Annotated in this window: 52 protein-coding genes, 1 tRNA gene and 1 pseudogene (1 of these 54 running past the window's edge); 34 read left to right on the top strand and 20 right to left on the bottom strand. The window is 68.9% G+C overall.

The window, feature by feature from the left end; translation table 11 throughout:
• A protein-coding gene (locus tag J9611_RS08735) for a helix-turn-helix domain-containing protein (protein WP_211879390.1) crosses the window boundary here: on the bottom strand, window positions 1–534 show its beginning. Its footprint begins 732 nt before the window's first position; only the first 534 of its 1266 coding nucleotides appear in the window; the start codon lies at window positions 532–534; its stop codon lies off the left edge, out of view.
• Window positions 535–663: 129 nt separating this feature from the next.
• On the opposite strand from J9611_RS08735, the gene J9611_RS08730 reads away from it, so the two are divergent.
• Window positions 664–804 (top strand): hypothetical protein, encoded by a 141-nt coding sequence (locus J9611_RS08730; RefSeq protein ID WP_211879414.1) that lies wholly within the window; start codon window positions 664–666, stop codon window positions 802–804.
• A gap of 170 nt (window positions 805–974) precedes the next feature.
• On the opposite strand, the gene J9611_RS08725 is transcribed toward J9611_RS08730, so the two are convergent.
• The 5 genes from J9611_RS08725 to J9611_RS08705 form a co-directional block, all read right to left on the bottom strand.
• Window positions 975–1051 (bottom strand) — tRNA-Pro (locus J9611_RS08725).
• A 106-nt stretch (window positions 1052–1157) separates the two neighbouring features.
• Window positions 1158–3047 (bottom strand): ABC transporter ATP-binding protein, encoded by a 1890-nt coding sequence (locus J9611_RS08720; protein WP_211879389.1) that lies wholly within the window; start codon window positions 3045–3047, stop codon window positions 1158–1160.
• The gene (locus tag J9611_RS08715) at window positions 3044–4888 is read right to left on the bottom strand and encodes an ABC transporter ATP-binding protein (protein WP_211879387.1); all 1845 of its coding nucleotides are present in this window, start codon (window positions 4886–4888) and stop codon (window positions 3044–3046) included. Before J9611_RS08715 ends, J9611_RS08720 begins: the two co-directional genes overlap by 4 nt.
• Window positions 4889–5212: 324 nt before the next feature.
• Window positions 5213–6160, bottom strand: a complete 948-nt coding sequence (locus tag J9611_RS08710) for a metallophosphoesterase (RefSeq protein WP_211879385.1) — start codon at window positions 6158–6160, stop codon at window positions 5213–5215.
• A gap of 3 nt (window positions 6161–6163) precedes the next feature.
• A complete protein-coding gene (locus J9611_RS08705) occupies window positions 6164–8500 on the bottom strand; it encodes a transglycosylase domain-containing protein (protein ID WP_211879383.1) in 2337 nt (778 codons plus the stop codon).
• Between the two features lie 38 nt (window positions 8501–8538).
• Between J9611_RS08705 and sp36 the strand changes: the two genes are divergently transcribed.
• The 3 genes from sp36 to J9611_RS08690 are packed head-to-tail and all read left to right on the top strand — an operon-like array spanning window position 8539 to window position 10231.
• A complete protein-coding gene (gene sp36, locus J9611_RS08700) occupies window positions 8539–8694 on the top strand; it encodes a Sp36 family protein (protein ID WP_003797879.1) in 156 nt (51 codons plus the stop codon).
• A gap of 2 nt (window positions 8695–8696) precedes the next feature.
• Window positions 8697–9302, top strand: coding sequence for a RidA family protein (locus tag J9611_RS08695; protein ID WP_246527565.1), 606 nt, complete (start codon window positions 8697–8699; stop codon window positions 9300–9302).
• A 17-nt stretch (window positions 9303–9319) separates the two neighbouring features.
• Complete coding sequence (locus J9611_RS08690; RefSeq protein ID WP_211879381.1) at window positions 9320–10231, top strand: NUDIX hydrolase; 912 nt, start codon at window positions 9320–9322, stop codon at window positions 10229–10231.
• A 215-nt stretch (window positions 10232–10446) separates the two neighbouring features.
• On the opposite strand, the gene J9611_RS08685 is transcribed toward J9611_RS08690, so the two are convergent.
• The gene (locus J9611_RS08685; RefSeq protein ID WP_211879379.1) at window positions 10447–11124 is read right to left on the bottom strand and encodes a Crp/Fnr family transcriptional regulator; all 678 of its coding nucleotides are present in this window, start codon (window positions 11122–11124) and stop codon (window positions 10447–10449) included.
• Between the two features lie 235 nt (window positions 11125–11359).
• Here J9611_RS08685 and J9611_RS08680 point away from each other — a divergent pair, with 235 nt between their 5' ends.
• On the top strand, window positions 11360–12544 hold the full coding sequence (locus J9611_RS08680) for a MarP family serine protease (protein ID WP_211879377.1): 1185 nt from the start codon (window positions 11360–11362) through the stop codon (window positions 12542–12544).
• Here the strand turns inward: J9611_RS08680 and J9611_RS08675 are convergent.
• A pseudogene (locus tag J9611_RS08675) lies at window positions 12534–13655 on the bottom strand (DUF2332 domain-containing protein). The gene J9611_RS08680 and the pseudogene J9611_RS08675 sit on opposite strands and share 11 nt — an antisense overlap.
• Window positions 13656–13657: 2 nt before the next feature.
• Entirely contained in the window at window positions 13658–14149 is a 492-nt protein-coding gene (aroQ, locus tag J9611_RS08670; protein WP_211879376.1) for a type II 3-dehydroquinate dehydratase, read from the bottom strand.
• 141 nt (window positions 14150–14290) lie between these two features.
• Between aroQ and J9611_RS08665 the strand changes: the two genes are divergently transcribed.
• The gene (locus J9611_RS08665; RefSeq protein ID WP_211879374.1) at window positions 14291–15271 is read left to right on the top strand and encodes an SMP-30/gluconolactonase/LRE family protein; all 981 of its coding nucleotides are present in this window, start codon (window positions 14291–14293) and stop codon (window positions 15269–15271) included.
• A gap of 151 nt (window positions 15272–15422) precedes the next feature.
• Here the strand turns inward: J9611_RS08665 and acs are convergent, their stop codons facing one another.
• Window positions 15423–17480, bottom strand: coding sequence for an acetate--CoA ligase (gene acs, locus J9611_RS08660; RefSeq protein WP_211879372.1), 2058 nt, complete (start codon window positions 17478–17480; stop codon window positions 15423–15425).
• Window positions 17481–17923: 443 nt separating this feature from the next.
• Here acs and J9611_RS08655 point away from each other — a divergent pair, with 443 nt between their 5' ends.
• From J9611_RS08655 to J9611_RS08645, 3 genes are read left to right on the top strand one after another with little or no spacing between them, the layout of a single operon-like run.
• Window positions 17924–19423, top strand: a complete 1500-nt coding sequence (locus tag J9611_RS08655; RefSeq protein ID WP_211879370.1) for a hypothetical protein — start codon at window positions 17924–17926, stop codon at window positions 19421–19423.
• 8 nt (window positions 19424–19431) lie between these two features.
• A complete protein-coding gene (gene nth / locus J9611_RS08650; RefSeq protein WP_246527564.1) occupies window positions 19432–20286 on the top strand; it encodes an endonuclease III in 855 nt (284 codons plus the stop codon).
• On the top strand, window positions 20283–20963 hold the full coding sequence (locus J9611_RS08645; RefSeq protein WP_211879368.1) for an NUDIX hydrolase: 681 nt from the start codon (window positions 20283–20285) through the stop codon (window positions 20961–20963). The genes nth and J9611_RS08645 overlap by 4 nt, the downstream gene beginning before the upstream one ends.
• 74 nt (window positions 20964–21037) lie before the next feature.
• Here the strand turns inward: J9611_RS08645 and J9611_RS08640 are convergent, their stop codons facing one another.
• Window positions 21038–21298 (bottom strand): YegP family protein, encoded by a 261-nt coding sequence (locus tag J9611_RS08640; protein WP_211879366.1) that lies wholly within the window; start codon window positions 21296–21298, stop codon window positions 21038–21040.
• Between the two features lie 139 nt (window positions 21299–21437).
• On the bottom strand, window positions 21438–23198 hold the full coding sequence (locus J9611_RS08635; RefSeq protein ID WP_211879364.1) for a bifunctional 3'-5' exonuclease/DNA polymerase: 1761 nt from the start codon (window positions 23196–23198) through the stop codon (window positions 21438–21440).
• Between the two features lie 148 nt (window positions 23199–23346).
• On the opposite strand from J9611_RS08635, the gene ssd reads away from it, so the two are divergent.
• From ssd to J9611_RS08590, 9 genes are all read left to right on the top strand, one after another.
• Window positions 23347–24426 (top strand): septum site-determining protein Ssd, encoded by a 1080-nt coding sequence (gene ssd, locus J9611_RS08630; protein WP_246527563.1) that lies wholly within the window; start codon window positions 23347–23349, stop codon window positions 24424–24426.
• The gene (locus J9611_RS08625; protein ID WP_211879360.1) at window positions 24426–25739 is read left to right on the top strand and encodes a TadA family conjugal transfer-associated ATPase; all 1314 of its coding nucleotides are present in this window, start codon (window positions 24426–24428) and stop codon (window positions 25737–25739) included. Before ssd ends, J9611_RS08625 begins: the two co-directional genes overlap by 1 nt.
• A complete protein-coding gene (locus J9611_RS08620) occupies window positions 25736–26560 on the top strand; it encodes a hypothetical protein (RefSeq protein ID WP_211879358.1) in 825 nt (274 codons plus the stop codon). The genes J9611_RS08625 and J9611_RS08620 overlap by 4 nt, the downstream gene beginning before the upstream one ends.
• Complete coding sequence (locus tag J9611_RS08615) at window positions 26557–27156, top strand: type II secretion system F family protein (protein ID WP_372447775.1); 600 nt, start codon at window positions 26557–26559, stop codon at window positions 27154–27156. The genes J9611_RS08620 and J9611_RS08615 overlap by 4 nt, the downstream gene beginning before the upstream one ends.
• Before the next feature lie 16 nt (window positions 27157–27172).
• Window positions 27173–27934, top strand: a complete 762-nt coding sequence (locus tag J9611_RS08610; protein WP_211879356.1) for a zinc ribbon domain-containing protein — start codon at window positions 27173–27175, stop codon at window positions 27932–27934.
• A 195-nt stretch (window positions 27935–28129) separates the two neighbouring features.
• Window positions 28130–28948, top strand: a complete 819-nt coding sequence (locus J9611_RS08605) for a polysaccharide lyase family protein (RefSeq protein WP_211879355.1) — start codon at window positions 28130–28132, stop codon at window positions 28946–28948.
• Window positions 28949–29253: 305 nt separating this feature from the next.
• Complete coding sequence (locus J9611_RS08600; protein ID WP_211879353.1) at window positions 29254–29538, top strand: DUF4244 domain-containing protein; 285 nt, start codon at window positions 29254–29256, stop codon at window positions 29536–29538.
• Between the two features lie 137 nt (window positions 29539–29675).
• Window positions 29676–30116: a TadE family type IV pilus minor pilin gene (locus J9611_RS08595; RefSeq protein ID WP_307857055.1), complete on the top strand. Its 441-nt coding sequence runs from the start codon at window positions 29676–29678 to the stop codon at window positions 30114–30116.
• Window positions 30113–30496, top strand: coding sequence for an Rv3654c family TadE-like protein (locus J9611_RS08590; protein ID WP_211879351.1), 384 nt, complete (start codon window positions 30113–30115; stop codon window positions 30494–30496). The genes J9611_RS08595 and J9611_RS08590 overlap by 4 nt, the downstream gene beginning before the upstream one ends.
• Before the next feature lie 51 nt (window positions 30497–30547).
• Here J9611_RS08590 and sftH read toward each other — a convergent pair whose 3' ends face one another.
• Window positions 30548–32986, bottom strand: coding sequence for a DEAD/DEAH box helicase (sftH, locus tag J9611_RS08585; RefSeq protein WP_307857054.1), 2439 nt, complete (start codon window positions 32984–32986; stop codon window positions 30548–30550).
• Between the two features lie 88 nt (window positions 32987–33074).
• Entirely contained in the window at window positions 33075–33767 is a 693-nt protein-coding gene (locus J9611_RS08580; protein ID WP_211879349.1) for a GNAT family N-acetyltransferase, read from the bottom strand.
• A gap of 378 nt (window positions 33768–34145) precedes the next feature.
• Between J9611_RS08580 and trhO the strand changes: the two genes are divergently transcribed.
• Window positions 34146–35039, top strand: a complete 894-nt coding sequence (trhO, locus tag J9611_RS08575; protein ID WP_211879347.1) for an oxygen-dependent tRNA uridine(34) hydroxylase TrhO — start codon at window positions 34146–34148, stop codon at window positions 35037–35039.
• Between the two features lie 48 nt (window positions 35040–35087).
• On the opposite strand, the gene J9611_RS08570 is transcribed toward trhO, so the two are convergent.
• Together J9611_RS08570 and J9611_RS08565 are read right to left on the bottom strand one after the other, a co-directional pair.
• Window positions 35088–35633: a DUF6023 family protein gene (locus tag J9611_RS08570; RefSeq protein ID WP_211879345.1), complete on the bottom strand. Its 546-nt coding sequence runs from the start codon at window positions 35631–35633 to the stop codon at window positions 35088–35090.
• 129 nt (window positions 35634–35762) lie between these two features.
• The gene (locus tag J9611_RS08565) at window positions 35763–36224 is read right to left on the bottom strand and encodes a DUF6023 family protein (RefSeq protein ID WP_211879344.1); all 462 of its coding nucleotides are present in this window, start codon (window positions 36222–36224) and stop codon (window positions 35763–35765) included.
• A gap of 171 nt (window positions 36225–36395) precedes the next feature.
• Between J9611_RS08565 and J9611_RS08560 the strand changes: the two genes are divergently transcribed.
• From J9611_RS08560 to J9611_RS08525, 8 genes are all read left to right on the top strand, one after another.
• The gene (locus J9611_RS08560) at window positions 36396–37178 is read left to right on the top strand and encodes a MerR family transcriptional regulator (protein WP_211879342.1); all 783 of its coding nucleotides are present in this window, start codon (window positions 36396–36398) and stop codon (window positions 37176–37178) included.
• Window positions 37179–37218: 40 nt separating this feature from the next.
• Window positions 37219–38913, top strand: a complete 1695-nt coding sequence (locus J9611_RS08555; RefSeq protein WP_211879341.1) for a DUF7059 domain-containing protein — start codon at window positions 37219–37221, stop codon at window positions 38911–38913.
• 147 nt (window positions 38914–39060) lie between these two features.
• Window positions 39061–39699 (top strand): ArsR/SmtB family transcription factor, encoded by a 639-nt coding sequence (locus tag J9611_RS08550; RefSeq protein WP_211879339.1) that lies wholly within the window; start codon window positions 39061–39063, stop codon window positions 39697–39699.
• Between the two features lie 160 nt (window positions 39700–39859).
• On the top strand, window positions 39860–42598 hold the full coding sequence (gene topA / locus J9611_RS08545) for a type I DNA topoisomerase (protein ID WP_211879337.1): 2739 nt from the start codon (window positions 39860–39862) through the stop codon (window positions 42596–42598).
• Between the two features lie 137 nt (window positions 42599–42735).
• Entirely contained in the window at window positions 42736–43236 is a 501-nt protein-coding gene (locus J9611_RS08540; protein WP_211879335.1) for an SseB family protein, read from the top strand.
• Window positions 43237–43337: 101 nt separating this feature from the next.
• Entirely contained in the window at window positions 43338–44429 is a 1092-nt protein-coding gene (locus tag J9611_RS08535; protein WP_211879333.1) for a Ppx/GppA phosphatase family protein, read from the top strand.
• Window positions 44430–44554: 125 nt separating this feature from the next.
• Window positions 44555–44896, top strand: a complete 342-nt coding sequence (locus J9611_RS08530) for a YciI family protein (protein WP_211879331.1) — start codon at window positions 44555–44557, stop codon at window positions 44894–44896.
• Between the two features lie 12 nt (window positions 44897–44908).
• Window positions 44909–46309 carry an RNA polymerase sigma factor gene (locus tag J9611_RS08525; RefSeq protein WP_211879329.1) on the top strand — a complete coding sequence of 467 codons (1401 nt, stop codon included), beginning with the start codon at window positions 44909–44911 and terminating at the stop codon, window positions 46307–46309.
• A 570-nt stretch (window positions 46310–46879) separates the two neighbouring features.
• Here J9611_RS08525 and J9611_RS08520 read toward each other — a convergent pair.
• Complete coding sequence (locus J9611_RS08520) at window positions 46880–47173, bottom strand: putative quinol monooxygenase (RefSeq protein WP_211879327.1); 294 nt, start codon at window positions 47171–47173, stop codon at window positions 46880–46882.
• 48 nt (window positions 47174–47221) lie between these two features.
• Window positions 47222–48220: a LacI family DNA-binding transcriptional regulator gene (locus J9611_RS08515; RefSeq protein WP_211879405.1), complete on the bottom strand. Its 999-nt coding sequence runs from the start codon at window positions 48218–48220 to the stop codon at window positions 47222–47224.
• A gap of 167 nt (window positions 48221–48387) precedes the next feature.
• On the opposite strand from J9611_RS08515, the gene J9611_RS08510 reads away from it, so the two are divergent.
• The 5 genes from J9611_RS08510 (at window position 48388) to proC (ending at window position 53429) form a co-directional block, all read left to right on the top strand.
• Entirely contained in the window at window positions 48388–49506 is a 1119-nt protein-coding gene (locus tag J9611_RS08510) for a substrate-binding domain-containing protein (RefSeq protein ID WP_211879326.1), read from the top strand.
• Window positions 49507–49611: 105 nt separating this feature from the next.
• Window positions 49612–50658: an ABC transporter permease gene (locus J9611_RS08505; RefSeq protein ID WP_211879325.1), complete on the top strand. Its 1047-nt coding sequence runs from the start codon at window positions 49612–49614 to the stop codon at window positions 50656–50658.
• Window positions 50655–51449, top strand: coding sequence for an ATP-binding cassette domain-containing protein (locus tag J9611_RS08500; protein ID WP_211879324.1), 795 nt, complete (start codon window positions 50655–50657; stop codon window positions 51447–51449). Before J9611_RS08505 ends, J9611_RS08500 begins: the two co-directional genes overlap by 4 nt.
• 118 nt (window positions 51450–51567) lie before the next feature.
• Window positions 51568–52524, top strand: a complete 957-nt coding sequence (locus tag J9611_RS08495) for a carbohydrate kinase family protein (RefSeq protein WP_211879323.1) — start codon at window positions 51568–51570, stop codon at window positions 52522–52524.
• 71 nt (window positions 52525–52595) lie between these two features.
• Window positions 52596–53429, top strand: a complete 834-nt coding sequence (gene proC / locus J9611_RS08490; protein WP_211879322.1) for a pyrroline-5-carboxylate reductase — start codon at window positions 52596–52598, stop codon at window positions 53427–53429.
• Between the two features lie 86 nt (window positions 53430–53515).
• Here proC and J9611_RS08485 read toward each other — a convergent pair whose 3' ends face one another.
• Window positions 53516–54154 (bottom strand): potassium channel family protein, encoded by a 639-nt coding sequence (locus J9611_RS08485; RefSeq protein WP_205760051.1) that lies wholly within the window; start codon window positions 54152–54154, stop codon window positions 53516–53518.
• 40 nt (window positions 54155–54194) lie between these two features.
• Entirely contained in the window at window positions 54195–55628 is a 1434-nt protein-coding gene (locus J9611_RS08480; protein ID WP_211879321.1) for a TrkH family potassium uptake protein, read from the bottom strand.
• Between the two features lie 101 nt (window positions 55629–55729).
• Between J9611_RS08480 and J9611_RS08475 the strand changes: the two genes are divergently transcribed.
• Entirely contained in the window at window positions 55730–56953 is a 1224-nt protein-coding gene (locus J9611_RS08475) for an acetoin utilization protein AcuC (protein ID WP_211879320.1), read from the top strand.
• A gap of 90 nt (window positions 56954–57043) precedes the next feature.
• Complete coding sequence (locus J9611_RS08470; RefSeq protein WP_211879319.1) at window positions 57044–57622, top strand: ArsR/SmtB family transcription factor; 579 nt, start codon at window positions 57044–57046, stop codon at window positions 57620–57622.
• Window positions 57623–57671 lie beyond the last annotated feature (49 nt).

Raw genomic sequence — 57671 nt, 5'->3', positions numbered from 1 at the left:
ATGTTCGACGGCGGCGGTCAGCTGGCCCTGGCCCTGCGACGCGGCCGCGAGCATCTGGCGTGCCCGCACGCCCAGGCCGGCGGATTCGGCGGCCATGGGGTGTTCGAGCAGGTGCTGGACGATGTCCTTGCACTCCTGCCAGTTGCCCTGCTTGATCAGGCATTCGGCCTGCATGTAGCTCATGTTCCACCAGGCGCTGGTGTTCTTCGCCTCCAGGGCGATCCGCGCGGCGGTGGCGGCGTGGTTGGCCGCGAGCGGGTAGTCCCGCAGGTCCCAGGCCTGGCGTGCGTAGAGTCCGGCGAGCACGTATTCGGCGTCGCTGACGGAGATCGGCTGGCTCCAGGCCTCCAGCGCTTTGGGCGCCAGTTCCAGGCGCCGGGCAAGCTCTTCGATGACGTCCGCGGTGGGTTCGCGGCGTCCGGTTTCGAGCAGCGAGATGTAGCTGGGCGAGTACAGGTCCCGGCCCAGTTCCGCCTGCGTCAGGCCCCGTTCGAGCCGTTCCGCGCGGAGCTTCTCCCCAAATCCGTTCCCCACGGATACCTCCTGATTCCGGACATTCCATGTACAAAATGCTTGACAGCCTCTGTGGAACCCATTTTACAATGTATGTCAACAAGGGTAGTACTGACTTGGTAAGGACCCCGACTCGTATTGAGGAACTTCATGTTGAAGAAGATCGCAGCTGGCGCCGCCCTGGCGGCCGCACTGGCTTTCTCCGTCGCGGCCCCGGCCGTCCTGTCCGCCCAGTCCAACTTTGTCACCCCGAGCATCACCGCGGTCGGGAACTGGCCCGATCCGATGTAGCCTCCAGAAGCCTCCGCTTCACTGCTCCGGGACATGCGCGAACCATGTCCCGGAGCTTTTTGTGCCCGGGCCGGATGCCGGTCGGGGTGCCGGGCGGCCGGGGCCGGATGCCTTCCGGCCCGCCGGAACACAAAAAAGAGGGCCTTCCGAATGGAAGACCCTCTTTACTTTGGTCGGGATGACAGGATTTGAACCTGCGACCTCGTCGTCCCGAACGACGCGCGCTACCAAGCTGCGCCACATCCCGATCCGCTGCAAAAGCAACTTCACAAGGATAGCTGATGAAGGCCCCGGATGCGAAATCGGGATGCCGGTCCGTCCCCACGCACGCCTGCCGGCCGCGCCGCACCGGCTCAGACCAGCGAGTCTTTCCAGGCTCCGTGCAGCCGCGCGAAGCGTCCGCCGCCGCCGATCAGCTGCTCCGGGGTGCCGTCCTCGACGATGCGCCCGTCGTGGACCACCAGGACCCGGTCCGCCGTCTCCACCGTGGAGAGCCGGTGGGCAATGATCAGCGCGGTGCGGCCGACGCCGGGTCCGTTCCCGCTGACGCCGTTCCCGCTGGCACCGGACCCGGCGCCGTCGTGGATCCCGCCCCGGACGCTTCCCAGCAGCCCGGCCAGCCCGTTCTGGACCAGCCGCTCCGAGGGGAGGTCCAGCGAGGACGTCGCCTCGTCCAGGATCAGCACGGCGGGCCGCGCCAGGAAGGCCCGCGCGAAGCTGATGAGCTGCCGCTGGCCGGCGGAGACGCGGCCGCCGCGCTTGTTGACGTCGGTGTCGTAGCCTTCCGGGAGTTCCGTGATGAACCCGTGGGCGCCCACCGCCCTGGCCGCGTCCTCGATGTCCTCCCGGGAGGCCTGGGGGCGTCCCAGCGCGATGTTGTCGGCCACGGAGCCGCTGAACAGGAAGGCCTCCTGGGTGACCATGACGACGTTCCGCCGCAGGTCCGCCGTCGTGAGCTGGCGCAGATCCACGCCGTCGAGCGTCAGGGAACCGCCGGAGACGTCGTAGAAACGTGCGATCAGCTTGGCCAGCGTGGATTTGCCGGCGCCGGTCTGTCCCACCAGGGCCACCCTCTGCCCGGCCGGGATGTGCAGGTCCAGCGGCGGGATGATGAGCGGGCCGTCGCCGTAGCGGAACTCGACCGCGCGGAAGTCGATGGCGCCCTTCGCCTCGCGCAGGGGCACCGGGTGCTGGGGCGGCCGGACGGTGGGCACCTCCTCCAGCAGGCCGGACACCTTCTCCAGGGCGGCCTGGGCGCTCTGGAAGGAGTTGTAGAACATCGCCATCTGGTCCACCGGCTGGAAGAAACGCTTGGTGGACAGGATCAGCGCCAGCAGCACGCCCACGGCCAGTTCGCCGCCGAGCACGCGGAAGCCGCCGACCAGGAGGACGACGGCGACGCAGACATTGCCGATCAGCACCAGGCCGGGCTGGAAGACGCCGTGGAGGTTGATCGAGCGCACCACCGCCGCACGGTAGTCCTCGGAGAGCTCGGCGTAGCGGGCGGCATTCCCGCGTTCCCTGCGGAAGGCTTTGACCGCGCGGATGCCCGTCATGGTCTCCACGAAGTGCACGATCAGCCGGGCCGAGACGACGCGGGATTCCCGGAAGGCGGTCTGTGAGTGCCTCTGGTACCAGCGGGCCAGGAAGTACATCGGCACGCCGGCGGCCAGCACCAGGAGCCCGCTGCGCCAGTCGAGCGTGAGTACCGTGGCGGCCGTGAACACCATGAACAGCATCCCGGAGGCCAGCGAGCTCACCCCTGAGTCCAGGAGTTCGCGCAGGGCCTCCAGGTCCGAGGTCTGCCGGGCGATGATGCGCCCCGAGGTGTATTTCTCGTGGAATTCCAGGCTCAGCCGCTGGGTCTGCCGGAAGACCCGGACGCGGAGGTCCAGCAGCATCGCCTGGCTGAGCTTCGCCGTCGATGTCACGTACAGGGCGGTCAGGGCCGCCGTGGTGAGGGCCGCCGCGAGGTAGGCGACGCCGGCCAGCACCAGCGGGAGGCTGTCGCCGGCGCGCAGCGCCGGCAGTGCCCGGTCGATCCCGAACGCGATCAGCGCCGGTCCTGCCACGCGCGCGGCCTGGGAGAGCACGACGGCGGCGATGGTCAGCCAGAACCGCCGCCGGACCGGGCGGATCAGGGAGCCCAGCAGGGCCAGGGAGCGGCGCCGGACGGTTTTGCTCTCGCTCCTGCTCAGGTGCGCGTTGTCCTCGTTGGCGGTGCCGAAGGTCGTGCTGCTCACTGGGAAATCTCCTCGGCCTCGAGGGCTGACAGTTCCGAATCCAGATCCCGCGGTCCCCGGTCCAGGCTCGCAATGATGTGGCGGTAGTGGCTGTTCTCCGCGAGGAGCCGGGCGTGGGTGCCGACGGCGGCGATCCGGCCGTCCTCCAGCAGCGCCACCCGGTCCGCCAGCGCCACCGTGGACGGTCGGTGGGCCACGATGAGGGTGGTGGTCCCGGCGAGGACCTCGCGGAGCCGGGCCTCGACGCGTTCCTCGGTGTGGACGTCCAGCGCCGAGAGCGGGTCATCGAGGACCAGCACCCTGGGCTGGGCGGCGATGGCGCGGGCCAGCGCAATGCGCTGCCGCTGCCCGCCGGAGAGGCTCAGGCCCTCCTCGCCGATCAGGGTGTCCACGCCGGCCGGCAGGGAATACGCGAAGTGCGCCTGGGCGACGTCGAGGGCCTCCGCCAGCACCTCCTCCAGCGCCTCCGCGCTGCGTCCCCCTGAACCGTTACCCGCGGCGCCGCTGCCCGGGGCGCCGAGGAGGACGTTGTCCCGCACGGAACTGGAGAACAGCGTGGTGTCCTCGAAGGCCACGGCGACGACGCCGCGGAGGTCCTCGACGCTGAAATCCCGCAGGTCCACGCCGTCGATGCTGATGGATCCCTGCGTGACGTCATAGAGGCGCGGGACCAGCTGGAGCAGGGTGCTCTTGCCGCTTCCCGTGATGCCGACCAGGGCCATGGTTTCGCCGGGCCGGATGTCCAGGGTGATGTCCTTCAGGATCGGCTTGTCCGGGGCGTCCTCGAAGGCGAAGCCGGCGTGGTTGAAGCTCAGGGCGCCCTTGAGCACCGCGGGCCGGCGCGGGCTCTCCGGGCTGGCGATCGTGTTGACCGAGTCCATCACCTCGAAATGCCGGTCCAGCGCGGCCTTGGCGGTGAAGGCCATGGCCAGCAGCATGCCGGAGAATTCCACCGGGGCGGCGATCACTGCGGCGGTGGCGAAGAACGCCACGAGGGCGCCGATGCTCAGCTCACCGCGGGCGGCCAGCACGACGCCGACGACGAGCCCGGCGCCGAGGGCCAGCTCGGGCAGCAGCGTCACGACCAGGCTGAAGACGGCCAGGTGCCTGGCCTTGGCGATCTCGGTCCGCCGGAGTTCCTCGGCCTGTTCGTTGAAGTTCTCCAGCGCCTCCCGGCCGCGGCCGAAGGCCTTGAGCACGCGGATGCCGTGGACCGACTCCTCGACCGTGGTGGCGAGGTCCCCGGTCAGGTCCTGGCTGCGGCGCGTCACCTTGCTGAAGCGGGCCCGGAAGCGGAAGCCGTAGACCATGATGGGGACGGCCGCGGCCAGAAAGATCAGGGCCAGCTGCCAGCTCATCGAGAACATCACGACGACGCCGATCACGACGGTGAGGGTGGTGACCACGAGCATGATCGCGCCGAACGCCATCCAGCGGCGGAGAAAGTTCAGGTCCGTCATGGCCCGGGAGAGCAGTTGCCCGGAGCCCCAGCGGTCGTGGAAGGAGACCGTCAGGTCCTGGAGGTGGCCATACAGCGACACCCGCATCCGGGCCTCCACGGTCGTGGCGGGGTTGATGACGAACTGTCGGCGCAGCGCCACGAGGCCGGCCTCGGCGATTCCCAGGCCCAGGATCACGAGCGACGCGATCCACACCGGCCGGCTGCTTCCGCCGGGCTTCAGGGACTCGTTGATGAGGACGCGCAGCACCTGGGGGATGGCCAGCGCCACCACGCTCGCCAGCAGCGCGCAGGCCAGGCCCATGACGAGCCGGGGGAGGATCGGCCGCACGTGCGGATAGAGTCGGCTGATTGACGTGAAAAATGGAGTCTGCTTGGCCATGCCTGCTTCTTAAAACGCACCGGGGATGTAGTTTCCTGTAGCAACTACCCTAGGTTACGGGTGACCCGGTTCACACGATATCGGACGCCCCCAGCATCCCGCCCGCCGAGGCCGTTCCGCAAGGGATTCCCGGGTCGCCGGGGGACATGCCCAGTCCTGGCCGGGTGGGCCCGGGGGACATGCCCAGTCCTGGCCGCAAGGAGTGGGCACGCTGCCACTATGTCCAGCGGTCCCGCCCGGGGGAGGGCATGTCCCGAGGGGGCCGGGAAACACGGGAGGGCATGTCCACCGCCGGGCTCCGCGGCGGGGCATGCTCAGCCGCGGTCAGCCGCGGGAGGTGAGCGTGAGCAGCACGGCCTCGGGCCTGCACGCGATGCGGACCGGGGCGAAGCGGGAGGTGCCGATCCCGCCGGAGACGTTCACCGGCGTCGTGCTTCCGTTGCTCTCCCAGGTGTTCAGGCCCTTGGCGCGCCAGGTGGGGAGGTCGCAGTTGGCGACGAGGGCGCCGTAGCCCGGGAGGCAGATCTGGCCGCCGTGGGTGTGGCCGGCGAGCAGCAGTTCGGCCCCCGCCTCGGTGAAATGGTCCAGCACGCGCTGGTAGGGGGCATGGGCGACGGCGACGCGCAGGTGCGGGGTCTTGTCCTGGCCCTTCGTGCCGCGGGGCCAGCCGGCGTACCGCTCGAGGCCAAGGTGCGGATCGTCGACGCCGGAGAAGTCACAGCGCAGGCCCTTGATCACGAGGGACTGGCAACGATTGGTCAGGTCCACCCAGCCGGAGATGCCGAAGCCCGAACGCAGCCGCGGCCAGTCCAGCCTCTCCGGGTCCTCCTGCCGCGAGGAGGGTCCGACGAAATAGGAGGCGGGGTTCTTGATCCGGGGTCCGAAGTAGTCGTTGGAGCCGGGAACAAAGACGCCCGGGAACTCCAGCAGGGGACGCAGCGCCTGCAGCAGGGGCTCGACCGCCTTGGCATGGCTGAGGTTGTCGCCGGTGTTCACCACCAGGTCCGGTTCCAGCTCCGCCAGCGAGGCAAGCCACCGGGCCTTCCGGCGCTGGCCCGGCACAAAGTGGATGTCGGACAGGTGCAGCACCCGGAGCGGGCCGAAGCCGGGCGGCAGGACCGGCAGGGTTTCCTCGCGCAGGACGAACTGGTTCTTCTCCCAGAGGCCGTAGCCGGTCAGCGCGGTTCCGGCCGCGGCGCCAACCGCGGCGGTGACGGCAACGCCGCGCCCGATGCTCCGGGCGCGGCGTGCCAGCGCGTTTGCGGCGGTCATCGGCTACGGCGCGGCGGGCGCGGCAGGCGCAGAGGGAGCGGGCGCGGCTGGGACGCCGGGTGCCACCGCGGGGACCGAAGCCTGCGTGCTAGGAGCCGGCGCGGGCGCGGACGTCGGGGCCGGCGCGGGTGCCGGAGCCTGCGCCGGAGTTGACGGGATGGTCTGGCGCGGCGCCGCCGGAACGCCGCCCAGCATGCTCGACGGCGGGGCCGGGAACGGGTTGGTGCCGTAGCCGGGCGCCACCTGGGCCATGTAGTTGGAGAACTGCGGCCCGGCGATCATGTAGCCGTCGATGCCCTTGTAGAACTTGCCGTTGATGGTCACGTTCTGGCCGGAACGCAGCTGGTTGCCCAGCGGGTCGCCGAACCAGGTGGCGGTCGCCAGGCCGGTGGTGTAGCCCGCCACCCAGGTGGAACTGTTGTTGTCGTTGGTTCCGGTCTTGCCTGCGATCGGGAAGCTGGTCTTGGTGGAGATCCGGGGCTGGATCAGCGAGCCGGAGCCGCGGTTGAGCACTTCCTGCATGGCATAGGCGACGCCGCGGGCCACCTCGGGTTTGACGGCATCCCGGCAGCTGGTGGCCTGGGCCGGGAGCTGGGCGCCGCTCTGGTCGGTCACTGAGGCGATGGCGATCGGCTCGCAGTACTTGCCGTCGTTCGCGAAGGTGGCAAAGGCGCTGGCCAGGGTCAGCGGCGCCGTCTGCGTCGAACCGATCAGGTTGCCCAGGGTGGTCATCGGCACCTTGGGGTTGGGATCGCCGGCCGCTGGCAGGCCGCCATGGACGCCCGTGGCGTCGACGATCTCCTGGATGCCGCACAGGTCCACCTGCGCGGCCGAGGCAAACGTGATGGTGTTGATGGAGTTTGCCAGGCCGTCCAGGACGGTCATGTACTTGTAGTGGTCCTCGTCGGCGTTCTGCAGGTCATGGCTCTGGTTCGTGGCGTCGTACCAGCCCACAACGGGCGCCGGGCAGGTGTTCTTCCAGGGGAAGTTCTGTGGGTAGCGCCGGACGGCGCCGTTGAGCTGCGTGTTCATGGCCTTGCCCTCGTTGAGCCATTCCGCGAAGGTGAACGGCTTCATGGTGGAGCCGGGCTGGAAACCGCCCAGCCCGTTCAGGTCCTGGCCCTTCGCGTCCTGGCTGTCCACGTTGAAGTTCTGGGTCTGGTCGAATTTGCCGTCGGTGGGGAACCAGACGGTGTTCTGCGCCATGGAGATGATCTTGCCGCTGCCCGGCTGCACGGACACCAGCGAGGCGCCCCACTTGTCCGGGTTCGCGCCGGCCGAAGCGTCAACCTGGGCCTGGGCGACCGACTGGGCCTTCGGGTCCAGCGTGGTCTTGATGGTCAGGCCGCCGCGGAACACCTTCCGCTCGCGCTCGTTTGCGTCGGCGCCGTAGGCAGGGTTGTTCAGGAGCAGGTGCAGGACGTAGTCGCAGAAGTAGGGCGCCGTCGTCGAGTACGCGCAGCCCTGGCGGGGCTGGGTGACCTTCGTTGTCACCGGCGCCGCCAGGGCGGCGTCGTAGTCGGCCTGCTTGATCTTCCCCTGGCTGAGCATGGCATGCAGGACCAGGTCGCGGCGGACCTTCGCGTTGTCCGGGTGGGTGATCGGGTCATAGAAGGACGGGCTGTTCACGACGCCGGCCAGCAGCGCGGCCTGCGGCAGGGTGAGGTCCTTGGCGGTGGTGCTGAAGAAGAACTTGGAGGCGGCTTCGATGCCGTAGGCGTCCCGGTTGAAGAAGACGATATTCAGGTAGCCCTCAAGGATCTGCTCCTTGGTGAACTTCTTCTCCAGGGCGATGGCCAGCTTCATCTCGCGGAGCTTGTCGCCCACACCCTTGTTGACGCCGTTGAGGAGGACCTCGCCGCTCCTGCCCTCGGCCTCGAGGGAGGAGTTGATGACGTTGTTGACGTACTGCTGCGTGATGGTCGACGCGCCCTGCTTGTTGCCCCGGGCGGTGCTGACGAGGGCGCGCAGGATGCCGGTGGTGTCCACGCCGCCGTGTTCATAGAAGCGGCTGTCCTCGATCGCGATCACCGCATCCTTGATGTACGGGGACATCTGGTCCAGCGACACGCGGGTCCGGTTTTCCGCATAGAGGTTGGCGATCACGCTGCCGTCCGCCGCGAGGATCGTCGTCGACTGGCTGGGCGGGTCCACCTTGAGCTCGGCCGGGAGCGTGTCGAAGAACTGGATCGAGCCGCTCGCCGCGCTGCCGGATACAGCGGCCGCAGGGACCAGGAGCCCCGCCACCAGGACGCCACAAATGGCGCTCACGCCCAGGAAAACCAGGAGCTTTCCGAGGGTGGTGGCCGTGTCGAATAAAGGGTTCTTGCCAGTCGCCATGTTTTCCACTTTACCGGCAACGAACTAGGATCTAGCTCATGACCAAATGGGAGTACGCCACGATACCGCTCATCATCCATGCTACAAAGCAGATCCTGGACCAGTGGGGCGACGACGGCTGGGAGCTTGTCCAGGTTGTTCCGGGCCCCGACGGAAACGGCCTGGTTGCCTACCTGAAGAGGGAGAAGCAGTAGCCATGAGCACCCCAGCAGCAGCCACGCCGGCAGGCGCCGCCGCAGGCGCCAGCACGACCGGAACCACCGCAGGTACTAACGCCGAGACCAGCGCCGGGAACACCGCGCACGCGGGCGCGTCGTCCGCCGTCGAACAGCGCCTGGCAGAGCTCGGCCTGACCCTGCCGGACGTCGCGGCCCCTGTGGCCGCGTACGTTCCCGCGGTGATTTCGGGCAACCACGTCTACACCTCCGGGCAGCTGCCGTTCATCAACGGCAAGCTCGAAGCCACGGGCAAGGTGTCCTCGGGCACGGAGGGCGCCTCGGACGAGCCCACGGTCTCCCCGGAAGCCGCGAAGCATTACGCCGCCGTCTGCGCCGTCAACGCCCTGGCCGCGGTCAAAAGCGTCATCGGCGATCTGGACCGCATCACCAGGATCGTCAAGGTGGTCGGCTTCGTCTCCTCGGATCCGTCCTTCACCGGCCAGCCCGGCGTCATCAACGGCGCCTCCGAGCTCCTCGGCCAGGTCCTGGGTGACGCCGGCCAGCACGCCCGGTCCGCCGTCGGCGTGGCTGTCCTGCCGCTCGACTCTCCCGTTGAGGTCGAACTCATCGCCGAATTCGCCTAGAGGACCGGTCACTTCCCTTGCCTCAGTTAGCCCGACGCCTGTTCGTCCTTCCCGCCGATCTGGAGGGGGCAGCACGCAGCTGGCTCGAACACGGCGAACGGACGCCCCGCGCGGCCCGGTTCGCCTCGTCGGTCGTCCTCCTGCGGGATTCGCCCTCGGGCCTGGAGACCTGGCTGGGCTACCGGCCGGGGTCCTCGCCGCTGGGCGTGCTCGCCTTTCCCGGCGGCTCGCTGGAGGCGTCCGACGACGGCGCCGTCGGCTGGCTGGGCCCCTCGCCCCAGCATTGGGCCGAGCAGATGGGGACGTCCGACGTCGGGCTGGCGCGCCGCCACGTGGTGGGCGCCATCCGTGAGCTGTTCGAGGAGACCGGCATCCTGCTCGCCGGCCCGGACCTGTCCACGACGGTGGAGGGGACCTCCAGCCCGGAGTGGATGCGGGCCCGCGAGGCCGTCGCGAACCAGGAGAAGTCCTTCACCGAGGCGCTCGCCAAGCGCGGGCTCTCGGTGCGCACGGACCTGCTCAAGCCGCTGGTCAACTGGCTCAGCCCGGACTTCGCGCACCGCCGCTTCAACACGCGCTACTTCGCCGCCACCCTGCCCGTCAACCAGCAGCCCTCCCTGCTGGCCAGCAAGGGGATCTGGGGCCGCTGGGTCTGCGTCCGCAAGGTCATCGCCGGGCGCGACACCCCGGCCCTCGGCGACGAGGTGGGCCAGGAGAACACCGTCGGGCGGCCCCTGGGCGAACTCCTTGTGCCCGGCTCGGAGATCATGCTGGAAAAGATGGCCGCCGCCAACGGCTGCATCGCGTATCTGAGTTACAAGCGCAAGGCCCACGTCTACCAGCCCAAGCTCGTCGAGGAAGACGGCAGGCTCATGCTCGAGGTCGAGGCGGCGAAAACCGTAGCCGGGGAGCCCCAGCGCGAACGCTGACGCACTCCGCGCATCCCATGCCACCGGACATGCCCTCCGCTGGGCTAGGCCGGTGGGCATGGTGGCATTATGTCCAATCCTCGCCGCCGGGACTGGGCATGTCCCGCGGGCCGTGGTGCTAAGGATGGACGTGTCCCGCGGGTGGATTCATTTGCTCAACCACCGAAGGCCGGCTCCGTTTCCGCGGAGCCGGCCTTCCATGCATGGTGCCAGCCCTAGCGGGAGCGCTGGCGGAGACGCTGCATGTCGAGGATGACGACGGCGCGGGCCTCCAGGCGCAGCCAGCCGCGCTGGACGAACTCGGCGAGGGCCTTGTTGACGGTTTCGCGGGAAGCGCCGACCAGCTGGGCCAGCTCTTCCTGCGTGAGCTCATGCGCGACCAGGACGCCGTCGGTCGCGGGGCGTCCGAAGCGGTCGGCCAGATCCAGCAGTGCCTTGGCCACGCGGCCGGGGACGTCGGAGAAGACGAGGTCGGAGAGGGAATCGTTGGTGCGGCGCAGGCGGCGTGCCAGTGCCTGCAGCAGCTGGGCGGACACCTCGGGGCGCGTGCGGAGCAGGGCATTGAGGCTGTCGTTCTTCAGCCCGGCCAGGCGGGTTTCCGAGACGGCCGTTGCCGTGGCGGTGCGGGGGCTCGGATCGAACAGTGCCATTTCGCCGAAGAGCTCGCCCGGACCGAGGATGGCCAGCAGCGATTCCCGGCCGTCCGGCGATGTGCGGCCGAGTTTGACCTTGCCGGAGACGATGAAGTAGAGCTGGTCGCCCTGGTCGCCTTCCCGGAATACCGAGGCTCCGCGTGAGAGGTCCACCTCGGTGAGTTCGTCCGTCAACAGACGGAACGCCTCGTCGTCGAGCGTGGCGAAAAGGGGTGCGCGGCGCAATACCTCGATATCCATGAAATCTCCTGACTAACTGTGTCGGCTGGGGCGCTTCAGCCATTGTTTCAGAATTTTGGCGCCTCTGTGACGTAGTTGGCACCGAAACGCCCTAAAGGACGCCGCGGGGGCACCGCAGGGGAGCCGCGCGGGAGCCGCGCGGGAGTCCCTGCCGGCCCGGGGCGGGCATCGGGCGGTGGGCGAACTGTCAGCTGTCCCCAGTAGAATGGGCTCACCTGTCTGTGAGGAGAACCCGGTGTTCGGCTTGACCATTTTGGACCTGGCGTTGGTTCTGACGCTCGTGTCCTACCTGATCCATGGCTTGCGCAACGGCTTCCTGGTGACGCTCGGAGGCATCGCCGGCTTCGCTGCCGGCGCCGTGGCCGCCTTCGTTTCCGTCCCTATTGTCAGCGGCCTGGTGGAAGACAGCGGCTGGCGGCTGGCGGCGATCGTGGCCGCCGCCGTCCTCCTGATGATCATCGGCCACGGGCTTGGCACCATGGCCGGGCGGACGATCCGCAGCGCGGTCCGGATCAGCCCGCTCAGGACCGCAGACCGCGTGGTTGGCGGCGGCGTGAATGTCGTGGTGTCCGCCCTCGTCATGTCCATGCTGGCATTCAGCATCGGAGCCCTGGGCGTCCCCTTCGTCTCCCAGCAGCTTGCCGAGTCCAAGGTGATCCGCTTTATCGACGGCATGACGCCGACCCCTCTCAAGACCTCCATGGCCCAGCTGCGGTCCACCGTGATCGGTGAGGGCATTCCGACCCTGCTGGACGGCTTCGGGCAGGGCCAGCCCGTGGCTGTCCCCGACGCCAGCACGGATACCCCGGCATTGAATAAGGCTGCCGGCTCCGTGCTGAAGATCGCCGGAACCGCCTACCAGTGCGGACAGAACCAGACCGGAACCGGCTTTGTGGTGTCGCCCGGCCGTGTGGTGACCAATGCCCATGTGGTCGCCGGAGTACCGGAACCGGTGGTGGAAGTCCCCGGCGGGGGCGCGTTGCCCGGACGCATCGTGTACTTCGATAACCAGCACGACCTCGCCGTCCTGGCCGTCGACGGGCTGCGGACCGCACCGCTGCCGCTCGGCTCCGACCTCCCCGCCGGCAGTCCGGCCGCGTTCGCCGGCTATCCGCACGGCGGGCCCTTCCAGTCCAAACCGGCCACGGTGCAGGGCATCGCCACGGTGCTGGTCCCCGACATCTACGGCAACAACGCGGCCCCGGAAGACGTGTACCGGCTCGCCGGTGACGTCCAGCCGGGCAACTCCGGAGGGCCGTTGCTGACCACCGACGGGCACGTGGCGGGCGTGATCTTCGCGAAGGCCACCACCGAGTCCTCGCTGGGGTTCGCGATCACCATGACTGATCTCGGTCCGGTCGCCGAGCAGGCGCCGGGTCTGAGCGACCCCGTCTCAGCCGGGCAGTGCATCAAGAAATAGCGGGCCGCAGCCACTCCAGGCTCTGACCGTGCGGCCCGGCGATGGCCACGGGCTCTCCGTTGTGCAGCAGCAGGAACCGGCCGCGGAGCCGGGCGTCGTCCATTTCCGGCACCACGCTGGAGTGGTCTTCCTGGAGCATGACAGTGTGGCCCTCGTTGGAGAGCCAGTGGCAGCCCCGTTCCGCCGCGAGGCCGGCGATCGTGCTGCGGAACCGGTCACGGCCCCCGGCGTCGAGATAGGCCAGGACCGCACTGTGGAATACCACCAGGGCAGCGTCCGCCGGCGCCTGCCGGGCCAGGGACACGAGCTGTTCGTTGAGGTCCCCGGCCACCAGCAGCGGAGGTCCCTGCCGGGCAATCGCGATCGCCCGGCGCAGCCGCTCACGCCGGAAGTCCTGCTCCGGCCAGATGAGCGCCTCCAGCCACGCGACGTCGTCGGGGTTACGGACGTCCAGGGGATTGAGGTCGATCCCGGCCCGCTACACGACCCGGGGCAGTTCAACCGGTACCGGAACCGGGCCGGAGACGGTGCAGCGGAGGACCGGAAAGGTACCCGGCGGCGCCGAGGCCGGAACCAGCCGGTGCACGGTGCTGGCGGCACCGCCGACGCTCCCGCCGGCGACGAATTCGTAGCCGTAACGGTCCGGGAACAAGGCGAGCCCGGCCGAGGCCCCCACCTCGATGAGGGCCAGCGGCCGGCCCTCCGCGGCGGCGATCCGCGCGAGGGACGGCAGCAGGCTGGCGCAGCGCCCGGCCTCATTGGTCTGGGTGGCGCGCGAGAGCACGATCCCTGAGATGTCCGCCCAGTGTGCGTCCAGGAAATTCCGGAAATCAGCGTAGGGGCTGATCTGCGCGCCGAGGTACCGGGCCGCGGCGAGCATCAGCAGCGGCTGGCGTTTGTTGTACGGCCACTCCTCGATGCGCCGGATCAGTTCCGCGTCCTCCGCGATGCCCACGGACCACCCGGCGTAGCACGCGGAGTTGCCGGGCGCGTCGACGGTCCCGAAATGCCGGTACCACTCCGCGGTGGCCGACGCCGCCCCGGACTTGGCAGCCGCCCCGGACACCGCCGCCCCTGCGGAGTCTGCCCCGGCGGCGTCCGCCGGGGACATGCTCAGTCCTGGCCGGACTGCGGCCCCTGCGGCCCCTGCAGCCCGGCAAGGTACTCCACCGCGAAGCGGTACCCCATGATCCCGGCGCCGGCAATCACGGCCTTGCTGATGTCCGAGAGGTACGAGTGGTGCCGGAATTCCTCCCGGGCGTGGACATTGGTGATGTGGACTTCGACGGCGGGCAGCTGCACGGCGGAGATTGCGTCCCGGATTGCCACCGAGGTGTGGGTGTAGGCCCCGGCGTTGATGACGATGCCGATCGCCTTGCCGCGGGCGGAGTGGATGGCGTCCACGAGGGCGCCCTCATGGTTGGACTGGAAGCATTCGACGTCCAGCCCGTGCGCGGCGCCGGCGTCTTTGGCGAGCTGTTCGACGTCGGCCAGCGTGGAGGTGCCGTATTTCTCGGGTTCACGGGTGCCGAGCAGGTTCAGGTTGGGTCCGTTGAGGACCAGGACGGTACCGCGGCCGGACGGGGCGGGGATGGCTTCGCTCATGCCTGCCAATGTATCGCGTTGCGGGCCCGCCCGCTGCGGCTCTGGCCCGTCCCGGCCTCCCTGCCTAGACTGAAGGGACCATCGTGCGGAGCTCCCGTACTGGCCAGCTCCCGCGGACAAGCCCGATCCGGGAGCGTCATCATGCGCAACATCCACTATTCAGGAAAGCTTATCCGCCAGGCCGCTGTTGCCCTGCTCGCCTTGGCGGCGTTCCTCGCCCCGGCGCCCATGGCGGCCGCGGACAGGACAGGATCCGACGGCGGGCCGTCGGTGATCACCCTCCCCGGCGCCACCGGGGCGGAGGGCATCGCCGCGGGGGACGGCACCACGTTCTTCGCGGGTGACTTCCTCAACGGGAACATCTACCGCGGCGACGTCCACAAGGGCACCGCCAAGCGGTTCATCGAAGCCCCGGGCGGCAGGGCAGCCGCCGGAATGAAGGCCGATCTGCGCCACGGGCTGCTCTTCGTGGCAGGCGCCGCCACCGGGCAAGCCTATGTCTACAGCCTCGAAACGAAGAAGACGGTGGCGGTCTACCAGCTGGCCGGGGCCCGCACGAGCTTCATCAACGACGTCACGCTGACAGATAAAGGCGCCTGGTTCACGAACTCGCAGGCCGGCGAGCTGTACTTTGTCCCGGTGGACCGCCACGGCGAGCCCGGTGAGGCACGGACGCTGGCGCTCAAGGAACCGGCCGGAGCCCTCGAGCAGGGGTTCAACCTCAACGGCATCGCGGCGGTCCGGGACGGAAAGACGCTGATCGTCGCCCACACCGTCCGGAGCGCCCTGTACGCCGTTGACCCGGACACCGGATCGAACCGGCTGATCACCCTGACCGACAGCTCCGGTGCCCCCGCCACCCTGCCCAACGTAGACGGCATCATCGTCCGGGGAGACACCCTCTGGGCGGTCCAGAACCTGTCCAACCAGGTCAGCCGGATCCGGCTGGACCGGAGCCTGTCCTCCGGTGAAGTACGGGAGGTCATCACCAGCCCGCACTTCGATATCCCGACGACGGCGGCACTCTTCGGCGACACCCTCGCCGTGGTCAACGCCAAGTTCACCACGCCCGCTGCCACGACCTTCGAGGCGGTCCTCGTGGACGCCCGTTCGCGGCACTGACGCGGAACTGACCCGTTCGCGGCACTGACCGGCGGGGTAGGGATCCGGGCAGACGGCGGCGGCGCCGCCCCAAAGTGGGCAGCGCCGCCGCCGGCCCGGTCAGTCCGGCCCGGTCAGTCCAGCCCGGGCGGGGCTGAACGTTCGGGAGCCGTTACTTCTTCAGGGACTGCGCGATCTGGGCCATGACGGTGTTGTCCGCCAGGGTCGTGGCGTCGCCCACGTCGCGGCCTTCCGCGACGTCCTTGAGCAGGCGGCGCATGATCTTGCCGGAGCGGGTCTTGGGCAGTTCGGGGACCACGAGGATGGTCTTGGGCTTGGCGATCGGGCCGATCTCCTTGCCGACGTGGTTGCGGAGTTCCTGGACGATTTCGTCGCCGGAGTCCACGGCGTCGCCGCGGAGGATCACGAACGCGACGACGGCCTGGCCGGTGGTCTCGTCCGCGGCGCCGACGACGGCGGCTTCGGCCACGGAGGGGTGGGACACCAGGGCGGATTCGATCTCGGTGGTGGAGAGCCGGTGCCCGGAAATGTTCATCACGTCATCCACCCGGCCGAGGAGCCAGATGTCGCCGTCCTCATCCCTCTTGGCGCCGTCGCCGGCGAAGTACATGGTCTCGAAGCGGGACCAGTACGTTTCCTTGAACCGCTCCGGGTCCCCCCAGATGCCGCGCAGCATGGCGGGCCAGGGTTCGCGGATCACCAGGAAGCCGCCGTGGCCGTTGGGCACGGATTCGCCGGCCTCGTCCACGACGTCCGCGGCGATGCCCGGCAGCGGGACCTGGGCGGAGCCGGGCTTGGTGGCCGTGACGCCGGGGAGGGGTGCGATCATCTGGGCGCCGGTTTCGGTCTGCCACCAGGTGTCCACGATCGGTGCGGGGTTGTCTTTCTTTTCGCCGTTCTTGCCCGCGTTGGCTCCGATGACGTCCCGGTACCACATCCACGCTTCCGGGTTGATGGGTTCGCCCACCGAGCCCAGGACCCGGATCGAGGAGAGATCGTACCTGCCCGGGATGTCCTTGCCCCACTTCATGAAGGTCCGGATGGCGGTGGGGGCGGTGTAGAGGATGGAGACCTTGTACTTCTCGATGATCTCCCACCAGCGGCCCTGGTGCGGGGAGTCCGGGGTGCCCTCGTACATGACCTGCGTGGCGCCGTTGATGAGCGGCGCGTAGGCGACGTAGGAGTGCCCGGTGACCCAGCCGACGTCGGCCGTGCACCAGTAGACATCCGTCTCCGGGTGCAGGTCGAAGACGGCCTTGTGGGTGTAGGCGGTCTGGGTGAGGAAGCCGCCGGTGGTGTGCAGGATGCCCTTGGGCTTGCCCGTGGTCCCCGAGGTGTAGAGGATGAACAGCGGATGCTCCGAGTCATGCCCGACGGCGGTGTGCTCGGCTGAGGCGGCCCCCACGGTGTCCGCCCACCAGTGGTCACGGCCCTCGTGCCAGTCCACGTCCGCCCCGTTGCGCTTGACCACCACGACGTTCCGGACGGAGTGGCCGCCGCCGTCTCCGTCATGGGACAACGCCTCGTCGACGGCGTTCTTGAGCGGGCTGGGCTTGCCGCGGCGGTAGGTGCCGTCGGCGGTGACGACGAGCCTGGCTTCGGCGTCGTCGATCCGGGAGCGGAGCGCGTCGGCGGAGAAGCCGCCGAAGACCACCGAGTGGATGGCGCCGATCCGGGCGCAGGCCAGCAGGGTGATGACGGCCTCGGGAATCATCGGCAGGTAGACGGCCACCCGGTCGCCCTTGGCCACGCCCAGGGACTCGAAGGCATTGGCGGCCTTCTTGACCTCCTCGGTCAGCTGCGCGTACGTGTAGGTGCGGGTGTCGCCCGGTTCGCCCTCGAAGTAGATGGCGACGCGGTCCCCGAGCCCGTTTTCGACATGGCGGTCCAGGGCGTTGTACGCGGCGTTGACCTCGCCGCCGACGAACCACTTGGCGACGGGTGGCTGGGTCCAGTCCAGCGCCTGCGTGAAGTCCTTGCTCCAGCTCAGCAGCCCGCGGGCCTGCCTGGCCCAGAAGGCGGGACGGTCGGCGTCGGCCTCGGCGTAGTCCGCGGCGGTGACCACGGCGCCGGCCGCGAACGCGGCGGACGGCGCGAACTGGCGGTCCTCGTGCGAGAGGTTTTCGAAGGCGTCGCCCTGACGCGGCGCGTCCGGGGACTGCGGCCCGGAGGGCTGGGTGGTGGTGGAGCCGGGTGTCTGCTGGGACATGGTGAACCTCATCATTCATCGATCCGTGCTGCGCGGGCCGCCGGACCTCCGCCACGCCGGGCCGCGGGCGCGGCACCGGGCAACGGCTGATCGCGGCGGCACCGCCAAGAGCTGTTCCGCACCCAACACTAATACCTCCGCCGGGCCGGACGTGTGCCCCGTCACAAAGGGCGCCGTGAACGGTGTTTGTTAAGCGGCGAGTGGTGCCCGGGGGCTGGATCCGTCCCGCCGCCACCCCCGTCAAGCGGCCTCGCAGGCACCCCTCCCCGTCAAGGATATTGCGGGCCTGCCCACGGCTTGTCCGCTAGTGATCGGCCATCCACTTGGCTAGGCTGAGGTGAAGTTGTGACATCCGATGGAGGCGACGGGACCACTCGCGGTCCTGATCCTGCCTGCCGTTCGGCGGTGCTGTCCAGCGTGCCGCCACGCTAAGGAGAACCAGAATGAACGAGCAAGTAAACGGGCAGTTGCACCCGCCCGTCCAGGACCACGGGCAGGCCGGACCGGCCGGGCCCGCAGGCTTCGGGGACGCGCCGCGTTTCACGGTGGACCGCAAGCCGGGGAAGAAGAACGAGGCCGTTCTGGGGCCTTTCACGGTCCGTGACCTCACCGTGTTCGGCTCCACGCTGATTCTCTTTGTTGCCTCGCTGATTCCTATGTTTGCCGTGCTGTACAACCTGTGGAACCTGGGCAGCCTCTTCTTCCTGGGCCTGGGAATCGTGCTGCCGCTGATCGTTTCCGCCATGTTTGTGGCACGCAGAGTCAGCCCTGGAACCAAGATCCGGATCGGGTCGCTCTCCGTTGACCAGTTCGCCTCGGTGGTGGCCTCCTTCGCGGTCGCCTTCTTCTTCCTTGCCGTGGCCGGTGCGTTTGTGCCGAGCATGCTGGTGGCGCTCGTTGGTGCTCTGGGACTCTTCGCCGCCACCGTGCTGGGACGGCTGATTCCGTACTTCGCCGGTGACTTCCTGGACCGCGGGGAAACCCCCGCGCACGTCGTGGCCCGTGAGGCTGCCGTGCCGGTCCGCAAACCGCAGGCGCCCAAGGCGCCGAAGGCGCCGGCCGCAGGCAAGGAAGCCGGCAAGGAAGCAGGCAAGGAACCAGGCAAGGAACCAGGCAAGGAAGCCGGCAAGGACGCCGCCTCCAACCCGATAGCGGGATGGGCCAAGCGGTTGAAGCCCGGCGGCCAGGCGCCCGCCCGCGGGGACACCCAGAGCGGGCACGAGTTCCACGGCTCTTCTTCGAACGGTGCTTCGTCGAATGGGGCGGTGCATGGGGCGGTGCCGATGGCCGTTCCGGGCGCAGCGGCAGCCCAGGCAGCCCAGTCAGCGCCGGCATCGCCCGCCGCGGGCGCCGGCCACGCTCCCGCCTCCGCCTCCAGCGCGCCGGAAACCCAGGCTTCCGGCGTCGTGCCGGGCGCCGCGGCCCAGGCAGCGGCTCCCGGGCCGGCTGCTGGGTTGTCCGCTGCTTCCGTGCCATCCGCCACGCCGTCCGCGGCAGGGCACACCCAGGCTGCCGGCGTCGATGTGCCGCCTGCCGCAGCGGCCGGGGCGGCCTCAGCGGCCGGGGCTTCCTCAGCACCGGTGGCGTCCGAGGTGCCGTCCGCTGTTGAAGAGACCCGCGCCGCGGACGTTCCGGCCGGTTCCGGCCATTACGCCCCTACCACCATCAATCCGCAGGTGCGCTCGCAGGAACCGATCGGCGCCACCGTTGACCCCGCGAGCCGGCCCGCGGCGGAGGAGGTCCAGCCGGTCCACGAGGCCTTCTGGTTCGCCGTGGCCCAGCCCCGCACCGCCGTCGACGAGCACACCGGCGCACCGGCGTTCGTCATTGAGCCCGGCGGCTGGGTGCTGGCCCTCGAGGACCGCGGCCACGAATTCCTGGTCCAGCACACCGACGGCCGCTTGGGCTTGCTGCGCGACCTCAGCAACATCGAACGCGGTTAGCCTGACCCATGGCCGCCCAGCCCGGCACCCCGAAAACCGGCAGCGCCGCCGCAGGCACGAAGCCCGCCGCTTCGAGGGCATCCGGGGAGACCCTGCTCGCGCTCAAACGCCGTGCCCGCAGGATCAACAAGGCGCTCGCCGAACAGTATCCGTACGCGCACGCGGAACTGGATTTCCGCAGCCCGTTCGAACTGGTGGTGGCCACGGTGCTCTCGGCCCAGACGACGGATGTGCTGGTCAACCAGATCACACCCCTGCTGTTCGCCCGCTACCCGGACGCGCGGAGCATGGCCGAGGCGGACCCCGCCGAGATCGAAGCCATCGTCAAACCCACAGGGTTCTTCCGGGCCAAGACCCGGAACCTGATGGCGCTGTGCAACCGGCTCGTGGACGAGTACGACGGCGAGGTGCCGGGACGGTTGGCGGACCTCGTGACGCTGCCCGGCGTCGGACGGAAGACCGCCAATGTCGTGCTGGGAAATGCCTTCGGCATCCCGGGCATCACCGTGGACACCCATTTCGGCAGGCTGGCCAGGCGCTTCGGCTGGACGGATTCGGATGACCCGGTGCGCGTCGAGTCCGACGTCGCCGAATTGTTCGAGCCGAAAGACTGGACCATGCTCTCGCACCGCGTGGTGTTCCACGGACGCCGGGTCTGCCATTCGCGCAAGCCGGCGTGCGGGGCCTGTGCGGTCGCCAATTGGTGCCCCAGTTTTGGGGCCGGCGAGACGGATCCGGAGAAGGCGAAGAAACTGCTGAAGTATGAGCTGGCCCCCGGGCAGGAGGCACTGCTGGCCCAGCTGCTGGCCGAGACGCACCGCGCCGCCGAGATCCGGATGGAATCGCAGAGGAAGCAACGATGACCGCACGCCAAGACCTGATTGACCTAGTTGCTGCGGTGGAAGCGGGAACAGCGCCCGCGCCGGATCCGCGCTGGCGCAAACTCAGCGTCGCACCCGGCGAACGCATCCGCAGGGCGGCCATTCTGATGCTCTTCGGGGCGCTCGACAGCGTTCCGGCCGCCTCCGTCAAGCTGCTTGCGCCGGCCGATCTGGATGTTCTCCTGCTGCAGCGCGCCCAGACCCTGGAGGACCACCCCGGCCAGGTCGCCTTCCCCGGCGGCGGCATCGACCCCGGGGAATCCGTCATCGAGGCGGCGCTGCGCGAGGGGGAAGAGGAGACCGGGCTGGACCCTGCCGGCGTCGAGGTGCTCGGCATCATGCCGGAACTGGCGCTTCCCCGGGGCAACTTCCTGGTGACGCCCGTCCTGGCCTGGTGGGCCTCCCAGTCGCCCGTCCGGGTGGTGGACTACGGCGAATCCGCCCAGGTCTTCCGGGTGCCGGTCCGGGATCTGCTGGACCCGGACAACCGGGTCACGGCCACCGTGAGCCGCGCCGGACAGACGTTCGAAAGCCCCGCGTTCACCGTGAACGGCCTGGTGGTGTGGGGTTTCACCGCGATGATCCTCAGCCAGCTCTTTGAGCAGCTGGGCTGGGCCGTTCCCTGGGACCGAACACGCCGGCACGTGATCGACGTCTGAAATACCTCGACGTGTGAGGACGGCCGGCGTGTAGGGTCGGCGCACCGGCGAAGCCCGGTGCTTGTGCCGGATTGCTAGCCGGCTGCCAGCCGTGGGGTGCCCCGGAAAGCGCGCGGACGCGTCGTCGGCGTGCTGGCCGAGGGCCGGCTTCCGCTGCGGGAGCGGTCCACGATCAGGCCGGTCGCGGCGTTCTCGCGGACGGCGTTAATGCCCGCGGCCGCGCCCTTGATGGTGTTGAACATCGGCGAAACGGCCACGACCGTTCCGTCCGCTGCCGTCAGCTTGAAGAAGTACGACTCTTCTCCAGCTTCGGTGATCTCAAAAATGCCAGCCAAACCGGTCCTCCCCAACTGTTATGCCTCGTTGCATCCTCCGGCGAAGTGTTCTTGATCACCGGCCCTTTGAGGGTATCCGGGGATGCGGCAGGGCACAACACTACCGGCCGGTACGTTACCCCGAGCATCCGACTGCCCGCTATTTAGCCTCGTCGTAGGAGTCCACCACGGCCACGCTGACCGGGAAGTCCACCGGAATCGTTCCGAACAGCAGCTCCTTGGCTGCCGCCGCGGCCTCCTCGATGGCCCGGATGCAGTCGTGGACGGCCACAGCGGGGCAGTGGACCATCACCTCGTCGTGCAGAAAGAACACCAGTTCCCCCGCAGGGGCGCCGTCGGCGCGCATGGCACGGAGCCGGCGTCGTAGTTCCGCCAGCCAGCAGGCCGCCCAGTCAGCCGCGGAGCCCTGCACGACGAAGTTGCGGGTGAACCTGCCGCGCGAGCGGGCAAGGGATTCCGCCCGGCGCTGTTCCTCGGCTGTCGTGGATTGCTGGCTCTTCAGCCAGCGGTCCGACGGCGGCGGGCTGCTCCGGCCCAGGCGCGAGGTGACGGTCCTGCCGGCCTCGCCCTGGCGGGCGGCCTGTTCCACGAATCCGACGGCGCGTGGATACGTGCGGGCCAGCTGGGGCAACAGGCGCCCGGACTCTCCCGTGGTGGCACCGTAGATGGCGCCGAGCAGCGCCACCTTCGCCTGGGCCCGGTCACCGCCGAAACCCTGCGCCGCGATGCCGGCGTACAGGTCCTTGTCCCGTGCAGCCTCGGCCATCCTGGAATCCTGGGCCAGCGCCACCAGGACCCGGGGCTCCAGCTGCGAGGCGTCGGCGACGATCAGCTTGTAACCCGGGTCGGCATGCACCGCGCCCCGGATCTGGCGCGGGATCTGCAGCGCCCCGCCGCCCCGCGACGCCCAGCGGCCGGAGACCACCCCGCCCACCACGTACTCGGGCCGGAAGCGGCCGTCCTGCACCCAGGCATCCAGCCACGCCCAGCCGTTGGCGGCGTGCAGCCGGGAGAGCTTCTTGAAGGCCAGCAGCGGCTCGATCGCTGGGTGGGCGGACTCCTTCAGCTCCCACTGCCGGGTGGTCTTCACCTCGATGCCGTTCCGGTGCAGGGCACGCATGAGCTCCTGCGGCGAATCCGGGTTCAGCGCCGGTGTCTGCAGCAGCTGCCGGAGCTCGGCGGCGAGCGCCTCGAGCCTGGCCGGACGGTGGCCCTGCGGCGGGCGGGGGCCGAGGTAGCCCGACAGGATCCGCTCGTGCAGTTCCTCCCGCCAGGGGACACCCGTGTGCTGCATTTCGGCCGCGATCATGGCGCCGGCGGATTCGGCGGCCAGCAGCAGCCGGAGCCGTTGCCTCCGCGTGACATCGGCGCCGGTATCCCGGCCGGCGTTGGCGCCGGTGTTGGCGCCGGTGCCGGCGGTTGCGCCGGCGTGACCGAGCGCTGCCTGCTGGGCGGCGTATTCGGCGCGGAGCTCCCCGGGCGAGTGCCGGGGCGCCGTGCGGAGGCCGGGATCGTCGAACAGCGAGCCCTGGTCGGCCGGCGGGGGAGGGGGCTGGAGGGCGCGCGGCGGCTGCTGGAGCTCATCGTCCTGCGTGACCTTTTCCGCGGCCAGGGCATATGCGGTGTGGGCGGTGAACTCCGAATGGGCCAGGATGGCGCCGCACAGGGTGAGGTCGTAACAGCGTTCCAGCTCCACCCCGGCAGCCAGCAACGCCGGATACCAGTCCTGGGTGCGGTGCCAGATCCAGCGCGGCCGACGCTTCTCCAGCTCGCGTACGACGCCGGGCAGCTCGGCGGCGCTGACCGGCTGCGGTTCCGGGCCGGCAGGGCCCGGGGCGCCGGCCGCGGTGAGCTCCTGGATGACTGCGCCGTCGGCATGGGCGGCAAGCAGCAGGTACATAGCTCAATTCTGCCCTGCGTGGCGGGGCGGCTTGTCCACATAGCGCGTGCCGGCCGTTACAGCGCGCTCCGGCGACGGGCACAGTGGCACCATGAACAGGCGCCAGCGGTCCGGTCCCTTGCGGGAAATTTCATTGTGGGATAGTCCCTTGTCGGATCCACCGCTGGCACCGGGGCCGTGGGTGCCCGATGAGTCGCCCGAGACGCTGCTGGTCACCGGGTTCGAGGTGGTCCGCAGCGAAGTGGAACGCATCGTCGCCGCGGCCGGGGGAGCGCTGCGGACGGTGCCGGACATCATCGAGGCCGCACCGTTCTGGGACGCGGCTGCCGCGGTACTGGTCGGCAGCGACATCCGCGAGCTGCCACCCCGGCGACGGGCCCCGGCGGTACTTGTCGGCCTGAACGGTGACGGGGACAGCCTCTGGCACCTCGCCGCGGCCATCGGGGCCGAGCGGGTTGCCGTACTTCCCGACGCCTCCTCCTGGCTTGCGGACTACCTGAGCCGCTCCCGCGCGCCGGAGGCAGGCGGGCTCGTGCTCGGCATCACCGGCGGCTGCGGCGGTGCAGGAGCCACCACGGCCGCCGTGTGGATTGCCCAGGCCGCGGCGCGGCCCGGTGCGCGGGTCCTCCTGATCGACGGCGATCCCTGGGGCGGCGGTCTTGAACTGGCCCTTGCCGCGGAGGATTCGCCCGGCCTCCGCTGGCCGGACTTTGCCGAAGCGAGCGGCAGTATCGATCCTGGCCAGCTCTCCGAGGCACTGCCGGAGGCCGGCGGATTCTCCTTCCTGTCCTGGCCCGGCAGCCGGGACCGGCCGGCGGGCGTGGATTCGACCGCCGTGGCCGGGGTCCTTGACGCTGCCCGGCGGGGCTACGAGCTGGTGGTGCTGGACATCGGCCGGGGACGTGAGTCCCTGCGTACCTTCGCCTGGGACTGCGACAGGATCATCGTCGTCGCACCCGCCCGGCTGCGCGCGGCCGTGGCATCGGCCCGGCTGCTGCAGGAGCTTCCCCCGGTGGAAACAGCCCTGGTGATCCGCGGGAAGCCCGGAGCCGGGTTGGACGGGCCGCTCATCGCGGCATCGGTAGGGCTTCCCTTGCACGGGATCATGCCGGAAATCAGGGGCGCCACCGCCGCGACGGAACTCGGACGCCTCCTGGAAACAGGCCAGCAGCGCAACGTCCGGCGGTTCACCGCCGAAGTCCTTGACCTGAGCGGGGGAGACCGCTGATGAGTGCCCATTCCGCGCTGGGCCCGCCGGAGCCTGCCGGAAGCAGCCTGAGCGCCCCGGGAGGCCGGCCCCGGCCACGCGGCGTCGTGGACCCGCGCCTGCTGGAATCGGTACGGGAGGCCATCATGGCCGACGCCGGGCCGGTGACCCCTTCCCGGGTTGCCGCCGCGGTCCAGGCCACCGGAAAGCTGCTCGGCACCGGGGGTGCCCTGGCCGCCGTCGACAGCATCAGCGCTGAACTGAACGGCCTGGGCCCGCTCCAGACGCTCACCCGGGATCCGGCCGTGACGGACATCTTCGTCAACGGTCCGGATTCGGTCTGGCTGGACCGCGGCAGCGGACTGGAAAAGGCCCCTGTCGCGTTCTCCGGCGAAGCGCAGATCCGTGCCCTCGCTGCGCGGCTCGTGGCAGCGGGCGGCCGCCGGCTCGATGACAGTTCCCCGTGCGTGGATGTCCGGCTCGAGGGCGGCTACCGGGTCCACGCTGTGCTGCCCCCGATTTCCACGGCAGGGACGCTCCTGAGCGTGAGGATCCGCCGCCAATCCGTCTTCACCATGGCGGAGCTGCGGGACAACGGCATGTTCGGCACGTTCGTCCAGGATGTGCTGGAACGGCTGGTGGAGCGCCGGCTGAGCTTCCTGATCAGCGGCGCGACGGGCTCCGGGAAAACCACCCTGCTCGCCACGCTCCTGGGCCTATGCCGTCCGGGCGAACGGCTCGTTCTGATTGAGGACGCCTCGGAGCTGAACCCCGTCCATCCGCACGTCGTCTCGCTGGAATCCCGGCACGGCAACCTCGAGGGAGGCGGTGCCGTCGATCTCGGGGAACTCGTCCGGCAGTCCCTGAGGATGCGCCCGGACCGTCTCATCGTGGGCGAATGCCGGGGAGGGGAAGTCCGCGAACTGCTGACAGCCATGAACACGGGCCACACCGGGGGCGGAGGAACCATCCACGCCAACACGGCGGCCGCAGTGCCGGCACGGCTCACGGCCCTGGGCTCGCTCGCGGGGATGGGCCAGGATGCCGTGCGCCTCCAGGTGGCCAGTGCCATCGACGCCGTCGTCCACGTCGCACGGTCCCGACACGGGCGGCAGGTGGCCTGCATCGGCGTGATGGCAGAAGACGGGACCGGCTTGAGCGTCTCCGCTGCGCTGGAGGTCTTTGACGGCTTCATCCGCCCCGGACCGGCCTGGCCGCAACTGGCGGCCCGCCTCGGCCTGGATCCTTCCTTGCCTGCCGACGCATCCGTGCCGCCCGGGACTTCGATTCCGCCGGGAACGGGCAGCCCCGCGGCGGGCCGGATCCCGCGATGACCGCCATCCTGCTCGGTGTGCTGGTGCTCGCTGCCTGGCTGGCACTCTCACCCCCCGGATCCCCGGCGCGCCGCGCCCGTACTGCGCTTCCGCCGGACCAGGAGCTGCGCGCGCCGGTGCCGGTGGACCAGTTCCCTAGCCCCCGGCGGCTGCTCGGCAGGGTCCTGCCCGTACGGGCGCGCGGAGACTTGGCGTACGTCCCGATGACGGTGGTGGTCCAGCAGTTGGCCGCCCTGTTAACGGGAGGGCGCGCCCCGGCCCGGCTGTGGGATGAACTGTGGCTGCTGTACGCCGGGGACCCCGCGCCGGGCGGACGGCCGGACCACCTCCCGGGGCCCGCGCTTGCCCCAGCCTCCGTGGCCATGCTGGCGGCAACCCGCGCGGCAGCCCTGCGCGGGTCGCCCGTGGCCGAAGCCATCCGCAGCACGGGGGCGGGCACGCCATCCGGCGGCGGTGTCCCCGGCACAACGAGCCTCGAATGGAGGGTATGGGGCGAACTGGCGGCGTGCTTCGACATCGCCGAGGCCAGCGGCTGCCCGCTGGCAGACGTGCTGACGAGGTTCGCCGCGCAGCTGGAGGCGGAAGACGACGCCGAAGCCGCCCGCCAGACGGCCCTCGCCGGGCCCCGGGCAACCGTGCGGCTGCTGAGCTGGCTGCCGCTGCTGGGACTGGGACTGGGCATGCTGCTGGGCGTGGATCCTGTCAGGATCCTGCTGGGGACCCCGTACGGGATTGCCGCGCTCGCCACGGGTGTGGCGCTGACCGTGGCCGGGCGGATCTGGTCAGCCAGGCTCGTCCGGGCGGCAGCAGGGCCTCAGTGAGCGGGGCGCTGGCCGACGCGGCGGTGGCGGCCTGCCTGGCCGGGGCAGCCGTTCTGGCGCTTGCCGATCGTGGCCGGGTGAGCCGGCGGCTCCGGCTCCGGCTCCGGGACCCGGGTCGGCAGGACTCGGGGAGGGGCGCGGAGGGGCGACGGCGGGCGAGCAATCCAGGCCTTCGGGACACCGCCATGATGCTTGAACTGATAGGAGCCATGCTGGACGCCGGAGCCGGGCTCGGCCGCTCGCTGGAGCTGGTGGCGGCCCTCGCCTCGCCCGAGCTCAGCCGCCCGCTGGGACCCGTCGTGTCGGCGCTTGCCATCGGTGCCGACTGGGACACTGCCTGGCGCAGTTCCGAAGTCCGGTCGCCGGACCTCCTTGCCTTGCGGGATGCCCTCGGTTTCGCCGCGCTCACCGGAGCTCCGTCCTCGGCCATCCTGTATGCCCAGGCGGCCCGGATGCGGCGCGCACGGTTCAGGACCGCAGAAAAACGGGCGGCAGCACTGGGCGTGAAGCTGGTGCTGCCCCTGGGTCTGTGTTCCTTGCCCGCCTTCGTGTGCCTCGGCGTTGTCCCCGTGCTGCTGGCCATGCTCCCGGCCTGACCGCCCGCCCTGTCCGATGACACTCGCCGTGGAAACCGCCGACGCCTACGAAGTCACCGTCATCAACGGCCGCTCCGCACGGGCCGTCAAACACCTCCGCAACAGCGCCGTCGCGGACCTGCGCCGGCTCATGTCCCGGTGCACCAGGGGCTCCCGGCAGTGGAAGCGCTACCACCGGGCCCTCAAGCATGCCTCCTCACACGCGGCCAGGGCCCTGCGCAACATCGACCACCAGGTCTCCCGCAAGGCCGCTGACGTCGCCATCACCCACAACGCCGGCACCGTCGCCGTCGGGGACGTCCGTGGGATCGAAAAGAACACCGCGATGGCGGAGAAACACCGGTTCGGCCGCGACCAGCGCCGTCGCCTGTCCCATTGGTCCCGGGGCCGCCAGGAACGCTGCCTGGCCGAAAAAACCGGGTCCCCGGTCACCCATGTGAACGAGGCCTGGTCCTCGAAAACCTGTCCCGCGTGTTCCACACGCAACACGCCCGCCAGTCGTGACTACCGGTGCCGTGAATGCGGGTTTACCTGCCACCGCGACGCCGTGGGCGGCCTCAACACCCTGATGCGCGCCAGGCACGGGAAATACGTCCCGATCAACCCGGACAAACCCGTCCGGGTCCTATATCTCCGGGCCACGCCCCTGCGGCCGGCCCTGAGTAAAGCCCGGAACCGGGCCACAGGAAACCTTTCCTGTGTAGCTGAAAAACTCGCCAGTCACGCTGCAGCCGCAGGACATCCGTCCCCGGCAGGGCCAACGCCCGTTGCAGCCTAAGCGAAACGCAAACTCAGAAGCCCCGTCCGTAAGGCGGGGAGGTTCACTATTCCAAGGTTTACCCAAGTCCGCCAGGACTATTATGCAGGGAGCCACCATTGCAGTTGGAGCACTGTTCTTGACGCGGAGGGCTGGGCAGGGAACTAACGGCAGGCGTTGGGTATTGATTCAAGGCCGATGTCGGAGGGCCGACGGATGAAACGATTTCTAGGACTTTGCCTCGCTGCCATGCTGGCACTGGCGTTTCTGGACGCCGCGGCGCTCATTTCCGGTCCGGCAACTGCTGGAGCGCCGGCTTGCCACACCGGCATAGCCGCGCCGGCGGCTTCCAATACAGGGAAGGCGACAGAGGCGGCCACCATCGAGTCGGGGGCGATGGCAGGGTTCAAAGTGTTCACCTCGGGAACGGGAACCGCCCTCGTCTCCTCGGCGTCTTCACCGCCAACGACCTGCGCGGCTTTCCTGCACACAACCACCGACAGCGGATCCGTCGCCAAAATGACGTTCGCACTGGCCGGACCGGCGGCCGAAGTCTCTGCAGCCGGGTGGTTCAACATCACTGCCGAGGGCACGGCAGGCAGCAACGTCCCGTATTTCCGATTCTTTGCAGGCGATGCCCGTATTTTGGATGTCTTCAGGCAAAACGTCTCGCATGAGCTGGTGCTCCGGGTGGCTTCGCCGAAGAGTTTCCTCTACACCACCCTGCTGCCAGCGGTTCCTCAGGGCACCTGGCACCATCTGGTGATGCGCGTCCTTCCCAACGGTTCAAAGACCGGGGTGCAGATTTGGTGGGACGGGCGGTCCATTTACGCGAGCAACAAAGTGGGCATCACCGCGACCAGCGCCGACATGGTCCAGCTGGGATCCGAACACGATCAGCAAACCGGCGATATCTACGTCGACGACGTCATCATCAGCGGCTCCGCGGCTCCCGGCCCGATTCCCGGAACCTTTCCTGCGCCAGCGCCGGATTCCTCGAAGGTGCCAGGCGCCGTCAGCCCGCCCGGGTCATGACCATTAGCGCGAGCGGCCACGACTTGAGCAACACTGTCCGGTCCGTGCCCGGGTGATCGACGGCGCCTTCAGCTTCCCCTGGGAGACGGCTGAGGAAGCGCCCTGACCGCCCGGAACAGGAGGTTCGCCGGCATGCCTGAAAATCGGCAGCGGCCCTTCGGCGAATGATCCTGCAGTGCTCCTCCACAGGCCCGCGGGACCTGGCGTTATCCACTTGGCTGGCAACAGGGCTTACCTCCTCCCGCCGGAGACGCGAGAGTCGAAGCAGCCGGCGGCTCCGCCGGATTCCCGTGAAAGGAAAGCACATGACACCCCGTCAAGATGCCCCCGCAGAGACCTGCACCGAGCCGGCCGCACCTGCAACCGCTGAAGTCCGCGAAATCTACCCGGGCGCCCGCAGAGCCACCCCGGTCCAGGCCCGCGAACACACGAAGGGCCGCCGCTCCGAAGCGGGAATGGCCACAGCAGAGTATGCAATCGCCACCCTGGCCGCCGTGGGGTTTGCCGGAATCCTCGTGTTCATCATGCGCAGCGACGAGGTCCGGGGAGTCCTGCTGAACCTCATCCGCACCGCACTGGCTCTGCCATGAGGCGCGGCCGGCGACCGGGAGAGGACGACGAACATGGTGCGCAGGGCGGTCTCCGCGGATGCGCCGCGGCTGCGGTCGTTGGCGCCCCGGGCCGGGGTTCCTGGCGCCCGGGCTTCCGGGGATCTGCGTCCCCGCCCGTGCCCGACCACGGCGTGGGCCGGATGTGCCGGCGACTCGACTCCTGCCAGGGCGCGGTAACGGCCGAGTTCGCTGTAGCGTTGCCCGCTGTCCTGCTGCTGTTTGGGCTGTTGCTGGCCGGGTCCGCCGCAGGCTTGACGCAGTTCCGGCTGGAGGAGGCCGCCAGCGCAGGTGCGAGGGCCCTGGCCCGGGGCGAAGACGCCGCCGCAGTTAACGGGATAGTCCGCCGGCTCGCTGGCGAGTCTGCAACGTCGGCCGTGGACTCCGACGGCGAATGGCTCGCCGTCACGGTCTCCGGCAGGGTCGCCGGAGCTGTCGGTTCGCTGGTTCCGTGGACCCTCACCGCCCGTGCCTGGGCGCGCGGAGAGTCGTCCGATTCGCCGGCCCTGGCGCTGCTGCGCGGACTGCCCGACGTCCGGAGTTCAGGCCGCGCGGCATGAGCGCCTTCCCGCAGCGCGGCTCAGAACTCGGTTCGGGTACTGTCCTGGCCATGGCGCTTGGACTTGTAGTCATCATGGCGACTGCCGTGATCGTACTGCTGTCGCAATCCGCCGTGACCGCGTACCGGGCCTTGGCAGCCGCAGACCTTGCCGCACTGGCGGCTGCGGATGCCGCCCGGGGAATCACAGCCGGCGAGCCGTGCTCCGTCGCCGAAGCGGTTGCACGCCGGAACGGCGCACGGATGCTGAGCTGTTCGGAAGGCGCGGGCAGCACGGTACTCGTCCGTACCGAACTCAGCGCGGGGAACTGGCTCGGGGCGGCGACCGGACAAGCCAGGGCCGGGCCTCCCCTGGACCCTGCTGCCAGCCCCTACCCGTAGGGGGCCGGTCCGCCGGCCTCCACCGCTGGCATTGGCTTCTTGGCAGGCGGTTCAGTACTGGATTGCGGTGGCCGGGCGATCCGCGCGGCCGGCCGTCGACCCGTCCAGCTCCGGCGGGCCGGCCTCATGCTGGCCGGCGCCCATCCTTTCGGTGGCGTCCTTGAGCAGCACCTCGATGAGGGTGACAGCGGCGTCCTTGTCCAGGGGGTTGTTCTTGTTGCCGCACTTGGGCGACTGCACGCAAGACGGGCAGCCGGATTCGCATTCGCAGGCCTTGATCGCGTCGCGCGTGGCGGACAGCCAGACCCGGGCCTTGTCGTAGCCGCGTTCGGCGAACCCGGCACCGCCCGGATGGCCGTCGTACACGAAGATGGTCGGCACGCCGGTGTCGGCGTGGATGGCCGTGGATACCCCGCCGATGTCCCAGCGGTCGCTGGAGGCCACCAGGGGCAGCAGGCCGATGGCAGCGTGTTCGGCCGCGTGCAGGGCACCTGGGAACTGCGCCTCAATCAGGCCGGCGCCCGTCAGTGACCGGTTGTCCATCACGAACCAGACGGCCTTGGTGAACAGGTCCCTGGCTCCCAACTGCAGCGGTTCTTCACCAAGAATCTCGTTCGAGATCAATGCCTTGCGTTGGAAGGAGACCACCTGTGTTGTCACTTTCACATCCCCGAAATGCACGGCGACGTCGCCCCACTGGGTCGTGCGGTGTGTTTCCAGCACTTCGATCTGGGTCACGTCCCGGGCGGTGGTGTAGTAGTCAGGGTTGGCCCGGCGCACCACCACGCAGTGGTCGTCCTCGTTCAGGTCTTCCACGACGTAGCTATCACCTTGGTGGACATAAATGGCGCCGGTGTGGGCCTGATAATGCGTCTGGGGCGAATCCATGGTGCCCAGCAGGGAGCCGGTGTCCGCGTCCACGATGCTGACCGGGCCGCCGCCGTCGGCCCTCAGATTCACCATGGCTGCGGCGCTTTGCGGGTGCGTCCAGAACCACCCGGCGGGACGTTTGCGCAGATAGCCCTGAGCCACCAGCTGGCCCAGCAGCCTCTCGGCCGTGCCGCCGAACAGCCCAAGTTCCGCATGCCCCAGCGGAAGTTCCGCGGCGGCGGCGCACAGGTGCGGGCCCAGCACATAAGGATTGGAGGGGTCGAAGACGGTGGCCTCCACCGAGACATCGAAGACCGCCTCGGGGTGGTTCACCAGGTACGTGTCCAGCGGGTCATCGCTCGCCACGAAGGCGGCGATGGCGTCCTGGCCGGCCCGCCCCGCCCGGCCGATCTGCTGGAACAAAGACGCGCGGGTGCCGGGCCAGCCGGCCACAAGCACCGCGTCGAGCCCGGAGATGTCGATACCGAGCTCCAGCGCGGAGGTGCTGGACACGCCGAGCAGTTCGCCGGAGCGCAGCGACTTTTCCAGGGCCCGCCGCTCCTCCGGCAGGTAGCCGGAGCGGTAGGCGGCCACGCGTTGGGACAGGCTGGGGTCCACTTCGTCCAGGAGCCGCTTGGTGATGGACGAAATCGTCTCGGCCCCGCGGCGGGACTTGATGAAGGCAATGGTCCGGACCCGGGCGGATACGAGATTAGCCAGCAGCTCCGCGGTTTCGGCTACGGCAGTCCGGCGCTCCCTGGCGCCGTTCTCGCCCCGGACCTCGGTCAGCGCGGGCTCCCAGAACGCGACCGTGGTGGAGCCGTGCGGCGAGGCGTCCTCGGACACGGAACGGACCGGCGCCCCGATAAGCCGGCCGAAGGAGGTCCCCGGCTCGGACGCGGTGGCAGACGCGGCGATGAACACGGGCCCGGGATGGGAGACGCCCGGGCTGTAGTAGGCGCAGATCCGGCGAAGACGGCGCATCAGGTTGGCCACATGGGATCCGAAAACGCCGCGGTAGCTGTGGGCCTCGTCCACGATCACGTAGCGCAGCCGCCGGAAGAACCTGGCCCACCAGGCATGGTTGGGGAGGATCCCGAAGTGCAGCATGTCAGGGTTGGCCAGGATGAAGTTTGCGTGGTCCCGGATCCACCGCCGGGACGCCGGGTCGGTGTCGCCGTCGTAGGTCTCGGCCCGGACGGTGGGCAGTTTGAGGGCACGGATGGCGGCCAGCTGGTCTGCCGCCAGGGCCTTGGTGGGGGACAGGTACAGGGTCACGGCGCCGTCGTCGTGGATCTTGCCCGGATCGGCAAGGACACGCAGCTCGGAACGGTGGATCGCATCCAGTGCAGGCAGCTGGTAGGCCAGTGACTTGCCGGAGGCGGTTCCGGTGGCGATCACCACGTTCTCTCCGGCGTGGGCCAGTTCGGCGGCCTGGATCTGGTGGCGGTACGGCTCGTGGATGCCCAGCGAGCCGTAGGCGTCCACCAGATCGGGATGGGCCCATTCCGGCCACGGCATGTGAAGGGCCTCGCGGGCGGGGATCGTGCGCACATGACGCAACTGTTCCGGGTCCGGGCCGCGGCCCAGCAACGGAATCAGGGATTCATGCGGGTTCACTTCTACATTGTTTCATCCGGCCCCAAACCGACCGGCCCCAAACCCCGTCACGCAGGCCCCGCCAAACAGCCGTCCGGTGCAAAAGCCTTCAACCCACAGACAGATCCGAGCCTTCATCCGAGGCGGACAGCATCAGCACGTGGCACACCGTACTCCATCCCAGGTGTGAGTACAGCTGCTGTCCGTCCAGCGAGGCCAGCAGCAGCCCGGCTTCGACGTCGTGCTCGAAAGCCTGTGCGGCGAGTGCCTTCATGATGAAGCTGCCCAGCCCGCGGCGCTGATACTTCGGCTCCGTCACGATCTTGTCGAAGACGGCCGTGTGGTCCGCGACGAAAAGCTGTCCGCTCGCGGCCAACTCGTCGGCCGCCTGGACGATGGCGTGGTGGACGCCGTTGGCTATGGAGGTCACCAGGTTGAGGCTTTCATCGGAGAGCCAGGGGTCTTCGGAGTCCTGCGTCTCCATGTCCAGGATCATCATGGTCTGGGATGCCGACGTGACATTCAGCCGGTGTTTCTGCGCGAGGGACACATACCGCGCCACCTCGTTGGTGAGGATGGTGAGGACCCTGGACGGAACCTCGGCTGTCTTCGCCGCCAGTTCCGCGAACTCGGATTCGGAGGGGTCATGGGCGAAATACACCCATTCGTGGGTCGTGTCCGCACGCAGCGCCGCAGGGAAGCGGCCCTCCTTGCCCGTCTCATAGCCCCGGCAGCCGGCCCAGCCGGTAACCCAGACGTCAAGCAGGTGGGCGGTATCTTCAACCATCGCCTCAAGACTCATGTGATGAGCGTATTCCAGCCCCGCCACAAGCAACAGGGGCCGGGTCCGTGATCCTTTGCTTGCTTATGCAATTGTGACGGTAAGGCCCGGGCCCGGCACCCGCTGCGGAGGGCCTGCGGCAAAAGTGCCTTTCTGCAGCGCTTCCCGCGGACTCTACCAAGCCGCATGGACAACTTTGAACAACCCGCAGCGCCATCGCGGGGTACTTTGGCACGGACACGCCGTCGTTCAGCCGCCGCGGTGCCGGGATCGGCTCCAAAGTCCCCCCGGACCGCACCACCCCACCCGCCCCCGCCCGCGCCCGCGCCTCCCCACCTGGGCCACCCCACCTGCCGCGGAGGTCCCGCGCGGCCGGCTGAGGCCAGTACCCTTAAATACGTGGCTTGGAACCGAATTGTGCTCTTTTACGGCTTTACCCCTCTCGCCGACCCGGACGCCATCCGGCTCTGGCAGCGCGCCCTGTGCGAGAAACTCGGGCTGACCGGCCGCATCCTCATCTCCAAGGACGGCATCAATGCGACTGTCGGCGGAGAGATCAGCGCCGTCAAGCAGTACGTCAAGACCACCCGTGAATACAAGGGGTTCCACGGCATCGACGTGAAATGGTCCGACGGCGGCGCCGCGGACTTCCCGCGTCTGAGCGTCAAGGTCCGCGACGAGATCGTGTCCTTCGGCGCCCCGGGCGAGCTCATCGTGGACGGCAACGGCGTCGTGGGCGGCGGCACGCATCTGCAGCCCGAGGAACTTCACCGGCTCGTGGAGTCCAAGAAGGAAGCCGGCGACGAGGTGGTGTTCTTCGACGGGCGCAACGGCTTCGAGGCCCGGATCGGAAAGTTCAAGGACGCCATCGTCCCCGACGTCGCCACCACCCACGACTTCATCAAGGAGCTCGACTCCGGCAAGTACGACTCGCTCAAGGACAAGCCGGTCGTCACCTACTGCACCGGCGGAATCCGCTGCGAAGTGCTGTCCAGCCTCATGGTGAACCGCGGTTTCAAGGAGGTCTACCAGCTCGACGGCGGCATCGTCCGCTACGGCGAGGCCTTCAAGGACCGGGGCCTGTGGGAAGGCTCGCTGTACGTCTTCGACAAGCGGATGCACCTCGAATTCAGCGAGGAGGCCAAGACCATCGGCGAGTGTGTCCGCTGCGCGGCGCCCACGAGCAAGTTTGAGAACTGTTCCAACCCGAGCTGCCGGACCCTGACGCTCTATTGCGCGCAGTGCGCTGCCAGTCCGGAAACGCTGCGCTGCCCCGAGGGCTGCACCGCCTGAGCCGTGCAGCCTGCGCCGTGCTCCAGCCCAAGGCGTGCCGCTGCGTTCTCAGATCCGGTTCACCCGGTAGGCGTAGTTCGCCGGACTGTTTGCTTCCATTTTGACGGTGAGGACCGTATCTGCGGCCAAGGACACCACATTGACCCTTGACGTCCCGCAGCGCAGGGTCAGATCGATCAGTTCCTCTTCCCCGTTGCGGACGGAAAAGGAGACCCGGGACGTGCTCCGGCAAGCCAGGGTGACTGTGTAGGTGCCGCTGGGAAGCTGCCCGGTGGTCTCGCTCCGTTCGGCGCCGGCATCCAACGATCCGGAGCCGGTGTGGAACACCTGGCCTTCGGCGCTGGGCAGGACCTGCTTGACCCACTTGTCCAGCTCCGCTCCGGCAACGGGCTGGCTCAGCGCCGGGTCCTGCGGCAGGGCCGCGCCCGTCGGGGGAGGGGCCGACGCGGCGGCGGTCCCTTCGTCCCGGTAGTTGTCTTCGTCCACGTACTCGCAGCCGGCCAGCAGCGACCCAAGAAGCAGGGCAACCAAAAGCACGACGGCGGCGGCCACGGTGCGCTGTCGCGGCACCCACTTTGCCAGGACAGGGGGCATACCCTGACTTTAAGCCAGCCCGGCACGAAAAACCATAGACCCTGGCCCGGGGCCGGCGTGGGGGCCGGCGTCGGGGCTGGCGATCCGGATCGCGCCCGCCGCGGCGGCGGCCGGCACCCCAGGAGGTGGCTACTCCGCCGCCAGATGGTAGGCGTAGATCAGCGGCGGATCCACGCTCTGGGTGCTGATCTGGACAGCGCCGGTCGCCGGCACCGTGATCTTTGCCGTTTCGCGGCTGCCGTTGCACGCCGCCCCCGCCTCGGCCAGCTGCTTGCCGTCGAGGGAGACTGCGAAGAACATCTTGCCGCCGCCGTCGCAGCTGACCGTCAGGGTGTAGCTGCCGGCCGGAACACCGGACGCGGCCCTGACGATCGGATCGCGGTTGAGGATCTTGCCCGCATCCGCCAGCACAGTTCCGGTGGCTGCGGGCAGCGCCGTGGCCTGCCAGGCCGGAACATCGGCGGATTCGATGGATCCGGCCGGGGAACACGCGGTCGCGGCCAGGACGACGGCGGCGGCAGCAGCGCCCGCGAGCAACCGCCGCGGCGCGCGACAGCCCAAAGGGCCAGGGGGAGTGGGAGGGAAAAGCATTCCTCCAACTTACCGCGCGGGGACGGAGGTTCCTGCCTTACCGGGGCGCCGGGCGTCCGGCCGGACGCAGGCTCCGGCGTCGTCTTGACCTTGACGCAACGTTAACCTTTAGAGTCGGGGTATCGGGTCCGCAACGGCGGGCGCCGCACCCGCAACGAGGACGGAGGGGCCGTGGACTGGTCCGTGCAGCAGATCGCGAAGCTCGCCGGCACGACGAGCCGGACCCTGCGCCACTATGACGAGATCGGGCTGCTCAAACCCAGCCGCACCGGCGACAACGGCTACCGCTACTACGGCCACGCCGCGCTGGTCCGGCTGCAGCGGATCCTGCTCCTTCGCGAACTCGGGCTCGGACTGCCGGCCATAGCGGAGGTCCTGGACCACGAATCGGATGCGGAAAAGGCGCTGGGCCGCCACCTCGAGTGGCTGCGGCAGGAACAGGACCGGCTGGCCCGGCAGATTGATTCGGTCCGGCGGACCCTTGAGGCAGTGAAAGGAGGAGGAGAGATCATGGCGGAGAAAATGTTTGACGGCTTTGACCACACCCGGTACCAGGAGGAGGTGGAGGACCGCTGGGGCAAGGACGCGTACGCGAAGGGTGACGCCTGGTGGCGCGGCATGGGGGCCGAAGAGAAGGACGCCTGGAAGCAGCGCTCCCGGCAACTGGGCAGCGACTGGATCGCGGCGGCGCAGTCCGGTGCCGCGGCCGACAGCGACGAGGCGCAGCAACTGGCCCGGCGGCAGGTCGAATGGCTCAGAGCGATTCCGGGGACTCCCGCGGCGGCCCACGCCGCAGGCAGCAACGGTGACATCAGGGGGTACGTGACCGGCCTCGGCGAGATGTACGTGGCCGATCCCCGCTTCAGCGCGAACTACGGCGGCGAGTCCGGGGCAGCCTTCGTCCGTGACGCCCTCCGGATCTACGCGGAGCGGCACTTCCAGTCCGGACGATGACCCGGCGGCTGGTAAACCCGGCGGCGACTAAACTTGTCCGGTGACTCCCTCAACGCATTTCACGGCCGGCAACACCCCCGACGCTCCGCGCAGTGACCTTCCCGGGCTGCTCGGCACGCTGGCCTCGGACCTGAACGCCATCGGCTACACCGTCGAGGGCGTCGCGGGCCTGCTCGGTGCGGCCGCGCACTCCGCCCTGGGCCGGGACCAGCTCATCCCCGCACTGGCCGTCACGGAGGCCGCCGCCGGCGGTGAGCCGACGACGGCGGCGCTCGCCGCCGTCGTCCGCCTGTGGCTGCTGGCCGAGCCGCAGCAGGGGGTGACGCTCGACGCCGCCCTGCCCGGCATCCGCACGGACGGCCTGCTGGAACTGGGCCTCGTGGAGCGGTCAGCGGACGGCCTGGTCCAGGCGAAGGTGGACCTGCGGCCGTACGGGTGGGACGGCGCAGCCGCAACAGGCGAAGCCGGAAAGGGCGCAGCCGCGACGGATACCGCCGCAACGGATACAGCCGCAATGGATACCGGCGGCGGCGGGGCGGACCTGTGGGTGGCCAGTGATCTCGCCGCCCACCAGCGCCCCGGCGTCCTGCGCCACGACCACGTGCTCGGGATCGGGCAGGCGTCCGCCACCCTCGTGCAGGTCACCGCCCGCCGGCATGTGGCCCGGGCCCTGGACCTCGGCACCGGGTGCGGCATCCAGTCCTTCCACCTGCTGCACCATGCCGGGCACGTGACGGCCACGGACATCTCGGAGCGCGCGCTGGCCTTCACCCGCTTCAATCTCCTGCTCAACGCCGCCGAGCTGGGGCTGGACCCGGCCGACCTCGAGGTCCGGGTGAGCCTGCGGCTGGGCTCGATGCTCGAGCCGGTGGCGGGGGAGGAGTTCGAGCTCGTGGTCTCCAACCCGCCGTTCGTCATCACGCCGCGCAGCGCCGGCGAGGCGGCCGCGGACCAGTTCACCTACCGCGACGGCGGGCTCCCCGGGGACGAGATCGTCGCGTCCCTCGTGGGGGCCCTGCCGTCCGTCCTCGCGCCGGGCGGCACGGCCCAGCTCCTGGGCAACTGGGAAATCCCGGCGGGGACGCCCTGGGCTGAACGGCCGCGAAGCTGGGCCGGTCCGGACGTGGACGTGTGGTTCATCCAGCGCGAGCAGGTGGGACCGGAGCAGTACGCCGAAACCTGGCTGCAGGACGCCTCGGAATCCCGTGACCGCCGGCTCTACCAGGACTCCTACGCCGCGTACCTGGCCGACTTCGCCTCCCGCAGGGTCGAGGGCATCGGCTTCGGGATGGTCTGGCTGCGGCGCCCGGCGGAAGGCTCCGGTGTGGTGATCTCCCGCTTCGAGGAGATCACCTACCCGATCGAGCAGCCCGTCGGCCCGCACCTGGGCGCCGCCGTCGAACGCGCCGACTGGCTGGCCGCCCACGATCTGGCGGCCGCGCATCTGCTGGTCGCCGAGGACGTCACCGAGGAGCGGCACCAGCGCCCCGGGGCCGAGCACCCCGGCGTCATCCTGCTGCGCCAGGGCGCCGGGCTGCGCCGCACCAACCTGCTCAGCACCGAACTGGCCGGCTTCGTCTCGGCGTGCGACGGCGAGCTGTCCGTCGCGCAGATCATCGGCGCCCTGGAGGCGCTGCTCGGCGGCGGCGAAGACTTCGACGCCGGGGCCTTCCGCGTCGGGCTCCTCGGCGACGTGGGGAACCTGGTCCACGAGGGCTTCCTGCTCCCCGCCTGACGGCTGCCCGCCTGACGGCTTCCTGCTGCCCGCCTGACGGCTGCCCGACCCGCGGGCTGCCCCGCCGCCGGCGGCCGGCCCCGCGGGGGCGGGTCAAGGTGTCAAACATTCCTTTCAGAGCTTGGCGTGGCTCGGTAGACTGATGGGGTGGATGCAGAAATCCCGACGGCGGAGTCCCGGGTTCCAGCGGCCGCCAAACGAGGGCCGCGCCCGGAGAACAAAGTGGAAATCACGGACCCGAAGGCGATCCGGGCGCTGGCCCACGCCGCCCGGCTTGAGGTCATTTCCGAGCTGTTTTCCACCCAGGTGAGCCGGACCGCCACCGAACTCGCCGCACAGACCGGGCTCACCCCCAGCGCCATGAGCTACCACCTGAGGGTGCTGCAGAAATGGGGCATCGTGGTGCCGGCCGCCACCGCCGGGGACGCCCGCGAACGGCGCTGGAAAGCCGCGGGCACCGACTTCAGCATCAACTCGGGCGGGGGAGTGGCAAGCCCGGAATTCGCGGTCCTCGATCTGGAACTCCATGCCTTCCGTCGCCGCGTGGACGCCTACGCCAGGACCCGCGATGAGCGGCGCCGCCGCGGTGAGGCGGCCGACTCCTCCTCCGTCGTGCTGGCCAGCAATCTGCTGTACCTCACGCCGGCCCAGCGGGCCGAGCTGACGGAGAAACTTTTCGCGCTGCTGCGGGACTACGAGCTGGAAGACCCCGGCCATGTGCCGGAGGGCGCCCAACGCATGGCGACGATGTGGTCGATGATTCCGGATGACCGCGGTACCGCCTGAAGCGACCTCTTGGGGCCCGGAAATGGCCTGCTTCCAGACGTCCGGGCGGCACGGCAGGAAGGGCGGGTTTTTCACCCGAATGCGCGGGATCCCCCAAAATATGGTGAACTAGGCGGGTATGGGCGCATCTGCCCGAGCAACCTTTTTCTGTAGGAGCACCGTGCCAAGCAAGGCCAAAACCGGCAAGAAACTCGTGATCGTAGAGTCTCCCGCCAAGAGCAAGACCATCGCCAAGTACCTCGGCGAGGGCTTCATCGTCGAGGCCTCCATCGGTCACATCCGGGACCTCCCGCAGCCCTCGGAGCTCCCCGCGGAACTGAAGAAGACCTCGGTCGGCAAGTTCGCCGTCGACATTGAAAACGACTTCAAGCCCTATTACGTGGTGTCCTCGGACAAGAAGAAGAAGGTCGCCGAGCTCAAGGCCCAGCTCAAGGATGCCGACGCCCTCTATCTCGCAACCGATGGGGACCGCGAGGGCGAGGCCATCGCGTGGCACCTGCTGGAGGTCCTCAAGCCGAAGGTCCCGGTCTACCGGATGACCTTCGGCGAAATCACCAAGGAAGCCATCCACCGTGCCATGGACAACCTGCGCGATGTGGACCAGGACCTGGTCGACGCGCAGGAAACCCGCCGCGTGCTGGACCGCCTCTACGGCTACGAGATCTCCCCGGTGCTGTGGCGCAAGGTGGCCCGCGGTCTGTCCGCCGGCCGCGTGCAGTCGGTCGTGACCCGCATGGTGGTGGACCGCGAGCGTGAGCGCATGGCGTTCAGGGCCGCCTCCTACTGGGACCTGACCGGCCAGTTCGGCGCCGCTTCGGCGTCGTTCAAGGCGAAACTGGCCGCGGTGGACGGCACCAGGGTGGCCAGCGGCCGCGACTTCAACGACAACGGCGAGCTCACCTCCCGCAACGTCGTGCACCTGCACGAGGAGCTCGCCACGACGCTCGCGGCAGGGCTGCAGGACGCTGATTTCCGGGTCCGCTCGGTTGAGACGAAGCCGTACACCCGCCGCCCGGCAGCGCCGTTCACCACCTCCACACTGCAGCAGGAGGCAGGCCGCAAGCTGCGGTTCAGCTCCAAGAGCACGATGCAGGTGGCCCAGCGCCTCTACGAAAACGGCTACATCACGTACATGCGTACGGACTCCTCCGCGCTGAGCAACGAGGCCGTCACCGCCGCACGCCGGCAGGCCTCCGAGCTGTATGGCCCCGAGTACGTTCCGGCGTCGCCGCGGGTCTACAGCGGCAAGGCCGCCAACGCGCAGGAAGCCCACGAGGCCATCCGCCCCGCCGGTGACTCCTTCCGCACCCCGGCCCAGGTGGCCAAGCAGCTCTCCGGCGACGAATTCCGGCTCTACGAGCTGATCTGGAAGCGCACCGTCGCCTCGCAGATGGCCGACGCCAAGGGCTCCACCGCGACGATCCGCCTCGGCGCGGTCGCTGTGGGCGGCGCGGCCGCCGGCCGCGACGCCGAATTCTCGGCCTCCGGCACCGTCATCACCTTCCCCGGCTTCCTGGCCGCCTACGAAGAGGGCAAGGACGAAAGCCGCGGCGACGACGAGTCCGAGGAAGCACGCCGCCTCCCGAACGTCGCCAAGGACGACGCGCTGACCGCCTCGGAGATCATCGCCGTCGGGCATGAGACGTCCCCGCCGCCGCGCTTCACCGAAGCCTCGCTGACAGCGGAACTCGAAAAGAAGGGCATCGGCCGCCCGTCGACCTATGCCTCCACGATTTCCACGATCCAGGACCGCGGCTACGTCCGCAAGCAGGGCTCCGCGCTGGTCCCCAGCTGGATCGCGTTCTCCGTGGTCCGGCTGCTGGAGCAGCACTTCAAGGACTATGTGGACTACGAGTTCACGGCGGACATGGAAGCGGACCTGGACAAGATCGCCAACGGCCAGGCGGCCGGGCCCACCTGGCTGAAGCACTTCTACTTCGGCGAGGATGCCGGTTCCGGCCTGCTGAGCATCGTGAACAACCTGGGCGAGATCGACGCCCGCGAGATCAACTCCATTCCGATCACAGACGGCATCACGCTGCGTGTCGGGAAGTTCGGCCCGTACCTGGAGAGCTCCGTCGCCGTAGTGGATCCGGAGACCGGCGAGGTAGTCGAATCCGCCCGGGCGAACGTCCCCGAGGACCTGGCGCCGGATGAACTGACGCCTGCCAAGGCGATCGAGCTGATGGAGACCGCGGCGCCGGAAGAGCGTGTGCTGGGTGCGGACCCGCACACCGGGCATACGGTGGTGGCCAAGAACGGCCGCTACGGCGCCTACGTCACGGAGATCATCCCGGAGCCCACGGCCGAGCAGCTGGCCAACGCCCCGGTGGAGTACTACAAGAACGGCAAGCCCAAGCCGCCGAAGAAGCCCGTCAAGGCCAAGCCGCGCACCGGGTCGCTGTTCGCCTCGATGAGCGTCGAAACGATCACCCTGGACGAGGCCCTGCAGCTGATGAGCCTGCCCCGGGTCCTCGGCCAGGACGGCGACGGCAACCCCATCACCGTGCAGAACGGCCGGTTCGGCCCGTACCTGAAGAAGGGTACGGATTCCCGGTCCATCGGCTCGGAAGAGGAAATCTTCACTATCTCGCTGGAACAGGCGCTGGAGATCTACTCCCAGCCCAAGCAGCGCGGGGCCCGTGCCGCGGTGCCGCCGCTGGCCGAATTCGGTCCGGACCCGGTCTCGGAGAAGAACATCGTGGTGAAGGAAGGCCGCTTCGGCCCGTACATCACCGACGGCGTCACCAACATCACCGTGCCGCGCACCACCGCCCTGGAGGAGCTGACCCGCGAACAGGCCGTCGAGCTGCTCGCCGAGAAGCGCGCCAGGGGCCCGGTCAAGCGGACGACGACGGCCCGCAAGGCTCCCGCACGCAAGGCTGCCGCCAAGAAGTAGGGGAGGCTGCCGGATGGGAGCAATCCTCGGCGTGCTCGCTCGTTCCTCGCTTAGACGCACGCTGCCGGATCACTCCCCTCCGGCAGCAGAGGGATAGAGGAATTGCGGACCCGGGCCGGACATGATCGAGTAGGAACATGACTGAAAAGCCCGCGCCCAAGGACCTCCAGCCGCTGAACGAACTCGAAGAGAAGCTTGCCCGGGGCGAGCAGCCGGATGCCAACCCGGTGGACGTCATCCTCGCGTTCCTCAACAACGAGGTCTACCTAGCGACCCCGGATGTGCTCGAAGGTCCCGACTCCCAGGTTGAGCCGCTCGTGCTCGCCAACTCCTCGGGCCAGCCGGTCCTGGCCGTGTTCTCGCACCCGAGCCGCGTCGCCGAGCAGTATCTGGCGGCCGCCCCCAACGTGCTGGGCACCCAGGGATCCGCGATCATCGGCAATCTCGGGGACGAGCTCGGCATGGTCATCAACCCGGGTGCCGCCTTCGGATTCGAAATCGATCCGGAGGGCGTGGCCAATATCCGCCGCGACTTCCACCCCGCCGAAGAGCCGGGCGAAGAGCCGGGCGGAGAGCCCGCCGAAGAGCGGGGTCTGGAGCCGGGCCGGGCGTCCGGGGACGACGGCGACCGCCCCTGAGGCGCGCCGCCGCGGCCGCCAGCCGAACTGAGTCGACCCCAGCTGGGCCGGCCAGCGGTCGCAGTTAGGCCAGCCGCTGCCCCGAGGGGAATAATGGCAGGATGCGTCTAGGCGTCCTCGATATCGGTTCCAATACCGTCCACCTCCTGCTGGTCGACGCCCATCCGGGTGCGCGCCCGGTGCCGTTTGCCTCGCACAAACGCCCGCTGTCCCTCGTGCAGTTCCTCGACGGGGACGGCAACATCAATGAGGCCGGCCAGCATGAGCTGACCGAATTCGTCCTCGAAGCCTGGGAATTCGCGGCCAGGCACAAGGCCGACGACCTCCTTGCCTTCTGTACCTCTGCCATCCGTGAGGCCACCAACGGCCACGCTGTGCTGGCCCGGGTGAAGCATGAAACCACGGTCACCCTCCGGGAGCTCACCGGCAGCGAAGAGGCAGCGATGACGTTCTTCGCCGTCCGGCGCTGGTACGGCTGGGGCGCCGGGCCCGTCCTGGCCCTGGACATCGGCGGCGGCTCCTTCGAGATGGCCTTCGGACAGGATGAACTCCCCGAGCTCGCCCTGTCCGTCCCGCTCGGCGCCAGCCGGCTCACCCGCGACTGGCTTCCGGAGGATCCGCCTTCGGCCAGGAGCGTGAAGGAACTGCGCCGGTACATCCGCGCCACACTCAAGCCCGCCGTGCGCAGTTTCGAGAAGCTGGGCAGGGCCAACCGCGTCGCAGGTACGTCCAAGACCTTCCGCTCGCTCGCCCGGATTGCCGGGGCAGCACCCAGTGCCGCCGGCCCGTACGTCAAGCGGGAACTGTTCGCCACCGACCTGGGGCTGTGGGCGCAACGCATTTCGGCCATGGAGATTGAGGACCGGCTGCACCTTCCCGGCGTCTCCGAGGCCCGTGCCCCCCAGCTGCTTGCGGGAGCCCTGGTGGCGGAGGCAGCGCTGGAAATGTTCGAGTTCCCCAGCCTGGAGATCTGCCCGTGGGCCCTGCGCGAGGGCCTGATCCTCCGGCGGCTGGATCACCTGGTCTTCGACGGGTCGCTGGAACGGGCGACCCACATCGGCCAGCCTCCGCCGCCGGAACTGCAGTCCCCCGCGAGCCTCCCGCCCGGCGTCGGGCCGCCCGAGACAACCCGGCCGGGCACAGCCTCCCCGGCCGCCCCGTCCCCGGAGCCCCAGTCAGCCTCGCAGCGATGACCGGCGCCGCCCCTGTTAGCGGAGCCCGACTCATCTGCCAAGCGGTGTCGATCCGGAGGCGTTCCATTCGTGTAGAAGGTGAGAGGCCGGCACCGGGCCGGCCGCATCCCGAGGAGGAACCCAGAATGGCGCAGTACCTGCTCAGCATCTACCAGCCGGTCGGCCCCGCCCCCGCACCGGAAGTCCTGGAACCGATCATGCGTGACCTCGAGGCCCTCAACGGCGAAATGAAGGCCGCCGGGGCGTGGGTGTTCGCGGCCGGGCTGCATCCCACGGACTCCGCCACCGTGGTGCGGCAGCAGGGCAGCGAGGTCATGATCACTGACGGCCCCTTCGCGGAGGCGAAAGAGCACCTCGGCGGGTTCACCGTCATCGAGGCAGCGGACCTCGACGCCGCGCTCGGCTGGGCCGGCAAGCTCACACGGGCCACCACGCTGCCCGTCGAAGTGCGCCCCGTCCAGCATTAGGGGCCAGGAGCAATGGTCGGGGCCACTCCGCCCGCGGAGCCGGAGCCGGAACACCCGCCGGCTCCGGAGCAGGAGCCGGCTCCGGAACACCCGCCGGAGCCGGAACAGCCGCCGGCTCCGCCGCCGCTACCGGAGGACGCGGAGATCGCCCGCGTCTTCCGGCAGGAGTACGGCCGCGCCGTGGCCGTCCTGACCCGCATCCTCGGCGACATCGGCCTCGCCGAGGACGCCGTCCAGGACGCCTTTACCGCCGCGGTCCAGCGCTGGCCTGCCGCGGGCACGCCGCCCAGCCCGGCCGGATGGATCATCACCACGGCCAGGAACCGGGCCATCGACAGGCTGCGCCGCGAGGCCGGCAGGGAGGACAGGCACGCCCAGGCGGCGCTGCTGCAGGCGGCCGGTGCCGGGGCTGCGGCGGCCACGCCGGAGGAACTGCTCCTTGACGAACTTTCCGGGGAGGGCACCGTGGACGACGACAGGCTGCGGCTGATGTTTACCTGCTGCCACCCCGCCCTGGCCACCAACGCCCAGGTCGCACTCACGCTGCGGCTCCTCGGCGGACTCACGACGGCGGAGATTGCCCGCGCCTTCCTGGTGCCGGAAGCGACCATGGCCCAGCGCCTGGTCCGGGCCAAGGCGAAAATCCGCGACGCGAGGATCCCTTACCGCGTGCCGCAGGGGGCGGAGCTCCCGGGACGGCTGCAGCCGGTGCTCGCCGTCGTGTATCTCATCTTCAATGAGGGCTACAGCCCCAGCTCCGGCGCCGGCCCGGTGCGCGGGGATCTTTGCCGGGAGGCGATCCGGCTGGGGCGGCTGCTGGCCGCCCTGATGCCGGACGAACCCGAGGTGCAGGGCCTGCTGGCGCTGATGCTGCTGATCGAGTCACGGCGCGCCGCACGGCTGGACCCGGCACGCCGGGACGGCGACGGCGGCGTGGTGCTGTTGGCGGACCAGGACCGGCGGCTGTGGGACCGCGGCCTCATCGCCGAAGGGCAGGAGCTGGTGCGCCGGTGCCTCCGTCGGAACCGGCCAGGACCGTACCAGCTGCAGGCTGCGATCAACGCGGTCCACAGCGATGCCCCTGCCGCCGCCGCGACGGACTGGCGGCAGATCCTGCGGCTGTACGATCAGCTCCTCGATGCCGCCCCGGGCCCGGTGGCGGCCCTGAACCGGGCGGTGGCCCTGGCCGAGGTCGAGGGGCCGGAACGCGCCCTCCATCTCATCGAGGGGCTGGGGCTGGAAGGCTACCACCTCCTTCATGCCGTCCGGGCCGACTTCCTGGTACGGCTGGGCCGGCCGGAGGAAGCGGCCGCCGCCTACCGGACAGCCCTGGAGCTTGCCGGAAGTGCCGCTGAGCGGGCGTTCCTGGAAAGCAGGCTGCGGGGACTGAAGGCATGGGATCAGGAAGCCTGAGCGCGGAGGATCTGCTTTGAGCGTCCGGGATTTAAATGAGTAAGCGCCGGGCGGCTCCGCAGCAGGAATTGGGGGAACCCCTGCTGCAACCACCCGGCGCCACGCCGGTCCGGGAGGACCGGCTATCATCACTCGCACCCTGTTGAGGCACTTCCCAAGCTAGACCCCGAACTTGGGCATACGGGGAGTTTTTCCTGTGCATGGGCTGGCAAGGGCCGGCGTTCCGGGCCGCAGGGTGCGTCGGGGCTTTCGGTGCGCCCCGCGCCCGCGGAAGTGCCGCGCCGGCACTTTAAACGGCGATGGCACCGGCGGCCGCTGCGGGAAAATGGGGGAAACCCGCCGCGGACCACCGGTGCCGGGCAGACATCCGCATGCCTGCCGTATCACTCGCACCCTCAATGAGGTACTTTCAAAATTAGTCCCGGAGTTTGTGAGGAACCTGCACCCGGGTTGGGAACTGGCTGTGAATCGGGCCGCGTGGACGTTGGCTGGGAATGGACGCTTTCCAATAGTTGGGATGGCGGCCGGAGCCGGGCCGACATCCGGTCCCCTATATTCTGCGTGCCTGGCTCAGCCAACCGGCCGGAGCCAGGTAAGGACCGAGCCGTCCCCTTCGATGTGGCCGGCAAGTTCGGCGTTGAAGGTCCGGCCGTAGTCCGCGGTGATGTGTTCCTGGAACGCGCCCTCGTCACGGTAGACCTCGAACACGAAGTACTCCCGCGGATTGGTGTCGCGTGTGTAGGGCAGGAACAGTTCGTTGCCCGGTTCGCTCCGCACGAGGCGCGTGAGTTCGCGCATCATGTCGGCCACTCTGGCTTCGCTGCCTGGTTTGACGGTGAACTCCGCGTACAACGTTTTAGTCATGGTGTGTGTCCTTGATCGGTAGGGATTGTCCGTAGCCGTGTGCCTGCGTCAGTTTGGCGGGCGGAGCTCGCCGGAGCCCCGCGGTATCAGTTCGGTGGGAACAACGTAGGTCCGGGGCGCGACGTGGTCGCCGTCGATCCTGGCCAGAAGTCGCTCGGCGGCAAGTTTGCCGATGCGTTCCGGGTGCTGGGCGATCACGGTGATGCCTGGATCCATCATGTCGGACAGGGAGAAGTCGTCAAATCCGACCAGCGCAGTGGTCCTGTTCAGTCCTCGGTCTTTCAGCGCGCGCATGGCGCCGAAGGTGATGAGGTTCTGGCTGGAAAAGACCGCGGTGGGGGGATCGTCGGAGCCGAGCAGCGCGTGTGCCGCGCGGCAGGCCGATTCCTCGTCGTGCAGGTCTTCGAGGATGGGAATCGTGGAGGTGGCGATGCCGGCCCGGCCGAGTTCTTCCGTGAATCCCCTGCGGCGTTCCCTGGCGGTCTGGATATCGGTGCGGTCCCCAAGGTAGGCGAGTTTCCGGTGGCCATGGCTGATCAGATGCGCCGCCGCCCGGGCTGCGCCGACGGCGTTGTCCGTCACGACGGCGTCGGCTTCGATGCCCACCGGTTCGCGGTCGATAAAGACCATGGGCAGATCCCTCGAATGCTCCGGAATGACGTAGGCCTGGCTCTTGGCGATGGGGGTCAGGACCAGGCCGTCGACGCGGCGTCGAAGAAACGCGGCAACCAGGGTCTTCTCCCGCTCGGGATCGTCATCGAGGCTGGCCGCGAACACGGCTATTCCGCGGGCGGCCAGCCCGTCTTCAATGGCCCGGTGTATCTCCCCGCTGAACGGGTTGGCCACACTGGGCAGCAGCAGGCCGATGGACAGCGTCCTGCGTCCGGTGCGCCTCAGGCTGCCGGCCGCTATGTCCAATTGGTAGTTCAATTGCTCCGTGGCCTTCAGGACGCGGAGCCGGGTGGCCTCTGTGACGCCCGCCTCATCGTTCATTACCCGGGAAACGGTCTTGGTCCCCACTCCGGCCAGGGCGGCCACGTCGCGCATGGTGGGGCGGTTGTTACCGGGTTCGGCCCGGTAACGATTCGACATCGTTGTCAAAGAACTTCTCCTTAAGCCTGATCCACTGCTTGACTCGGCTGTGTGATCCTGCTTACATGCTACATGACATCGTTGTCAGGCACAGGGTGTGCCACCCGAAAACAGGAGATTCAATGTTGAGTTCCAAAACCCCGCGGTCCAAGGCCACTCGTCTCCTCGCCGCCGGCGCGGTCCTGACACTTGCCGGGCTGGGCCTGACTGCCTGCGGCGGAGCTTCCGCCCCGGCCGCGACAGGGACCGCATCCGCCGCGGAGAAGGTTGGTGTTTCGCTGATCGTCAAGACCACCACGAACCCGTTCTTCGTGTCGATGCAGGACGGTGCCAAGAAGGCGGCGGAAGCCGACGGAGTGGATCTGAAGCTGGCCGCCGGCAAAGCCGACGGCGACGAGGACACCCAGATCCAGGCGATCGAGAACGCCATCTCCAAGGGGGACAAGGGGATTCTCATCACCCCCAATGGCCCCTCGGTAGTCGATGCACTCAAGAAGGCCAAGGACGCCGGGCTGTTTGTCATTGCGCTGGATACCCCGCCGGACCCGGCCGACGCCGCGGACATCACGTTCGCGACGGATAACTTCGCCGCCGGCGAACTTATCGGCAAGTGGACCGCCGCACAGCTGGACGGGAAGAAGGCCACGATCGCCCTGCTGGACCTCTTCGATGACAAGGTTGTTTCGGTCGACTACAACCGTGACCAGGGATTCCTGACGGGCCTGGGGATCGACACGGCAGACAAGAAGAAGAACGGCGACGAAGCCAAGACCGGCAAGTACACCGGCGGCAAGGGCGGCGACTACGAAATCGTCGGCAGCCAGGCTACCCAGGGTGCCGAAGACGGAGGCCGCACGGCCATGGAGACGCTGCTGTCCAAAAACCCGGCCGTGAATGTCGTTTACACGATCAACGAGCCCGCAGCGGCCGGAGCCTTCGAGGCCCTGAAATCCGCCGGCAAGGAGAAAGACGTCCTGGTCGTCTCCGTTGACGGCGGCTGCTCCGGCGTCAACAGCGTCAAGTCAGGCGTCATCGGCGCCACCGCCCAGCAGTACCCGGTCAAGATGGCCGAACTGGGAGTGAAGGCCATCGTTGAGCTGGCGAAGACCGGCAAGAAGCCGGCCAACTCCGAAGGCCTGGACTTCTACAATACCGGCGTCGAGCTCGTGACTGACAAGGCTGCCACTGGTGTGAAGAGCATCGGCACCGCGGATGCAGCCAAGATCTGCTGGGGCAAGTAACCCGCACCGCCTACTGGCGCCGGGGCGGCGCGTGGCAGGCCCGCCCCGGCACCACCCCCTTAGCGAACACAAAAAGCAACCGAACATGGAAGTCCAGGAGCAATCGTGACCCAGCAACAAACGGCCGGTCCGCCCGGTACCCGGCATCCGGATCTGGCCGAGGAATTCCTCGACCGCCAGACGCCCCTCAGCCGCATCCGCAACGTCCTCCACCGCTACCCGGCGGTCAGCCCGGCCATCGTCCTGCTGGTCGCCGTGATCGTGTTCGGGCTGCTCAACGACAGATTCCTGCGCGTCGAAAACCTCTCACTGATCACGCAGCAGGTCGCCGTCGTCGGCACCTTGGCTATCGCCCAGACCCTCATCATCCTCACGGCCGGGATCGACCTTTCGGTCGGCGCCGTGATGATTCTGTCCTCCATGGTGGTCGCACAGCTGGCCGTGAGCAACGGCGCCCCGGCCCCGCTCGCACTGCTGGCAGGGCTCGTTGTCGGCCTCGCCGCAGGGGCGCTGAACGGATTCCTCGTCACCCGGCTCAGGCTCCCTCCGTTCATCGTCACGCTCGGCACACTGAACATCTTCGTCGCCCTGACGCTCCTGTACTCAAACGGCGCCACTGTCCGCGGCTCAAGCATGCCAGGGCTGCTCACCTGGACCGGAAGCACGTTCCCCGTCGGTCCGGTCCGGATCTCCATCGGGGTCGTACTGATGCTGCTGGTCTACATCGCGGTCGCGTTCATCCTGGGCAAGACCGCCTGGGGACGCCACGTCTACGCCGTCGGCGACGACAAGGAAGCAGCACGCCTCGCCGGAATCGCGGTCAACAAGGTCCTGATGAGCGTGTATCTCGCCGCCGGAGCGGTCCTGGCCATCGGCGCCTGGATCCAGATCGGGCGCACCAACGCCGCCAGCCCGAACGCCGGCGTTGACCTGAACCTGGACTCCATTACCGCCGTCGTGATCGGCGGCACCAGCCTCTTCGGTGGCCGCGGCTCCGTCTGGGGCACCCTGCTCGGCGCGCTGATCGTCGGCGTTTTCCGCAACGGCCTCTCCCTCGCGGGGCTGGACATCCTGTACCAGACCCTCGCGGTGGGCGTTCTTATCATTCTCGCTGTGTCCATCGACCAGTGGATCCGAAAGGTCAAGTCATGACCGCCACAGACATTTCCTCCGCCACCCCCGAAACACGGCAGCCGATTCTCCAGGCACGGAACCTCGTCAAAACGTTCGGGCGTGTCGTCGGCCTGGACGGCGTCAGCCTGGACCTATACCCGGGCGAAGTGCTTGCCATCATCGGTGACAACGGGGCAGGAAAGTCCACGCTGATCAAATGCCTCACCGGAGCGGAAATCCCGGACTCCGGAGAACTGACCGTCTCCGGCCAGCCGGTCCACTTCAAGCGCCCCCAGGATGCCCGCATTCACGGCATCGAAACTGTCTACCAGAACCTGGCCGTCTCGCCGGCCCTCGATGTCGCATCCAACCTGTTCCTGGGCCGGGAAGAACGGCTGCCGGGCCCGCTCGGCAAGTTCTTCCGCATCCTCGACACCAAGGGCATGCGGAAAAAGGCCAAGGACGAACTGGCACGCCTGGGCATTTCCACCCTGCAGGACGTCACCGTGCCGGTGGAGAACCTGTCCGGGGGCCAGCGCCAGGCCGTGGCGGTGGCCCGGGCGGCTGCGTTCGGCTCCAAAGTGGTGGTTTTGGATGAGCCGACGGCGGCACTGGGTGTGCGCGAATCCAACCAGGTCCTGCAGCTCGTCCGCGACCTCCGGGACCGCGGCCTGCCCGTGATCCTGATCAGCCACAACATGCCCCACGTCTTCGACGTGGCGGACAGGATCCACATCCAGCGGCTGGGCAAATGCGCGGCCACCATCACGCCGCAGTCGCACAGCATGACCGACGCCGTCGCCATCATGACAGGCGCCGCCACGGCCTAGAGTCCCGCTGCACCCGTTGGATTGCATCCCTTACACTCTCCGTCCGCGGACCTGACAACCGGTCCGCGGACGGACCCGTCTGCGGCCGGGACCGGCACAACCCCAAGAAAGACAGGAAATGAAAAACACCGAACCCGCGAGTTCAGCACGGAACATCTTCGACGCCATCGTCGTCGGCGAAGCGCTCATCGATATTGTCACCTCGCCCGACGGCACCAGTGAACACCCCGGAGGATCACCGGCCAACGTCGCGTACGGCCTCGGACGGCTCGGCGTGAGCACCGGACTGCTGACAGCCATTGGCGACGACGAACGCGGCGCAGAGATCGAGGCACACCTGCGCGCCGGGGGAGTGGTGCTTCTGCCGGGCTCCCATTCCCTGGCCCGCACAGCGTCAGCCACGGCGACCCTCGCCGCGGACGGCTCCGCCAGGTACGAATTCGACATTGACTGGAAACTGCCTCCCGTCGCCCCCGCCCATTTACCCAGGGTGCTCCACACCGGGTCAATCGCCACCTTCCTCGCGCCGGGAGCCGGCGCCGTCAAATCACTCCTGGAACAATCCCACCGCTCCTGCCTGGTCACCTACGACCCCAACATCAGGCCCGCCCTGCTTGGCAGTCATGCGCAGGCCCAAGGCATCTTCGAGGACCTCGTTCCACTCACCGACGTCGTCAAACTCAGCGACGAGGACGCCCTGTGGCTGTACCCCGGGAAGACCCTCGAAGACACCGCCGCGCACATCCTTGGCCTGGGCGCCGATCTGGCCGTCATCACCCAGGGCCCGGAGGGGTCCCTCCTGGCCACCGCCGCAGCACAGCTGAGCGTCCCGTCGGTGAAATCCGAGGTCGCGGACACCATCGGAGCGGGCGACTCCTACATGGCGGCGCTGATTCTCGGGCTGCTTACACGGACCGGCGAGGGACTCGGCCCCGAGGTTTTGGATCGGCTGGGCCGGACAGCCTCTTTGGCCGCAGCGATCACGGTCCGCCGGCCCGGAGCGAAGCCCCCGACCCTGGAGGAACTCCGGGCACACCTGCCGGCATACGTGCCCGGGCACCTCGCACACGCCTGAAACCACGGCCTGCCGCCGACGCAGCGTGGCCCGGACTGCAACAACCCACACGGAACTGCCATGATGGAGCAATGAGCAACCGAATCGCATTCCTGGGCTGTGGGTCAATGAACGAGGCAATCCTTGCCGGGCTGATCGAAGGCGGCACCGATCCGGCGGACATCGTGGCCACCGTCCGCCGCGCCGAACGGGCCGCCGAGCTTGCCGAGCGGCACCACGGCATCACGGCAATCGCCGGCGACGAAGAGCCCGACAACAACAAGGACGCCGCCACCGGCTCCGGCGTCGTGATCCTCGGCGTCAAGCCGGTGGGCATCGCGGACCTGGCGCGCGAGATCAGCGGTTCGCTCTCCCCGGGCACGATTGTCATCAGCGTCGCCGCGGCCGTGTCCCTCGCGCAGCTTGAGGCGGCGCTTCCGGCCGGCCAGCCGGTGATCCGCACGATGCCCAACACCCCGGCACGGCTCGGCCGCGGCGTCGTCTCCGTCTCGCCCGGCACCAGCTGCTCCGCGGCGCAGCTGCAGCAGGCCAAGGACATCCTGTCCGCCGTGGGCACCGTCGTCGAGGTCGCCGAAGTCCAGGTTGACGCGCTGTCCGCGATCAGCGGCTCGGGCCCCGCGTACGCCTTCTACCTGGCCGAGGCGATGGCGGCAGCCGGCGTCGAACTGGGGCTGGATCCGGACCTGTCGATGCTGCTGGCCCGCGAAACCGTCGCGGGGGCCGGGATGATGCTGACGGAACCCGGCGCCGATCCCGCCGCGCTGCGCAAGGCGGTCACCAGCCCGAACGGAACCACCGAACGGGCCATCGCCACCTTTGATGAGCGCGGCCTCCCGGCGATCATCGCCGACGGCGCCCGCGCCGCGGCGGCCCGGGCGGCGGAGATCACGCAGCAGTTGGCCTAGCAGCAGCCCGCCCGACGGAAGCGCGAACGTACACTTCAGGCCCCGAATCCGGCGGATCTGGGGCCTGAAGTGTACGTTCGCGCTAGCTAGGGCCGTGCGGCGAACCGCTCCAGCAGGTCCACATGGCCGGACACGATGAGCATGTCCCGTGCGGAGACCTTGGTCTCGGGCCGGGCATAGGTAAAGTCCTCGCCGGGGGACTTCACGCCCACAATCGTGACGCCGTACTTGGAGCGGACCTTGGATTCCTCCAGGGTGAAGCCCACGGTCTCCCGCGGCGGGTACATTTTCACGATCGCGAAGTCGTCGTCGAACTCGATGAAGTCCAGCATCCGCCCGGACACGAGGTGCGCGGCGCGGACACCGGCGTCGGCCTCCGGATAGATCACATGGTTGGCGCCGATCCGGGTCAGGATCTTGCCGTGCGAGGGTGTGATGGCCTTGACCCAGAGGTGCTCGATCCCGAGGTCCACGAGGTTCACCGTGATCAGCACCGAGGATTCGATCGAGGTGCCCACGCCACAGACGGCGGAGCTGAACTCCTGCGCGCCGAGCTGGCGGAGGGCATCGATGTTGGTGGCGTCCGCCTCCACGACATGGGTCAGGACGGACGCCCACTTCTGCACCAGGCTCCGGTCCCGTTCGATGGCCAGCACTTCGCGGCCCTGCTTGACCAGTTGTTCGGCGGTGGACGCGCCAAAGCGGCCCAGCCCGATCACCAGCACGGGGGTATTGTGGGCGGGCCGGTTGACGGCGCCTGAGGAACTAGCCAATGATCGGTCTCTCTTCCGGGTAGTGGTACAGCTGGCTGCGCTGGCGCAGGGCCAGGGCGGCGGCAAGGGTGACGGTCCCGACGCGCCCGGCGAACATCAGGACGGCGAGGACATAGACCCCCGACGGCGGCAGTTCGGCGCTGAGGTTGGTGCTGAGGCCCACCGTGGCGAAGGCGGAAATGGTTTCAAAGAGGACCCGGTCCAGCGACGCCCCGCTGATCTGCAGGAGCAGGAAGGCCGAGACGGAGACGAGCGTCGCGCCGGCGACGATCACCGAGATGGCCACCCGCATGGTCCCCTCGGGGATGGTGCGCCCGTAGATCTTCACGTCGGAGTCGCCGCGGGCTTCGGCTGCGATCGCGAGGAACATCACGGCGATCGTGGTCACCTTGATGCCGCCGGCCGTGGACGCCGAGCCGCCGCCGGCAAACATGAGCGCGTCGGAGAGCAGCATGGTGGTGGAATCCATCTGGTTCTGGTCGACGAGATTGAAGCCGCCGGAACGGGTCATCACGGAGGCGAAGAGCGAGTGGATGATCTTGTCGCCGACGCTCATGGTGCCGATGGTCCGGGTGTTCTCCCACTCCATCAGTCCCCAGAGCACGGTGCCGGCGGCGAGGAGGATGAGGGAGACCTGGATGGTCAGCTTGGTGTGGAGGTTCCATTTCTTCCAGTTCAGCCCGTTTTGCTGCAGCACCATGACCACGGGGAAGCCCAGGCTGCCGAGGAAAACACCGAGCATCAGCGGGATCAGGATCCACAGGTCCGTCTCGTACGGGACGATGCCGTCCGAATGGGGTGTGAAACCGGCGTTGTTGAACGCCGAAATCGCGTAGAAGATGCCGTGCCACACGGACTGGCCGAAGCTTTCCCCCAGCGACAGGAACCGGGGGACCAGGGCCGCGGCCAGGGCGCCCTCGATGACAACGGAGGTGACGATCACGATCCGCAGCAGGGTACCCACCTCGCCCAGCCGCCCGGAGCTGTTCATGGCCTCCTGCGCGATCAGCTTGCCGCGGACTCCGAGTTTCTTGCTGACCATCAGGGCCAGCAGCGATGCCAGGGTCAGGGTGCCCAGGCCGCCCACGAAGATGCCGATCAGGATGATGAGCTGGCCGAAGAAGGACCAGTGCACGGCGGTGGAGACCACCGTGAGGCCCGTGACGCAGACGGCCGACACCGCGGTGAAGAGCGCCTGGTGCAGCGGCGTCGCCTCACCCGTGGCGGAGGACACCGGCAGCGAGAGGAGGGCGGTGAAGATCAGGATCGCGACGGCGAACGTCGTCAGCGCGAGGCGGGCCGGCGTCGTGTTGGCGATGTTGTCGATGAAGTCGCGCAGGCGTGTGAAGATCCACAGGCCCTTGCGCTCCGGCCTGCCGGGCTGCCAGCTGGCCGGGCTCGTGGACCTCGACTGGCTTTGCGTCATGTGTGGCTTTTCCTCGGTTGAAACTGCTTCCTTCAGTAGTAAACCACTAATCACCGCCCAGTGACGGGGAGCGTCCGCCACGCTCGGGTAGCCTGTGACTGATGACATTCCTGCCCGGACCCGCTGCGACCGCATTGCCGACGATGGTGGTGTGGGATCCGGCCATGACCGCCTACGACTTCGGCCACTCGCACCCGATGGCACCGGAGCGCATGGAACTCACGGCGCGGCTGGCCCGGAGCCTGGGCCTGCTGGACCTGGACCACGTCACGGTGGCGGCCCCCGGGGTGGCCAGCGACGCCGAGCTGTGCACGGTCCACAGCCCCGAGTTCGTGGCCGCCGTGCGGCGCGTCAGCCTGGACCCCGGCAGCACGGATCCGGCACGGGGCCTGGGCACGGAGGACGACCCGGCCTTTGCCGGCATGCACGAGGCCAGCGCGAGGCTGGCCGGCGGTTCCCTGCTCGCTGCTGCCGCGGTCCTGGAGGGCAGTGCGGTCCGCGCGGTCAACTTCGGCGGGGGCCTGCACCATGCGGACCGCGACCGTGCCAGCGGTTTCTGCATCTACAACGACGTTGCCCTGGCGATCCAGAAACTTCTCGACGGCGGCGTGCAGCGGGTGGTGTATGTCGACCTCGACGCCCACCACGGGGACGGCACGCAGAACATTTTCTGGGACGATCCCCGCGTGCTGACCATTTCGCTGCACGAGACGGGCCTGACCCTTTTCCCCGGCACCGGGTTCGCCAATGAGATCGGCGGCCCGAACGCGCGGGGCGCCGCGGTGAACGTGGCCCTTCCGGCCAGGACCGGGGATGCCGGCTGGCTCCGGGCCTTCCACGCCGTGGTGCCGCAGCTCGTCGGCGCTTTCGAGCCGGAGGTCATCGTCAGCCAGCACGGCTGCGATTCCCACACCCTGGATCCGCTCTCGCACCTCAACATCAGCGTGGACGGCCAGCGCGAGGCCGCCACCGCGATCGGCAACCTGGCCGCGCGGTACTGCGGCAACCGCTGGATCGCCACCGGCGGCGGCGGCTACAACGTCATCACCGTGGTCCCGCGCTCGTGGACCCACCTGATCGGGATCGCAGCCGGACGGCCCGTCCCGCTCCGCACCCCGGTCCCCGAAGACTGGCGGACGTTCGTCCTGGAGCACTACGGGCCCAAGTACGGGGTCGAGGCCCCGCACTTCATGGGTGACGACGTCGACCTGTGGTGGCGTTCCTGGGAAGTGGGCTTCGACCCCAACGACGAGGTGGACCGCACCGTGATGGCCACCCGCAAGGAAGTGTTCCCCCTCTACGGGCTGGACCCCTGGTTCGACTGACCCGGCTGCGCTGACCCGGCGGAACGCGGGCCAGTGGAGGCGCGGAAATAGTGGATGCCATCCGGGGTATATGTCGCTAGTGTGGAGGGCATGGTGACAGACGACGTATTTGCCGTCATTGCTGAGGCAACCCGGCGTGACATTCTGGTATCCCTCCGCAAGGGGGACAAGGCGGTGGGGGAACTGGTCCAGGAGCTTGAGGCAAGCCAGCCCACCATTTCCAAACATCTCAAGGTACTCCGCGAAGCGGACCTGGTGAGCATGCGCGCCCAGGGCCAGAAGCGCTACTACGCACTGAATCCCAAGCCCCTGGCCGGGATCGCCAGCTGGCTCGAGACGTTCGACGTCGGCCCGGGCGGCACTGCAGGTGCCGCGGAGGCGTCACCGGCCCGGGTGCCGGCCGCCCGGCTCCAGGCCGCCCCGGACAGCCTGGCGGCAGCAGCCGCACCGTCTGCTGCCGCTGCTGCTGGCACAGCTGATTCGCAGCCGCCGGCCGCGGCGCTGGCGAGCCGGCCGGCGGGCAGCCCGCTCAGCGCCGCCGTCGTCATTCCGGTGGGGCCCCCGGTCGAGGACAAGATGCCGCAGCAGCTCGGGCGCACGGTTGGCCGGGCCGCCACCAAGGCCGCCGACCTGCTGGCCAGCCTGCCGAAGTTCGGCCGCAAAAAATAGCCCAAGTAACTCGCAGTTGTTGCCGTTTTGAGCGCTCAAAACGGCAACA

This window comes from Pseudarthrobacter albicanus (assembly GCF_018224015.1).
Taxonomy (GTDB): domain Bacteria; phylum Actinomycetota; class Actinomycetes; order Actinomycetales; family Micrococcaceae; genus Arthrobacter; species Arthrobacter albicanus.
Note: the sequence above shows the minus strand (reverse complement) of the source record. Positions and strands in the feature narration are given on the sequence as shown.

Bases quoted from the DNA above. Each gene is read 5' to 3' on its own strand.
- J9611_RS08620 (WP_211879358.1), top strand. From the start codon at position 25,736: ATGACCGCCATCCTGCTCGGTGTGCTGGTGCTCGCTGCCTGGCTGGCA.
- J9611_RS08715 (WP_211879387.1), bottom strand. From the start codon at position 4,888: ATGGCCAAGCAGACTCCATTTTTCACGTCAATCAGCCGACTCTATCCG.
- J9611_RS08655 (WP_211879370.1), top strand. From the start codon at position 17,924: ATGAACGAGCAAGTAAACGGGCAGTTGCACCCGCCCGTCCAGGACCAC.
- J9611_RS08500 (WP_211879324.1), top strand. From the start codon at position 50,655: ATGACCGCCACAGACATTTCCTCCGCCACCCCCGAAACACGGCAGCCG.
- J9611_RS08535 (WP_211879333.1), top strand. From the start codon at position 43,338: ATGCGTCTAGGCGTCCTCGATATCGGTTCCAATACCGTCCACCTCCTG.
- J9611_RS08625 (WP_211879360.1), top strand. From the start codon at position 24,426: ATGAGTGCCCATTCCGCGCTGGGCCCGCCGGAGCCTGCCGGAAGCAGC.
- J9611_RS08565 (WP_211879344.1), bottom strand. From the start codon at position 36,224: ATGCTTTTCCCTCCCACTCCCCCTGGCCCTTTGGGCTGTCGCGCGCCG.
- sp36 (WP_003797879.1), top strand. From the start codon at position 8,539: ATGACCAAATGGGAGTACGCCACGATACCGCTCATCATCCATGCTACA.
- J9611_RS08580 (WP_211879349.1), bottom strand. From the start codon at position 33,767: ATGAGTCTTGAGGCGATGGTTGAAGATACCGCCCACCTGCTTGACGTC.
- J9611_RS08530 (WP_211879331.1), top strand. From the start codon at position 44,555: ATGGCGCAGTACCTGCTCAGCATCTACCAGCCGGTCGGCCCCGCCCCC.
- J9611_RS08510 (WP_211879326.1), top strand. From the start codon at position 48,388: ATGTTGAGTTCCAAAACCCCGCGGTCCAAGGCCACTCGTCTCCTCGCC.
- J9611_RS08695 (WP_246527565.1), top strand. From the start codon at position 8,697: ATGAGCACCCCAGCAGCAGCCACGCCGGCAGGCGCCGCCGCAGGCGCC.
- J9611_RS08605 (WP_211879355.1), top strand. From the start codon at position 28,130: ATGAAACGATTTCTAGGACTTTGCCTCGCTGCCATGCTGGCACTGGCG.
- J9611_RS08705 (WP_211879383.1), bottom strand. From the start codon at position 8,500: ATGGCGACTGGCAAGAACCCTTTATTCGACACGGCCACCACCCTCGGA.
- nth (WP_246527564.1), top strand. From the start codon at position 19,432: ATGGCCGCCCAGCCCGGCACCCCGAAAACCGGCAGCGCCGCCGCAGGC.
- J9611_RS08635 (WP_211879364.1), bottom strand. From the start codon at position 23,198: ATGTACCTGCTGCTTGCCGCCCATGCCGACGGCGCAGTCATCCAGGAG.
- J9611_RS08475 (WP_211879320.1), top strand. From the start codon at position 55,730: ATGACATTCCTGCCCGGACCCGCTGCGACCGCATTGCCGACGATGGTG.
- acs (WP_211879372.1), bottom strand. From the start codon at position 17,480: ATGTCCCAGCAGACACCCGGCTCCACCACCACCCAGCCCTCCGGGCCG.
- J9611_RS08495 (WP_211879323.1), top strand. From the start codon at position 51,568: ATGAAAAACACCGAACCCGCGAGTTCAGCACGGAACATCTTCGACGCC.
- J9611_RS08590 (WP_211879351.1), top strand. From the start codon at position 30,113: ATGAGCGCCTTCCCGCAGCGCGGCTCAGAACTCGGTTCGGGTACTGTC.
- J9611_RS08570 (WP_211879345.1), bottom strand. From the start codon at position 35,633: ATGCCCCCTGTCCTGGCAAAGTGGGTGCCGCGACAGCGCACCGTGGCC.
- J9611_RS08665 (WP_211879374.1), top strand. From the start codon at position 14,291: ATGCGCAACATCCACTATTCAGGAAAGCTTATCCGCCAGGCCGCTGTT.
- J9611_RS08515 (WP_211879405.1), bottom strand. From the start codon at position 48,220: ATGCGCGACGTGGCCGCCCTGGCCGGAGTGGGGACCAAGACCGTTTCC.
- J9611_RS08730 (WP_211879414.1), top strand. From the start codon at position 664: ATGTTGAAGAAGATCGCAGCTGGCGCCGCCCTGGCGGCCGCACTGGCT.
- J9611_RS08600 (WP_211879353.1), top strand. From the start codon at position 29,254: ATGACACCCCGTCAAGATGCCCCCGCAGAGACCTGCACCGAGCCGGCC.
- proC (WP_211879322.1), top strand. From the start codon at position 52,596: ATGAGCAACCGAATCGCATTCCTGGGCTGTGGGTCAATGAACGAGGCA.
- J9611_RS08645 (WP_211879368.1), top strand. From the start codon at position 20,283: ATGACCGCACGCCAAGACCTGATTGACCTAGTTGCTGCGGTGGAAGCG.
- J9611_RS08610 (WP_211879356.1), top strand. From the start codon at position 27,173: ATGACACTCGCCGTGGAAACCGCCGACGCCTACGAAGTCACCGTCATC.
- J9611_RS08540 (WP_211879335.1), top strand. From the start codon at position 42,736: ATGACTGAAAAGCCCGCGCCCAAGGACCTCCAGCCGCTGAACGAACTC.
- aroQ (WP_211879376.1), bottom strand. From the start codon at position 14,149: ATGAGCGAAGCCATCCCCGCCCCGTCCGGCCGCGGTACCGTCCTGGTC.
- J9611_RS08525 (WP_211879329.1), top strand. From the start codon at position 44,909: ATGGTCGGGGCCACTCCGCCCGCGGAGCCGGAGCCGGAACACCCGCCG.
- J9611_RS08710 (WP_211879385.1), bottom strand. From the start codon at position 6,160: ATGACCGCCGCAAACGCGCTGGCACGCCGCGCCCGGAGCATCGGGCGC.
- J9611_RS08480 (WP_211879321.1), bottom strand. From the start codon at position 55,628: ATGACGCAAAGCCAGTCGAGGTCCACGAGCCCGGCCAGCTGGCAGCCC.
- J9611_RS08520 (WP_211879327.1), bottom strand. From the start codon at position 47,173: ATGACTAAAACGTTGTACGCGGAGTTCACCGTCAAACCAGGCAGCGAA.
- J9611_RS08470 (WP_211879319.1), top strand. From the start codon at position 57,044: ATGGTGACAGACGACGTATTTGCCGTCATTGCTGAGGCAACCCGGCGT.
- J9611_RS08685 (WP_211879379.1), bottom strand. From the start codon at position 11,124: ATGGATATCGAGGTATTGCGCCGCGCACCCCTTTTCGCCACGCTCGAC.